This is a genomic window from Bradyrhizobium sp. AZCC 2262 (assembly GCF_036924535.1).
Classification (GTDB): domain Bacteria; phylum Pseudomonadota; class Alphaproteobacteria; order Rhizobiales; family Xanthobacteraceae; genus Bradyrhizobium.
This window is the reverse complement of the sequence record NZ_JAZHRT010000001.1, coordinates 5309959-5367629: the sequence shown is the minus strand read 5'-3', so window position 1 is coordinate 5367629 and position 57671 is coordinate 5309959. Positions and strand designations below refer to the sequence as shown.

Below are 57671 nucleotides of genomic sequence, written 5' to 3'. Positions count from 1 at the left end.
GCAGCAGGCGGATTTCCTGATCGGCGAACAGCCCGACAGCAGGCCCGCGCACCGGCAGCTTGTCCTCGCGGGCGCGGTACTGAAACAGCACGCTCAGCATCTCCACGGGGATGATCGCTCGTCCCCAGGGATTGAGCTCCTGCGAATAGTACGCTGAGGGTTCGGTGATCACCTTCAGCTTCTCCGCCAGCGAAAACGGATAGAGGTCGCCCATGTGCTGGTCGAAATCCATTCTGACCGTCTGGCGGGATGTCTTCATGCCAACCTTGAGGTCGGCCAGAATGACGGGATCGGCGAGCGGTTTCAGTTCGCCAAGCCGCCGGGAAAGCGCCGTGTCCGCCACATCGCCGACCGACGCCGTGCCGCGCAAAATCTCCGTGCCGTCGCGCTTGGTCATGCCGATCGCGCAGATGGTCTGGCCCGGCTTCGGCTTTTCGATATTGGCCTGCACCTCCTCGCCCTCGAAGGCGGGGTTGCGGTAGTGGGCCGAAAGGCATCCGGTCTCAAACCAGGCCTGGCCCCAGATGCGCTCGCACAATGGCGCGAACTGGCTGAAATGGGTCGGGCCCTCGATGGTGCCGCCCTGAAAGCCGAGCTTTTGCGCGGTCGCATCGTCGTGGATCGAGGCGTGGGAGTCGTAGACCTGCGCGTGAAGCATCTGCTTCGGGCTGCGCCATGGCCCCACCAGCAGATTGCCGCTCTCCAATATCTCGGTCCTGAACGCCGGCTCTGTCATCCCTGGTGTCTCCCTTTACTCCCCAGCGTTTCAAAGAAGGCGGTTTTCGGCAAGAGGCGGGCTGATCCCTGAGGCAAGCGAGATATGTCCTGTCGCCATGAGTTCACGCTGGGCACGCATAGCAAAACCGGTGCATTCTGTTCGCAATTAGACCGGTTCAAATAACCGGCGGAACGTGCGACGGGGAGCGGAAGAATGGCGTTGATGGAAGTTGGGCTGGACGACAAATATCGTCTGGATGCGAAGCGCATATTCCTCTCCGGTACGCAGGCGCTGGTCCGACTTCCCATGTTGCAGCGCGAACGTGACCGCGCGCAGGGGCTTAACACCGCGGGCTTCATCTCCGGCTACCGCGGCTCGCCGCTCGGCATGTACGACCACGCGCTGTGGCGCGCCAAAACCTTCCTCAAGCAACATGACATCGAGTTCGCACCCGGTCTCAACGAGGACCTGGCGGCCACCGCCGTGTGGGGCAGCCAGCAGGTCGGCATGTTCCCCGGCGCCAAGGTCGATGGCGTATTCGGTATCTGGTATGGCAAGGGCCCCGGCGTCGACCGCTCCATGGACGCGCTCAAGCACGCCAACTCCGCCGGCACCTCGCCGAATGGCGGCGTGATCGCGCTGGCCGGCGACGACCATGGCTGCCAGTCCTCGACGCTGGCCCATCAGAGCGAGCAGGTGTTCGCGGCGGCGCTGATGCCGGTGGTCAATCCGGCCACGCTGCAGGATTATCTCGATCTCGGCATTTTGGGCTTTGCGCTGTCGCGCTACTCGAGTTGCTGGGTTGGCTTCAAGGCGATTTCCGAAACGGTTGAAAGCTCGGCCTCGATCGTCAGCGATCCCGACCGCATCAAGATCATCATGCCCGATGATTTCGAAATGCCGCCGGGCGGACTTTCGATCCGCTGGCCGGATGCGCCGCTGGAGCAGGAGCGGCGGCTGCACGGCCCGAAGATGCAGGCGGTGGCGGCGTTCACGCGCGCCAACCGCTTCGACCGCATCGTGCTGGATTCGAAAGCCGCGCGGCTCGGCATCATGGCGACCGGCAAGGCCTATCTGGATCTGCGGCAGGCGCTGGCCGATCTCGGCATTACTGATGCCGAGGCGCAGGCGCTGGGATTGCGCATCTACAAGGTCGCGCTGACCTGGCCGCTGGAGGAATCCGGGGCAAAGGCGTTCGCCGAAGGCTTGCAGGACGTGCTCGTGGTCGAGGAGAAGCGCGGCTTCATCGAGGACCAACTCCTTCGTATTCTCTATAATGTCGATGCCTCGAAGCGGCCGTCGGTGGTGGGCAAGCGCGACGAGACCGGCGCCACGCTGCTGCCGAGCGAGGGCGAACTGACCCCAACCATGGTGGCGGCGGCCGTCGTGGCGCGGCTGCGCAGGCTGGGACATCGCAGCCCGGCGCTGGAGCAGCGCCTCGCAAAGCTCGAAGCGTTTGACCGGCCGGCGGAGGGCGTTGGCGCCGCAAAGCTGCAGCGCACGCCGTATTTCTGTTCGGGCTGCCCGCACAACACCTCGACCAAGATTCCCGAGGGCAGCCGCGCCATGGCCGGCATCGGCTGTCACGGCATGGCGCTGTCGGTGCCGAACCGCCGCACGCAGACCATCTCGCATATGGGCGCGGAAGGCGTTACCTGGATCGGGCAGGCGCCGTTCACCAGCGAACCGCACGTGTTTCAGAATCTCGGCGACGGCACCTATACCCATTCCGGCTTGCTGGCGATCCGCGCGGCGGCGGCTTCCGGCGTCAACATCACCTACAAGATCCTCTACAATGACGCGGTGGCGATGACCGGTGGCCAGCCGGCGGAAGGCGGGCTGACCGTCTCGCAGATCGCGCACCAGGTTTCGGCGGAAGGCGCAAAACGCCTTGCCATCGTCTCCGACGATCCCGAGAAATACCCCAGCAATTACTTCCCATCAGGCGCGACTGTTCATCACCGCCGCGAACTCGACGCGGTGCAGAGGGAACTGCGCGAGGTCAGGGGTCTCACGGTCCTGATCTACGACCAGACCTGTGCGGCGGAAAAGCGCCGCCGCCGCAAGCGCGGGCTCTATCCGGATCCGGCGAAGCGCGTCTTCATCAACGAGCGCGTCTGCGAGGGTTGCGGCGACTGCTCGGCTGTTTCGAACTGCGTCTCGGTGCAGCCGCTGGAAACCGAGTTCGGCCGCAAGCGGCGGATCGACCAGTCGAACTGCAACAAGGACTTTTCCTGCATCGAGGGCTTTTGCCCGAGTTTTGTCACCGTGCATGGCGGCAAGCAGAGGAAGGCCGATCGCACGGCGGCCGACCCGTCGGCGCTGTTCGCCGACCTGCCGCTGCCGGCGACGCCTGCGCTCGACGGCGCCTACAACATCCTCGTCACCGGGATCGGCGGCACCGGCGTCATCACCATCGGCGCACTGCTCGGCATGGCCGCCCATGTCGACGGCAAGGCCTGCTCGACGCTCGACTTCACCGGCCTGTCGCAGAAGAACGGCGCGGTCATGAGCCACGTCCGCATCGCGCCCGAGGCGGACGATCTCGCCACCGTCCGCATTGCGCCGGGCGGAGCCAACCTCATTCTCGGTTGCGACATCGTGGTCGCTACCAGCATTCCGGCGCTGAGCCGGGCCGAACGCGGCGTCACGCGCGCGATCGTCAATGCCGACCTGTTGCCGACCGCGAGTTTTGTCATCAATCCCGACATCGACTTTGAGGCGGGGACGATGCGCGACTCGCTCAATGGCGCCGTCAGCGCCTCCGATCTGGATATTCTGGATGCCACCGGGCTTGCCACCGCGCTGATGGGCGACAGCATCGCCACCAACGCCTTCATGCTCGGTTTTGCGTTCCAGCGCGGCGCGATTCCGCTATCGCTGGAGGCGATCATGAAGGCGATCGACCTCAACGGTGCGGCGATCGAGATGAACAAGCTGGCGTTCTCCTGGGGCCGGCTTGCCGCGCACGATCTGCAGCGCGTCGTCAGTGCCGCGCGCTTCAAGAGTTCCGGTGCGGCGCCGGTGAAGCGGACGCTCGACGAGAGCATCGCGTTCCGCGCAAAATTCCTGACGGACTATCAGAACGAGACCTATTCGAAGCGCTACCTGGCGGAAGTCGAGTGCGTTCGCGCGGCCGAAGCCAAGGGCTCGCCCGGTTCGCATGATCTCACCGAGGCCTTTGCAAAGGGCCTGTTCAAGCTGATGGCCTACAAGGACGAGTACGAAGTCGCCCGGCTTTACTCGGACGGCGAGTTTGCGAAAGCGCTGAAGGAACAATTCGACGGCGACCCGGGTGTGAAAGTCAGTCTCGCGCCGCCATTGCTGGCGCCGCGCGACAAGGTGACCGGGCATCTGCGCAAACGCGAGTTCGGTTCCTGGATTTTTCGCGCCTTCGAACTGCTGACGCGGTTCAAGTTCCTGCGCGGAACGTCGTTCGATCCGTTCGGCTACACGGCCGAGCGCCGGATGGAACGGGCATTGCCCGGCGAGTATTCCGCGATGATTTTCCGCCATCTCGACAAGGCGAAGCCGCAGGACTGGCCGCGTCTGGTAGCGCTGGCGAAGTGCGCGGAACTCGTTCGCGGCTACGGCCACGTCAAGGAAGCCAATGTCGCGAAGTTCCGCGGAGAATGCGCGCGCCTGGAAGCCGCGATCGGCCAGCCGGTGGCGCAGGCGGCAGAGTAGGGGCGGTTCACCCGGCGTGTGAACTTTTCCACAGCCGTGATCGCTCACCAGTGGCCTTGTGGCCGGGAACGGCTGGAATTGTCCGGCCGATTTCCTACATACTGGGTTGCAGCTTCACCTTTTGGTTGATTTCAGGAGGCCCAGCGATGGTCCTGAAAACCGCTATTGCGTCAGCACTTTGCACGGGGCTCCTGACGTGGGGCGGCGCCGCGCTGGCCGACGAATATCGCGCCGACGAGTTCCTTGGCCTCGATCTTTCCCAGGCTGTGCTCTCGCCGAAGCGGCTCGGCCCGGAGACGCAATTCGCCCCGGTCCGGATCGAGGCGAGAACCGATCGCAGGCCGGTGAAAACGGAACGCGTGGTGGTGTCGAAGGAAGCCGCGCCCAAGCCGCAAATTGCGCAGGAGCGCGTCGAGAAGCCGCGCGCCACCGCCCGCACCAGGCTGGCGCGGCGTCACAGCAACCCGCTCGACGCGCAGGCGCGCGACACGCGCATCCAGACCTGGCCGTGCAAGTCCGGCGCCATCTGCGGCTGGCAGCGGTAGTGCTCGCGATGCGCGACAACCATCAACCCTCATGGTGAGGAGGCGCGAAGCGCCGTCTCGAACCACGAGGCCCCGCTGGTGCCATTCATCCTTCGAGACGGCGCTTTCGCGCCTCCTCAGGATGAGGTCTGACAGGGTTAGCTGAAGGCGTAACCCACCGCTTTGATCTCCTCGCGGAAACACTTTGATGGGTTTCGCTGCGCTCTACCCATCCTACCATTCCACGTCATCCACCTGTCGTAAAAGCTTCAGCCGCGAGTCAAATACAACGGGCACACCTTCGTCGTGATTCGACGAGGGTGCTTCGATGCCGATTGCGATACGCGCCGAGCAAGGCTTGAACCGGCGTCAATTGCTGGTCCGCTCCGCCGCAACATGCGCCATTGCCGGTCTGGGCAGCCTCGCCAGACCCTATCTCAGCCGGGCCGCGGATCGTCCGCTGATCGCCAGCGGCATCCAGTCAGGCGACGTCTCGGCCGATTCCGCGGTGATCTGGGCGCGGGCAGATCGCGCCGCTCGCATGCAGGTCGAATGTTCTGTTGTCGAGAGCTTCAAGACCATCCTTCGCTCGGCCACCGCCGACGCGTTGCCGGACAGCGACTTCGTCTCAAAAGTTCTGCTCGACGGCCTGCCGGCAGGGCAGGACATTTTCTATCGCGTGCGCTTCGACGATATCAGCGAGAGCGGCATCGAAGGCGAGATGCAGGTCGGGCATTTTCGTACCGCGCCCACCGCGCGGAGCCATGTTTCGTTCGTGTGGTCTGGCGATACTGCGGGCCAGGGCTGGGGCATCGATACGTCGCGCGGCGGGATGCGTACCTACCGGACCATGCTCGACAATCGTCCGGACTTCTTCATCCATTCCGGCGATCACATCTATGCCGATTGTCCGGTGGAACGTGAACTGAAGCTGCCCAACGGCGAGGTCTGGCGCAACATCGTCACCGAACAGAAATCCGTGGTGGCGCACAGCCTCGAACAGTTCCGCGCCAACTACAAATACAACCTGCTCGACGACAATCTGCGCGCCTTCAACGCCGAGGTGCCGATGTTCGCGCAGTGGGACGATCATGAGGTCACCAACGACTGGGCGCCGATCGGCACCGCCGACGAAACCGGCTATGCCGAGGACGGCAGCTCGCTTCTGGTGGCGCGGGCGCGCCGCGCGTTCCACGAATTCATGCCGATGCGCGCGACGTCCGCCCACGGCGGCCGCATCTATCGCAAGATCGCCTATGGCCCGCTGCTCGACGTCTTCATGATCGACATGCGCAGCTACCGCGATTCCACCTTTAACAAGCGCGACGACCAGAGCGAGACCTGCATCCTCGGTGCTACCCAACTGGCGTGGCTGAAGCGCGAGCTGGTGGCTTCGGACGCGACCTGGAAAGTGATCGCCGCCGACATGCCGATCGGCCTCTTCAGCGAGGATGGCATTGCGCTCGGCGACGGCCCGCCGGAGCGGCGCGAGCATGAGATCGCCGGTCTGCTGTCATTCATGAAGCGCGCCGGCATCCGCAACACGGTGTGGCTGACCGCCGACATGCACTACACGGCCGCGCATCATTATGATCCGAACCGTGCGGTCTATCAGGATTTCGAACCGTTCTGGGAGTTCGTCTCCGGCCCGCTGCATGCAGGCACCTGGGCGCCGGCCCCGCTCGACAACACGTTCGGGCCGAAAGCGATGTTCCAGAAGGGCTGCAGCGCGGAGCAGGGCGAAAATCTCGCCCCCTGTTTCGGCCTGCAGTTTTTCGGCCGCGTCGACATCGACGGCAAGACCGAAGTGATGACCGTGACGCTAAAGGACGTCGACAACCGCGACCTCTGGTCGGTCGATATCGAGCCCCGTCCGGACGCGCGGCCCGGCCAGATCATGGCGCAGCACATCTGACGCGGTCCGATCGGGAGACCGTCGGCACGGATCCCCTGGTAACTCTTCCATCTTCGCGCCTCATAGTTTGGCTAGGCTCCGCCGCCTTGCCGAGACATGCGGTGCAAAATCGCAGCCGGAAGTTGCGTATTATTTCTTGAACGAGGCGTTGCGGTGACGCACAATTCGCCTGTCCCTCCCGACTGGAGCGCTGCCATGTTTGTCGCCGACAGCAAACGCCTGACGCATCAGGGCGCGAAAAAGATCATGGCGACGGCGGTGGAATTGGCCGATCAGGCCAACATCGCGATCTCCTGTGCCATCGTCGATGCCGGTGGGCATGTCATCCTGATCGAACGAATGGACGGCGGCCGCTTCCACACCGTGCACTCCTGCACCACCAAGGCGGTTTGCGCCGCGTCAAACCGGCGCCCGACCACGGCCAAAGGCGCGGCCGGCCAGGATCTCGACGTCAGCCATGCAATCGGACTTGCGCTCGCGGCAGGACCGGAACGGTGGACGGCCATGGAAGGCGGCGTGCCGGTGCTGGTGGACCGCGAATGTATCGGCGGCGTCGGCGTGAGCGGCGGCGATTGGGAGACCGATTTGCGGATCGCCAAGATGGCGGTCGAATCGATCGGCGCGAATTGGGAATGACATCGCAGGACAGAAGCCCAGCCGATCAACTTGGGAAAGGATAACGTCTTGGGAGGAGAAATCTTGGGGAGGGCAAAGTGGTGAGTGCCGACCCGCTCCGCGTGGCTTGTATCGGGATGGGATGGTGGTCTGACGTTCTGGCGGATGCGATCCAGCGCTCGGACAAGCTCGAGATCCGCAGCTGCTACACCCGCTCCGATGAAAAGCGCCAAAATTTCGCGGCAAAATACCGTTGCCGGCCGGCCTCGAGCTACGAGGCGATGCTGGCCGATGCCGAGATCGAGGCGATCATCAACACCACGCCGAACGACGTGCATCTGGCGACGACCTGCGCGGCCGCTGCCGCCGGCAAGCACGTCTTTCTCGACAAGCCGATCGCCAACAGCATCGCGGACGGCCGCGCCATCACCGAGGCCTGTCGGAAGGCCGGCGTGGTCCTGGCGCTCGGCTATCAGCGGCGGCGCGAGAGCCATTTCCGTTACGTCCGGCAGCAGATCGACGCCGGCCGGTTCGGCAAGCTCGTCAACGCGGAGGCGAACATCAGCCGCGATCGCCTCGGCAAGGTCGATCTCACCTCCTGGCGCTACCAGGCCGCGGGCATGCCGGGCGGCGTGATGCTGCAGATCGGAATCCACTATGCCGACGTGCTCGCATACCTGATCGGGCCGATCCATGCGGTCCGCGCGCAGTCGGCGCAACTGGTGCTGCCCGGCGACAATCCGGATGTCGCGAGCCTGATCCTGGAGCATGAGAACGGTGCGCTGTCGACGCTGAACGCAAGCTACGCCTCGGCGTCCGAATACTACCTGATGAATGTCTACGGCAAGGACATGACGGCATTCTACGATCTGCACAATGGGCTCAGGCTGCTCAAGCGCGGTGAAAGCCAGCCCGTCGCGGTGCCCTGCACGAATAACGATACGCTGGTCGAGGAGCTCGAGGAGTTTGCCGCGGCGGCGCGCGGGCAGGGCCAGCACGAGGTCGGGGGCGAGGAGGCGACGCGATCGCTCGCCGTTGTGCGCGCCGGCATTCTCTCGGCGCGCGAGAGCCGTGCGGTCGAGGTCGCGGAAATATTGAACGGCGACGGAAAATTGTGACGGCGCGGCAGCAGGATAGGAGCGCACGTTATGAAACCTGGCACGGGTCTCCGGAAAGCTTGCGCGGTAGCGATGCTATTGGTTGGCACCGCCGGGTCGGTGCGCGCGCAGGACTATCCCTCCAGGGCGATCACGGTGGTGGTGCCGTTCCCTCCCGGCGGCGCCAGCGACGTCGTTGCGCGCATCGTCACCAACCAGATGTCGAAGATCCTCGGGCAATCCATCATCATCGAGAACGTCAGCGGCGCCGGCGGCACGGTCGGCAGCGGGCGCGTCGCGGCAGCCGCACCCGACGGCTATACCCTGCTTGCCGCGGCCATGGGCTCGCATGTCGCGGCGCCCGTGCTGACGCCGAATCTCAAATACGATCCCGTTGCCGACTTCGTGCCGATCGGCTTCACCGCCCACTCTCCGGCGGTCATTATCGCGCGGAAGGATTTCCCGGCGAACGATCTGAAGGAATTCGTCGCAGCGCTGCGGCAAAAGGGCGACGCGGTGAAGCAGGCCCATGGCGGCATCGGCGCGTCCTCGCATATGGCGTGTCTGCTGTTCACGGCGGAAATCGGCGCAAAGCCGGCGCTGGTCGCCTATCGCGGTTCGGGCCCGGCATTGAACGATCTGGTCGGGGGTCACGTCGATTTCATGTGCGAGCAGTCGGTCAGCGTGGCGGAGTCGGTTTTGGCCGGCTCGGTCAAGGCCTTCGCGGTCTCTGCCGCGAAACGCCTCGAAACGCTGCCGAATGTTCCGACCGCGAAGGAGGGCGGCGTCAACTACGAGATGAGCGTCTGGGCAGGACTGTTTGCGCCGAAAGGGGTTTCGCCCGAAATCATCGCCAGGCTTTCCGATGCGCTCGACCGGGCGCTTGATGAGGACGTCGTGCGCGAGCGGATTGCCCAGCTTGGCGGGTCGATACCGGCCAAGGACGAACGCAGCCCGGCGGCCTTCGATCGTTTTGTTCGGTCCGAGATCGCACGCTGGTCACCCATTCTCGCCGCGGCTGGAACAGGGAAATGAAGTGTTCGACGCGGGCGCAGAAGCGGTTAAGTCAGGGCGTTACCGCGAGATAACCGCCGACGACCATCAGTACGGAGAGCGCCACGACCACGCCGAGCACGGCGGCCCTCGGCACCTTTCGCATGCAGGGCGATGCCTGCCGCGCGGCGGTGCAGGGCGGGCTGGCGTTGGACACCGCCGAGATGTATGGCAATGAGGAGGCCGTGGGTGCCGCGATTGCAGCCTCGCGCGTTCCCCGCAAAGACCTGCATGTCACCACAAAAGTCTGGAACGAAAATCTGGCGCCGGATGCGCTCCGCCGGGCGTTCGATACTTCCTTGAAAAAACTCCGGCTCGACCATGTCGATCTCTATCTGGTGCACTGGCCGGCGCCGAATATGAACCTGCCCGAGATCTTCGAAACGCTGATGCGGCTGAAGGAGGAAGGCCGCACCCGCGCCATCGGCGTCGCCAATTTCAATATTGCGCTCGTGAAGACGGTGGTCGAGGAGATCAGGGCGCCGATCGCCTGCAATCAGGTCGAATACCATGTGATGCTGGACCAGGCGCGGCTGCCTCAATTTCTCACTGCGAAATCGATACCGCTGATCGCCTATTCGCCTCTGGCCAAGGGCCTTGCGGCTTCCGACGCAGCGCTCGCCGCGATCGGGCGCAAGCACAACGCCAGCGCAGCCCAGGTGGCGCTGAAATGGCTGCTCGACCAGGATGGCGTTGCCGCGATCCCGAAAGCGTCGCGCGCGGAAAGCCAGCAAGCCAATCTCGACGCGCTGAAACTGAGACTCGACGACGCGGACCGGAAAGCGATCGCGGCCTTGCCGAAGGACAAACGGTGTGTAAATCCCTCCGGCTATGCGCCGGCGTGGGATTGATGCGATTCCTGACTTTTCCGCCGGCCGGAATTCGGGTTTTTGCTACACACGGGCGCGGCTCCAGTCCATACTGGATCGCATCAAAGGGAGGTCTATCAAATGCGTGAAGCTGTCATCGTTTCCTATGCACGTACGGGGCTGGCAAAGTCCGGCCGCGGCGGGTTCAACATCACCCCGCCGATGTCGATGGCGGCCCACGCCATCAAGCACGCCGTCGAGCGCGCCGGCGTCGAGAAGGAATATGTCGAGGACTGCTATCTCGGCAATTGTGCGCATGGCGCCCCCAATATCGGCCGCCAGGCCGCGCTGCTCGCCGGCATGCCGAAATCGACCGCCGGCGTTTCCGTCAACCGCTTCTGTTCGTCAGGCCTGCAGACCATTGCGATGGCCGCCAACTCGATCCGCTCCGATGGCGCCGACTGCATCGTCGCCGGCGGCGTCGAAAGCATCTCGATCCCTGGCGGCGGCTCGCCCAAGGAATCGATTGATCCCGATCTGCTCAAGGCCGCGCCCGACATCTTCATGGCGATGATCGACACCGCCGATATCGTCGCCGAGCGCTACAAGCTCAGCCGCGAATATCAGGACGAGTACTCGCTGGAATCGCAGCGCCGCATGGCGGCCGCCCAGCAGGCCAACAAGTTCAAGGACGAAATCGTCCCGATGAAGACCAGGATGAAGGTGGTCGACAAGGCGACCAAGGCGGAGAGCATCGTCGACTACACCGTCGACCGCGACGAGTGCAACCGGCCCGAGACCACCATGGAAGGCCTCACCAAGCTCGAGCCGGTCAAGGGCCCCGGCAAGTTCGTCACCGCCGGCAACGCCAGCCAGCTCTCCGATGGTGCGGCGGCGGTCGTTCTGATGGAAGCCAAGGACGCCGAGAAGCGCGGCCTCAACCCGCTGGGCCGCTTCGTCGCCTGGGCGGCGGCGGGCTGCGAGCCGGACGAGATGGGCATCGGTCCGATCTACGCCGTGCCGAAGCTCCTGAAGCGCCACGGCCTGACGATCGACGACATCGATCTCTGGGAGCTCAACGAAGCCTTCGCCAGCCAGTGCCTGTATTCGCGCGACAAGCTCGGCATTGACCCCGAGAAGTACAATGTCAACGGCGGCTCGATCGCGATCGGGCACCCGTTCGGCATGACCGGCGCGCGTCTCACCGGCCACATCCTGCAGGAAGGCCGCCGGCGCAAGGCCAAGTGGGGCGTCGTCACGATGTGCATCGGCGGCGGCCAGGGCGGCGCAGGCCTGTTTGAAATCTATAGCTGAGACTTTTCGCAAATCAGCGCTTAACAAAGAAAATGGCTCCGCGAGGAGCCATTTTCAGTTCATAGCGTCTTCGAGCGAAGTGGATACCGGTTCGCGTGAAAAAAACGCGTCAAACAAAAACTGGAGCATGGTTCTGATCCATCAGAACCATGCTCCAGGTGTCGGCCTCAGTAGCGATGCTTCTTGATGACCACCACGCGGTCGCGATGACCATGCCAGCCGCGATGCCAACCGCGGTCGCGATGCCCGCGATATTCGGCGCGCGCGCCATAGCCGTGATGGTGATCATGGTAGCCGCCGCGCTTGATCACAACCGTCTCGGCGCTCGCAATCGACGGCGCCGCGATGATGATCGCACCAAGTGCAGCGATAACGTATCCAAGCTTCTTCATTCCAGTCCTCCTCAATTGATCGAGGATAGAACCTCAAATCGCAGCGAACGTTCCCCCGGAACTTCAAGAGAATTCTGAACACATGTTCAGATGTGTCGCGCTGCGTCGTCGTTCGACTTTGGCTAGCCGCTGGTGAATCGTTGGTTCGAGCTCCGGCAGAAAAACCGCCGGTCTGCCCACTCAGGGATCATCGGCGCTACTGTTGGTCTTGCGTGGGACGATGCACGCCCTGCTTGCGGAATGCGGGAGCCCGGCGCATCATCGCAGCATAAAAAATCACAGGGGGAGCATTTGCCATGAGCGAGGTTTCACGCCGTCATTTTCTGAGTCTGACCGGTTCGGCCGCTGTCGTCGCGATGTCCGGAAGCGCCAACGCCGCAATGGGTCCGAACGACAAGTTCGACCTCGTGATCAAGGGCGGCGACGTGCTGGATCCCAGCCAGTCGCTCAGGGGCAAGCGCGATATCGGCATTCGCTGGGGCATGATCGAGGCCGTCGAGAACGAGATCCCGGCCGCCCGTGCCGCCAAGACCATCGACGCCTCGGGCAAGCTGGTGACGCCCGGCCTGATCGACCTGCATTCCCACGTCTATCCCTACGGCTCGGCGATCGGCATTCCCGCCGACGAGCTGGTGCAGTTTCAGGGTACGACCACGGTGGTGTCGGCGGGCGACGCCGGCGTCAACAATCTCGGTGCATTGCGCCGTTACATCGTGGCGCAATCGCGGGCGCGGATTTACGCGTTCGTCCACATCGCCAACAACGGCTTGTCCGGATTCCCGGTCGCCGAGCTCTACAACATCGATTACGCGCAAGTGGAGGCCTGCGCGATGGCGCTGGCCGAAAATCCGGATTTCCTGCTCGGCGTCAAGGTGCGGATGTCGGAGAACGTGATCGCCAAGCATGGCACCGAGCCGCTGAAGCGCGCGATCAAGGCCTGCGAAATGTGCGGCTGGCCGGCCAAGATGATGGTGCATATCGGCGGCGTCGAAACCAGGGAGCTGATGTCGGAAATCCTCGACCTGCTGCGGCCGGGCGACGTGCTGACCCACTGCTACTCCGGTGCGCCTAATATCGCCGGCGTCTTCACCAACATCGTGCAGGATGGCAAGCTGTTGCCCGCCGCGGTCGCGGCCAAGCAGCGCGGCGTCATGTTCGATGTCGGCCATGGCGGCGGCAGCTTTGATTTTACGGTGGCCGAAGTGGCGATCCCCGGCGGCTGTACGCCGGATACGATCTCGTCCGACATTCACGTCTTCTCCGGCAATACGCCGGGCGTGCCGTACTTGCCGAACGTGATGAGCAAGTTCATTCCGCTGGGATTTACGGTGGAGCAGGTGGTGGCGATGGCAACTTCTGCACCGGCCAGGATCATCAACCGCGCGCCCAAGATCGGCACGCTTCAGATCGGCGCCCCCGGTGACGTCGCGATCATGGAGCTGGTGGAGGGCCAGACCTCGTTCGTTGACACCCGCAACAACAAGCGCGAGGGCAAGCTGCTGCTCAAGCCTGTGCAGACCGTGATCAATGGCGTGCCGTTCGGCCGGCCCTACCAGGCGCCATTCGCGGCGCGGTGAGGGGTGTGGATCCGTTAACGCGAAGCCATGCGGGCTGGATGAAGGCCAGGTGGTTGGCTGAGGCTTGTCACCCCGGCGTCGGGTCCGCTTTCGGGGCGACGCAGGCATGAATCGGCAAGCAAAACCTGTTGAATCGGTCGAAAATGGACCCATTGCGGAAGTTTGCTCTAGCCGGAGCCAACCTGTCGTGCTCTTAATTCAGGAGTGGCTTTATCTTTGGCCGCGCGGTCGCCTACTTCGTAGTGCGCTAACCTCGTGGAGTGGCAGCCATGATGCAGAACCTCGTAATCGGATTTGTCGTAGTGGCTTTGATTTTCATGGGCGTGCTTGCTTACGCCCAGAAGCATGAAGGGTGCTTGCGCGGACGCTCGCTCCAAACCTTCCAGCCCTGCGGATCAGTCGGCGCTGATATATAGCGCTGCCCACGCCGCCGCGGCTAACCTCGCGGGACCTTGATTGGGCGGCCCGGGTCTGGTTGTGGCCCATGGCGTCATTTCGCGGCGATGCACCACTTCCGTCGCTTTCGGACCAAGGCGGACATTGAGCCACGCGCACGAATCCGGATTTAAGTACGCGTCCGTTCACCTTGTCGGCCGCTGCGTCCTGCTATCGCCGATGATGTCGGCGATGACGGCGCCCATCACCAGGGCGCCGCCGAGGAGGACGCGCAGCGTGGGAACATCGCCAAATCCCACCCATATCCAGAACGGCATCAGCGGCGTTTCCAGCGTCGAGATCAGGGCGGCCTGGCCGGATGGCAGCAGGCGCGAGCCGAGGAAGAACAGCGTGAGGCCCAGCGAAACCTGAAGGCATCCGAACATTGCGAGAATCAGGATATCGGCTCCGGTGACGGCGGCTATTCCGTGGGCGAAGGGAATGCTGACGATGCTGCCGAGGACGTTGGACAGCGCGGCGGCGGCCACCATCGACGTGTCCTTGTGGCGCCGGAGCAAGACCGTCATCGCGGCGATCGCCAGCGTCATGAAGCAGGCGAGCGCGACACCGAGGATGTCGGAACCGACGCGCGCGCTGCCGACGATGACCGCGACACCGCAGAGTGCCACGACGCTCGCGATCATGGTTCGCAAGTGCGGGACTTCCCGCAACCAGACCCAGGCGAGCGCTGCGGTGACGAAGGGGCCGGTTGCGATGATGATCGCCACATTCGACACGCTGGTCAGTTGCAGGGACGGGATGAAGGCGATCATGGCCGATGCCGACAACGACGCGACCAGCCAGCCGCTTTTGCTCATCCTGATCAGATCCCGCAGGCCGGCACGGCCTTGCAGCATCAGCATGATTGCCGTGATCATGGCGCTGGCGAACACTCCGCGCCAGAACAGGATGGTCCAGGAGTCGTAGGGAAGCAGCCGTGTGAAGAACGGCGCCGTGCTCCAGGCGATGGCGGCGGCGACGACGAGGGCAATGCCTACGCGATGCTGGGAGCGCACTTCCGCCATCAGGCAATCAACCCGGACGACGGTTGAAGTTCTGGCCGAGCAGCTTGCCGACGAGGTGCGCGGGATTGTCGGGGATAGCGTCGCCCCGCCAGGCGACGTGCTGATCGGTGCGCACAAGAATGAGCTTGTGGTCGCTGGGCGGCGGCGCTGGGCGAACATCGACGATGTTGAACGGGACGCCATTGCTGCGCATCGCATCAGCCAGTGGGGCAACCGCTACATCCGGATCGTATCGCAACAGCGTGTAGCCCGGCCCGAGCGCGTCATAGACCGGCCGCCCGTCGGCCAGCTTCGCGAACGGAAGCCGGCAGCCCGGCGTCGAGGACGGCGTGAAATCGGCCATCGTAAAACCCGGCTGTTCGGCGCCGTCATAGGCGATGATCGGGGAGCGGTCGTAGAAATAGCCGAAGTTGAGGCCGGCGCAGCAATATTGCTGCACGTTCAGGTCATAGGCGGCTTGCCCCACCTGCTTGCGGACGGCGTCGCCTTCAGGCCCCGGCCGCTCGATTGCATCGGGAACGGTGCGACGCTGGCTCAGCACCTTGCCCGCCATCTCCATCGCAAAGCGGGACACTTGCTCGGTGATGGGAAGCCGCTCGGCCTCATAGGCATCGAGGATGGCGACGTCGGCCCATCCTTCCAGATAGGCCGCGAGCAGCCAGGCGAGGTTGGTCGCATCAGCGATGCCGGCATTCATGCCGTAGCCGGCATAGGGCATCCACAAATGCGCGGCGTCGCCGCAGATGAACGCGCGCCCCTTGCGAAAGCGGTCGGCGACCAGGCGGCGACCGACCCAGTCCTCCTTGCTGAGGATCTCGTATTCGAAATCGGGGCCGACGCCGAGGATAGCGCGGATCGAGGCGTCGCGATCGACCGACTCGAAGGTCTCGTCCTCGCGGTTGAGATGGTTGTGGATCAGCCATTTTTCGCGGCCGTCGATCGCAACCACCGTGCCGCAGCGCCGCGGATTGAGCGACAGCGTCATCCAGGCGGGCGCGCCCATCAGGGCGAGCAGGGTGGGGGCGTGGATATAAGTCGATTGCACGCGCTGGATGATCGGCGTTCCCTGCAGGTTGGCGTCGATCGCCTTGCGAACGAGCGAACGCGCGCCGTCGCAGCCCACGATGAAATCGGCATCGATCTGCAAGGCGGTTTCGCTGTCGAGGTTCCGGACGGTCGCAACGACGCCGTCATGGCCCTCGCTGAAATCCTCGAACGCCATGCGGTTCAGAATCTGAAGCCCGTCGATGGCGGCTGCGTGCTCGAACAGCACAGGTTCCATGTAGATCTGGTTGATGCGGTGCGGCGGCTCGGCCGTGGGCCAGCCGGTATCCGGCCCGCTCGCTGCGGTATAGCGGTCGCGCCGGCAGGGGATCAGGATGCGCGAGAGCTCGATGCCGGTTGCCGTGGTGCGGTAGGAGCAATCGTTCGGGTAGTCGGCCGGCAGTCCGGTGTCGCGCAACTTCTGCGCCAGCCCGAGCCTGCGGAAGATTTCCATCGAACGCGACGAGACGTGGTTGCACTTCACGCTCGGCGGTTCCCCGGCGGAGCGCGTTTCCACCACGGTGACGGATATTCCCCGCAGCGCGAGGTCCATCGCGAGCGTCAGGCCAACCGGACCGGCCCCCACCACGAGAACGCGAGTCTTCACCCTATTGCTCGCGGCCTTGTCGCTTGCTGCGCTGGGACGATCATGCATAACTGACAGCCACAAAAAAAATCATCGGGGGACCCTGAATGTTTCCGTCGATCTGGCGAGCCTTAATCGGGACCTTCGTTGTCGCCTTGCCGCTGGCGCTTTCAGCGATTGAAACAGCAAGCGCATATCCTGATCAGCCGATCAAGATCATCGTGACGTTTCCGCCAGGCGGCAGTGCCGATATCGTGATCCGCGCCTTGCAGCCGCTGCTATCGGAATCTCTGAACCAGCCGATCGTCGTCGAGAACCGCGCGGGCGCGGGCGGCAATATCGGGATCGGGGCCGTGGCGCAGGCAGCACCCGATGGTTACACACTCGGCGTCGCCGCGGCCGGTGTGCTGACCGTCAATCCCCATCTCAATCGCGCGGCAATGCCGTTCGATCCGATCAAGGATCTGGCGCCGGTCACCTTGCTGGCGGAAATCCCGTTCGTGCTGGTGTCTTCGCAACAGTCGGCCATTGCCTCGGTCGCAGACCTCGTTGCGAAAGCCAAGGCGCAACCGCAGGGCCTGTCGATCGGCCATGGCGGCAACGGCACCGCGATGCACCTGACCTCGGCCTTGTTCAACCAGAAGGCCGGCGTCGGCATTCAATTGATCGCCTATCGCGGCACCGCGCCGGCGACAACGGACGTTCTTGCCGGCCACATCCCGCTCGCCGTGCTGGATATCCCCGCGTCCAGGCAATTGATCCTCGACGGCAAGTTGAAGGCGCTCGGGGTCTCTGCCGCCAAGCGCGTCGCCTTCCTGCCCGATGTGCCAACGTTGGCCGAGCAGGGCCTGAGCGGATTCGAATCGGTCGGGTGGTTTGGGATCGTCGCGCCCGCCGGCACGCCGCCCGAGGTCATCGGCAAGTTGAACGCGGCTTTCGTGAAAGCGTTGAGCGATCCCGCCGCGATCGAGAAAATCCGCGTTCTCGGCGCCGAGCCTGCGCCCACATCGGCCGAAGCCTTCGCGAAGTTCATTCAGAGCGAAAGCGAGAAGTGGGGCAAGCTGATTGCCGAGGCCGGCATCAAGGCTGAGTGATCCGCCGACGTGTCAGCCGCCAGGTCGCGCAAATCCGCGCCCGGTGGCAGGCTCTGCGGAGCATCACGCTCAGGCTTTTGCCCGCTTCTCCACATTCGCAATTCGTTCCGGCACGCCAAACTCCTTGCGGCAAACCTCTGCGAGCACGGCGACGCCCTCGCGGATCTGCTCCTGTGAGGGGCTGGCGAAGCACAGCCGCAGGCGGCTGCCGGCATAGGTCTTGTTGGTCGACCATTCCGGCCCGGGATTGATCGCGACGCCGGCGGCGAGCGCGGCCTGGTAGAGTTTTAGTGTATCGACATTGTCAGGGAGTTTCACCCACAGGAAGATGCCGCCCTTGGGATCCTCGAATTCGGCCGCGGTGCCGAACTGCTCATTGAGCGCTTCCATCAGCGTGTCGAGCTTGGCGCGCAGGCCGCGCGTCAGTTTTGGCACATGGGTGGAAAAATGCGGCGCGCAATATTCCGCCAGCACCATCTGCTCCAGCGCGCCACTTCCGGCATCGGTCTTCAGCGCCAGCATCCGCGACATCATTTCCCAGGGCGCAACGATGAAGCCGACGCGCAGTGCGGGCGCGATCGACTTTGAAAACGAGCCGATGTGGATGACGCCGCCGTGCCGGCTCATGGCGTAGATCGCGGGCGGGCGTTCGCCGTTCCAGATCAGGTCGGCGTAGCAATCGTCCTCGAAGATCGGCACACCATACTCTTGCGACAGCTTCAGCACCTCCGCGCGCCGCGTCTCCGGCATGATCGACCCGGTCGGGTTCTGCACGGTCGGGATCGTGTAGATGTATTTCGGCGTGATGCCGCGGCTCTTGTGGTCGGCGAGCGCGGCCGCCAGCGCGTCCATCCGCATGCCGTGGTCATCCAGGGGAATGCCGACCGCCTTGACGCCGAGCCGCGTCAGCCGGTTCAGCGCGCCCTGATAGGTCTCCTGTTCGACCAGCACGGTATCGCCGCGCGCCAGCAAGGTCTGATTGACGAGATCGAGCGCCTGCAGCGAACCCGAAACAATCATGATGTCGTCGGTGCCGCAGGCGATGCCGGCGTCGCGCTCGAGTTTTGCGGTGAGGAATTCGCGCAGGGGACGATAGCCCTGCGGACCGCTGGCAAGCCCGTAGGTCGCCAGCGTCTTGCCCTCGCGCCTGAGCACGGCATTGATCGCGTCGATCAGGCCGTCGACCGGAACCTGTTCGGGATCGTTGTTGCCGCCGACAAAGCTGTATTTGGCAAGACCGGTCCACCGCGCTGCCGGGGCCGGCAATCCGGCGGGCAGCAAGGGCGCAAAGTCGAAGGGGGTTGCGGCAGACATGGATGTTCACTCCCGTTTTGTTTTTCGTTGAGAGGGCCGTGCGGCTCTCTGGCAGGCTGGTTCTTGCAGGCTGGGTCTCGCTGGCTAGTTCTTGACGATCCTGATCGGCCGCCCCTGGCTGATGAAGGCATAATGCCCGGGTCCGACGCTGCCGACCATCAGCGCCTCGACTGCAGGTTCGGCGATTTCGCCGGTGGCCGCCCAGTCGACCACGAAATTGGCTCCCGTTCCGCCGCGCACGTCGCTTGCGGCGATGAAGACTTCGACGGTTGCGAACGGTTTTAGCGCAATCGGTGACTTGAGGTAGGCTTCCACCATCTTGCCTGATGTGTCGAAATAGGCGATCCGCTTCAACACCAGGGGGCGGGTTTCGGACGCGTTGTGGACGCTGAGCGTGACCGAAAAGTCCGCCCGCAGCTTGCCCTGGCTCATCGAGACGCTGGAATAGACCGGCACGTAGAATGCGCCGGATACGGCGAGGTTTTCTGTGGGCATCGCGGTGAGGGAGGCGGCAAAATTCTGTTCGATGGGCCCGGTCTGCGCACCTGCTGCGGGGAAATACAGTATCGACAGTGTGGCCAGAATCGCGAGAAAAGCCCCCATTCCATGGCTGTGACACATTGCTTGTTTGACCCCCGCGCCGGGACCTCTAGGTTGGGGTAGGGGCAAGATCGGACCTATGCACGAACTTATTGGCGATATCACCTTATGCATCCTGTTCGCCTGGGTGCTCGGCCTGTTGGCGCATTTTTCCCGGCAGCCGCTGATCCTGGCCTACCTTATCGCCGGCTTCCTCATTGGTCCATTCGGCATGGGCTGGGTCAAGTCCCAGGAATCGATCAACGTCATCTCCGAACTCGGCCTGATCTTCATGCTGTTCATGATCGGGCTGGAAATCGACCTGAAGAAGATCGTGCGCGCCGGCAAGGTCATCCTGTTTGCCACGGGCGGTCAATTGATCGGCGGCTGCCTGCTCGGGATATTGTTCTTCGTCGGGATCGGCCTGCCGATGGGCGGCGGCCACTTCGACGCGCTGTATCTCTGCGTTGCCTGCGCGCTGTCGAGCACGGTGATCATCGTCAAGGTGCTGTACGAGAAGCGCGAGCTCGACACGCTGCCCGGACGGATCACGCTCGGCGTGCTGGTGCTGCAGGACATTTTTGCGATCCTGTTCCTGGCAGTGCAGCCGAGCCTCGATAACCTGCAAGTGAGCGTGATCCTGCTCTCGATCGCCCGGGTCGGCGTGCTGGTGGCGACCGCGCTGGTGCTGAGCCGCTACGTGCTGCCGCGGCTGTTTCACCAGATCGCGCGCCGGCCGGAACTGATCCTGCTCGGCGCATTGGCCTGGTGCTTCCTGATCGGCGAGATCGCCGAGAAGCTGCATCTGTCGCGCGAGATGGGCTCGCTGGTGGCGGGCGTTTCGCTGTCGACATTCCCCTATGCGCTCGACGTCACGGCCAAGGTGACCACGCTGCGCGACTTCTTCATCACGCTGTTCTTCGTCTCGCTCGGCATGACGATTCCGATCCCGGGTGCGTCGGTGATCGGGCTGGCGCTGATGATCGCCGCCTTCACGGTCGTCAGCCGCGTGGTGACGACGTTCGCGCCGCTCTATCTGATGAAGCAGGGCCTGCGCGCCAGCCTGCTGCCGGCGATCAATTTGGCGCAGATCTCGGAATTCTCACTGGTCGTGATTCAGACCGGCGTTGCCGCGCGCCATATCAGCGCCGAGACGTCGAGCGCAGCGTCGTTCGCCTTCGTGGTGCTGGCGGTCCTGAGCACCTTTGTCATGGGCCGCAGCGACCAGGTCACGCGCGGCCTGATCGGTCCTTTGAAGCGGATCGGCTTGCGCGATCTCGATCACAAGCATGACCCCGACGCCGGCCACGAGGGCGGGCATGGGGAGGCTCGCCGGATCGTCATTCTCGGTTTCTTCCGCGCCGCCAGCGCCTTGTTGAGCGAGATCGAGCGGCGCAGTCCTGCGGTCCTCGAGCAGATCACCGTGATCGATTTCAATCCGCTGGTGTTCCGGACCTTGACGGACCGCGGCATGCACGTGGTCTATGGCGACATCAGCAACGTCGATACGCTGGTGCATGCGGGCGTCGGCAAGTCCGAGCTGATCATCCTCAGCATCCCGGACTCGCTGTTGAAGGGTGCCGACAACGAAAAGCTGGTCCGGCATGTCCGCTCGCTGAACCCGACCGCCAAGATCGTCGCGACCGCGGAGATCCTGGCCGAAGTCGACGATCTCTACGAGGCGGGGGCCGACTACGTGACGGTGACCCGGCTCAGCGACGCCGACGAGCTCTACAGGGTGATCGAGGCGGCCCAGGCCGGGCTCCTGGAAGACAAGCGCGCCGAAACCGACGCGCTGCTCAGCGAGCGCCGCGAGGTGCTGCCGTAGTCCCGGGCTCGTACACATTGAGTGGAAAGCGAAGGTGCTGGCTTCTCCCTCGCCCCGCTCTTGCGGGGAGAGGGTAGGGGTGAGGGGCGCTTCCGCGATGGCAGTGTCAGTTGAAGCACCTGTACCCCCTCACCCGGATTGCATCTGCGATGCAATCCGACCTCTCCCCGCAAGCGGGGCGAGGTTGGGAGCGCGAACTCCTACTCGATCATCAAGCGCAAGACCTCACAAACTGCTTTCCTGCGCCATGGCGTCGGCAAACGCCGCGCGGCGGCGGGCGATGAGGCCGGCGATCAGGATCGCGGCGACCAACAGCCAGATCGCGACCGCGATCGGGCTGTCGACATAGATCCAGGGATCGCCCTGGCTCAGGAACAGCGCCTCGCGAAAGTGCTTCTCGATGTTGGGTCCCAGGATGAGGCCGACCACCAGCGGCGCGAGCTGGAACTTCATCTTGTTGAAGAAATAGCCGAGGACGCGGGCGGCGAGCAGCACCCAGACGTCGAAGATGCTGTTGCGAACGCTGTAGGTGCCGATCACGGACAGCACCAGCAGCAGCGGAATGAACAGATAGTGCGGAATCCGCAGCAGGCTGACCCAGACGCCGACCATCGGAATATTCAGCGCCAGCAGCATGACATTGCCGATATAGGCCGAGGCGATCAGGCCCCAGAAGATTTCCGGGTGCTGGGTGATCAACAGCGGCCCGGGCTGGATGCCCTGCACCAGCATGGCCGAGATCATCAGCGCCGCAATCGGCGTAAAGGGAATGCCGAGCGCGAGCAGCGGCACCAGCGAGGCGGTGGCGGCCGAATTGTTGGCGGCTTCCGGGCCGGCGACGCCTTCGATGGCGCCGCTGCCGATTTCGCTCCCGTATTTCGAGGTCGCCTTTTCCAGCCGGTAGGAGGCGAACGAGGCCAGCGTCGCCGCGGGTCCCGGCACCAGGCCGAACAGGAAACCGAGGAACGTCCCGCGCAGCCATGACGGCACCGCGCGCTTCCATTCGGTGCGTGTCGGCAGCAGCTCGCGCATCTTGACCGACTGGGGCTTGTTCGCGGCATGCACCCGGTCTTCGACCAGCAGCATCAGTTCGGCAAAGCCATAAAGCCCGACCACGACGGGCACCAGCGAGACGCCTTCGGCAAGATCGGGAATTCCAAACGTGAAGCGCGTCTCGCCGGTCACCGCTTCCTGGCCGATGGTCCCCAGCATCAAGCCGATCGTCATCGGCAGCAGGGCGGATGCAAGCGTACCGCCCGATATCCGCGACATCACGATCAGCCCGCCCGCGGTGAGCGCGAAAAATTCCGCCGGCCCGAACAGGATCGCGACCTGGGCGAGATACGAAGAGAACATCATGACGCCGATGACGGCGAGCGTGCCGCCGACAAAGGAGCCGACGGCGACGATGGTCAGCGTCGCGCCGGCACGGCCTTTTTTGGCGAGCTGATAGCCGTCGATCGCGGTGACGACGGAGGCGGATTCGCCGGGGATGTTGAGCAGGATCGCCGTGGTCGAGCCGCCATACATCGAGCCGTAGAAGATTCCGGCCATCATGATCAGGCCGGCGGTCGGGTCGAGCGAGAAGGTCAGCGGCAGGATCAGGGCGACGCCGGCGACCGGGCCGAGGCCGGGCAGCACGCCGATCGCGGTCCCTGCGAACGCGCCGACGAAGGCCGCCAGCAAATTCGCAGGCGTGGCCGCAACGCTCAATCCATACAGCAGGCCCTGGAGGGAATTCATTTCATTCTCCTCCCGTCATTCCGGGGCGACGCGCAGCGTCGAACCCGGAATCTCGAGATTCCCCGATGTGCAATTGCACATCTGAGGTTCGCATCTTCGATGCGCCCCGGAATGACGGGGGTGTCAAAACAACCATTGCCGGAACACGCCCCCGGGCATCTGCACTTTCAGAAGCCGGACGAAGAACCATTCGAAGCTCAGCGCAATCGCGATGGCGTAGATCGCAAGCCGCAGCAGCGATCGGGTGGGATCATCCGACAGCAGCCACATGCTGGCGAACAGGAACAGCGCGGAGGCAACCATGTTGCCGATGACCGGCATCACGAGGAAGTAGAGCGCGAACGCGGCGAGCAGCAGGAGCAGCCGGCGAAGATCGCTGCCGGCCGGCAGCGTGAAGGTCGCCGGCATCGGCCCGTCGCCGCCGCCACGTCGTTCGAGCAGCACCGACAGCCCCGAGACCGCCAGCAGCGCGCCAAGCGCGATGGGAAAGATCGCCGCCCCCGGCTTGTGCCATCGCCCGACCGATAGCGTCTGCCAGGCGTTCGTCACGTAGAAAGCCGACAGCAGCAGCGCGAGCAGGGCGGTGATCCGCCGCGCTGAGACAAGCGAGAAACTCCGCGCTGATATCACTTGTCGTCGTCCAGGAACTTGATGACGTCGCGGAACTTGCTGTCATAGCCGGCCAGTTCCTTTTTCATGTCGTCACCGAGCTTCGGATCCCAGGTGTAGCCGTTGGTCCGCAGGAAACTCTTGAACTCCTCGCTCTCGACGATGACTTTCGAGACGGCGAGCAGCTTTTCGAGCACCGGCTTCGGCAGGCCGTTGGGTGCGATCACGTAATAGCCGACGGGAAAGGTGTCCTTCCACGGCGTCTCACCGATCGGCTTGGCATCCGGAAGCAGCTCGTATTTGCCTTCCTGGAACACCGCCAGCACGCGGAGCTTGCCGGCGTCGATCTGGCCCTTCATGCCGGGCGCAAAGCCGGCGGTGCCGTCGACGCGGCCGCCCAGCGCCGCCAGCGTCGCTTCGCCGCCACCGCCGGTAAACGGCACCGTGACGATGCGCAGGCCTGCCAGCTTGTTGAGTTGCTGGATGGCGATGTCGTTGACGGAGCGCAGCCCGGACACCGAAACCTTCAGCTTGCGCGGGTTGGCGCGCGCCTCCGCGAGAAAGTCGTCGAGCGTCTTCCATCGAGCCTCCGCAGGTACCGCCAGGATGACCGGCAGGTCCGACAGCTTTGCGATCGACTGGTAGTCGTTGGCCGATTTCCAGACCAGCCCCTTCATTTCGTGCGGCTGGTAGGCCAGCGACGAACTGGAGCCCAGCCCGATGGTATAACCGTCCGGGGCGGCGCGGATCACCGCGCCGGTGCCAATGGTCGCGGAAGCGCCCGGCTTGTTCTCGACGATGACCTTGACCTTGAGTTGCTTCTCCAGCAGCTCGGCATATTTACGACTGATCGGGTCGGTCGAACCGCCCGGCGCGTAGGGCACATAGAAGGTGATGTCGCGGGTCGGCCACTCATCCGCGGCGCGCGAAGGCTGCGATACTCCGGCAACCGCCGCCAACAGCGTCAATCCGGCCCATGCCATCAGACGGAAATTCGATGGAAGACGTATCATGTCTCTTCCCCAACACCTGTTTCTTCTTCTTATGGGATGACCATGGCGATTGATGCCTGACCTCGTCAATGATTATTGCCATGCCGGCCCGTGGTGGCAGGCCTTCCGTCAAGCCGGCCGGCGCCGCGCTGCCTTGCGTATTGACGCTGGCGCAGACCATTGAGTCCGGCTAATGCACTGGCTGCAAATAGCGAGATATTGGGAAAATGGCCGATACCATCCAGGAAGTTCTGCAAGCCTTTGCCAAGGGTGAACTCGTCGTCGTCACCGACGATGACGACCGCGAGGGCGAGGGCGATTTGATCGTCGCGGCTTCGCTCTGCACGGCGGAGAAGATGGCGTTCATCATCCGCCACACCTCCGGCATCGTCTGCGCGCCGATCACCACCGACGACGCCCGCCGGCTGCGGCTCGATCCGATGGTGGCGCATAACGAATCCAACCACACCACCGCCTTTACCGTTTCGATCGACTACAAGCCCGATGGCGGCACCGGCATTTCGGCGGACGAACGCGCCTCGTGCTGCCGCGCGCTCGCCAATCCCAATGCCGGCGCCAACGACTTTGCCCGGCCCGGCCACATCTTCCCGCTGATCGCCCGCGACGGCGGCGTGCTCTTGCGCTCCGGCCACACCGAGGCGGCGGTCGACCTCTGCAAGCTCTCAGGGCTTCCGCCGGTCGGCGTCATCTCCGAGTTGATGAACGATGACGGCACCGTGATGAAGGGCGAGCAGGTCGCGCGCTTCGCCGCCACCCACAAGCTCAAGCACGTCACGATCGCTGACATGATCGCCTACCGCCAGGCGCGCGAGAAGTTGATCGAGCGGGTTGCGACCTTTACCACCGACAGCCCGATCGGGCCGCTGCAGGGCTATGCCTATCGCTCGCCATTCGACGAGATTGCGCATGCCGCCTTCGTCTATAACGGCATCGGCGACGGCAAGAACGTGCTGACGCGGCTGCACAAGCCGAACATCGTCAAGGATCTCTTCACCGGCCAGGCGCGCATGCAGATCGTGCTGAACCATTTTCACAAGGCCGGCCGCGGCGTGCTGGTCTATCTGCGCGACGGCGCCGCCGGAGTTCCCGTCGAGCCGGTCGGCGAACAGAAAACCGCGGAGGCCGATCGCAATCGGCAATGGCGTGAAGTCGGCGTCGGCGCCCAGATCCTGCGCGATCTCGGCATCACCTCGATCGTCAACCTCACGTCGTCGGTGCACGACTACAAGGGACTGTCCGGTTTCGGCATCGAGATCGTCTCCAACGAAAAGTTGGAGGGATAGATCACCGTCATTCCGGGGCGATGCGCAGCATCGAACCCGGAATCTCGAGATTCCGGGTCTGGTGCTTGCGCACCATCCCGGAATGACGATCACCCAATCCATTTGCGCTTCTGCCGATAGCGCATTATTTTGTCGACAATTTCCATGAGGACTGTGATGCGAAAGGGATTTTCATGAGCGTGCGCCCTCAAGCCAAGGACAAGCCGGCGGCGGCTTCTTTCCAGTGGGACGATCCGTTCCTGCTCGACGAGCAGCTCACCGAAGACGAACGCATGATCCGCGACACCGCGCGCGCCTACGCGCAGGACAAGCTGTTGCCGCGCATCGTCAAGGCCTATCTCGAAGAGAAGACCGACCGCGAGATCTTCAACGAGATGGGCGAACTCGGTCTGATCGGTATCACGCTGCCGGAGGAGTATGGCTGCGCCAACGCGAGCTACGTTGCCTATGGCCTCGTGGCGCGCGAGATCGAGCGCGTCGATAGCGGCTATCGCTCGATGAACTCGGTGCAGTCGTCGCTGGTGATGTATCCGATCTACGCCTATGGCGACGAAACCCAGCGCAAGAAATACCTGCCCAAGCTCGCCACCGGCGAGTGGGTCGGCTGCTTCGGTCTGACCGAGCCGGATGCCGGCTCCGACCCCAACGGCATGAAGACCCGCGCCGAGAAGGTCTCCGACGGCTACAAGCTGACCGGCAGCAAGATGTGGATTTCCAACGCCCCGATCGCCGACGTCTTCGTGGTGTGGGCGAAGTCCGCCGCGCATGACAACCAGATCCGCGGCTTCATTCTCGAGAAGGGCATGAAGGGCCTGTCGGCGCCGAAGATCGGCGGCAAGCTGTCCCTGCGCGCCTCGATCACCGGCGAGATCGTGATGGACGGCGTGGTAGTGGCCGGAAGACGCGCTGTTGCCCAACGTATCGGGCCTGAAGGGTCCGTTCGGCTGCCTCAACCGCGCCCGCTACGGCATTTCCTGGGGCGCGATGGGCGCCGCCGAGGACTGCATGCACCGCGCCCGCCAGTACACGCTCGACCGCAAGCAGTTCGGCCGGCCGCTGGCGGCAACCCAACTGGTGCAGAAGAAGCTCGCCGACATGGAGACCGAAATCGCGCTGGGCCTGCAGGCCTCATTGCGCGTCGGCCGCCTGATGGACGAAGGCAAGATGGCGCCCGAGATGATCTCGATCGTCAAGCGCAACAATTGCGGCAAGGCGCTCGATATCGCCCGGGTGTCCCGCGACATGCACGGCGGCAACGGCATCCAGATCGAGTACCATGTGATGCGCCACACCGCGAATCTGGAAACCGTGAACACCTATGAAGGCACCCACGACGTCCACGCCCTGATCCTGGGCCGGGCGATCACGGGCATTCAGGCGTTTTCGTAAATCCTCGCACTGTCATTCCGGGGCGCGCCGAAGGCGCGAACCCGGAATCTCGATCCGTATCGTTCCATTATCTCGAGATTCCGGGTTCAGCCCTGTCGGGCTGCCCCGGAATGACGCCGGAGTGAAATTCTCAATGGCCGACAACGACGACATCCCGTTCAACCGCGACTTTCCGCTCAAGCCGGGCGTCGTCGATGAAGCCCGCCCAGGCGTGCGGCGTGTCCTCTGCAACAATCCGAGCGCGTTCACCTTCACCGGCACGGTCAGCTACATCGTGGGCAAGGGCAAGGTCGCGATCATTGATCCCGGCCCTGATGACGAAGCGCATGCCAAGGCGCTGCTCGACGCCGTGCGTGGCGAGACGGTGACGCATATTCTCGTCACCCACACCCATCGCGACCACTCGCCGAATACCGCGCGGATCAAGGCCGCCACCGGCGCGCCCGTCTATGCGGAGGGGCCGCATCGCGCCTCGCGGCCGCGCTTCGAGAGCGAGAAGCACAATCCGGAGTCAGGCGCCGACCGCGATTTCCGGCCCGACATCCAGGTCAAGGACGGCGACGTCATTGAAGGTACGGGCTGGGCGCTGGAAGCGGTCGCGACCCCGGGCCACACGGCCAATCATCTGGCGTTCGCGTGGCCCGAACGGAAGATCAACTTCGTCGGTGATCACGTGATGGGATGGTCGACCTCGATCGTCGCACCGCCGGACGGATCGATGATCGATTACATGGCCTCGCTGGCGCGGCTGGAAGCCCGCGAGGAGGATCTGTATTTCTCCGGCCACGGGCCGGAAATTCCGGAGGGGCCACGTTACGTCCGCTTCCTGACCCGGCACCGCCAGGCCCGCGAAGCCTCGATCCTGCATCGGCTCGCCAAGGGCGAGGCCGACATCCCGACCATGGTGCGCGCGATCTATATCGGCATCGACCCGCGGCTGACCAACGCCGCCGGCTATTCCGTGCTGGCGCATCTGGAAGACCTGGTCGCACGCGGGATCGTCGCGACGGACGGCGATCCGGTGATCGGTGGGAGCTATCGCTTGGCGAATGGCGAATAGGGAGTAGCGAATAGGGAAGGGGTCACCTGGCTAACCATTCGCTATTCGCCACTCGCCATTCGCCCTCTCACTTCTTCACCGTCTTCGCCGGGGCTTTCGCCGGCGCCTGCGGCTTCTTCTGCGCCGGTTTGGCGTTGTCGACGGCCGCGTTGATTTCCTCGATCAGCTTGGAGACGCGGGCGGCGTTGCTGCCGAGGTCGCTTTCGAAATAGCGCGAGGAGGAACGGATATCGACGCGCGATTCCTCGCCGTCGGGCGTGATACGGATCGAGACGTCCTCGCGAAATCCCATGATCGGCGTCCGCGCCACCGCCTCGATGCGGCCGATGCGGCGCGGCAGCTGCGGCGGCCGTTCGTCTATCACGAGCCATTTGCGCCTGGTGACCAGCGCCAGCGTGACCTCATAGGCCCGCTGCGGCGGGACTTCGAGTTCCACGGTCTCGATATCGGGATAGGCGATGCGCTGCTGTTCGGCCGAATAGAGTCCGGCATAGACCGCGGAGTTGGCGCCTTCGCCGCTGCGCAGCCGCGCCAGCGCCTCGAAGCGCGGCGGATCGATCGGATCGGTGGTGATGTCGTGGATCGGCGGGACCTTGCGGTATTGCAAAGCGAGGTAGGCCGGGTAGGCGAGCAGGGTGGCGTTGATCAGGAACGCCAGCAGGATCCGGCCCATGCCGCGCGACCCGTTCTGCCAGATCGCGGCAAACGCAGCGAAGCCGACCAGCATCGACAGCACGGCGCAACCAAGCGCGCCGAAAAAGGTCGCCAGCGCCGGCTTCATCTCCAGAAAGCCGAAACGGACGATGAGGATCGAGACCACCACCGCGACCACGGCGAAGATGGCGAGGTTGCGCGACCAGGTGGCGAGGCGGGACACCGGCTCCGACTGGTAGGGCGTTGAAAACCTTCGGGCCATCGGTAAATCTGCCGGGTTGGAGTCGGTCCGGGCGGGCGGGCCGGGCTGCAAACTCGCAGCTTGAGACCACGGCGGGGCGCGAATTTCAAGGTTCGCGCGCGATACCAGAGCCTTTTTCGGTTCTGATTGAATCCGAGCCGGGCTCCAGGTTCTTTGTTTGACGCGTTTTCCTGACTTGAACCGGGTGTCCGCCCCGGATCAAGGCCGGGGCAGGCTTTCGCTCGAAAACGCTAGTAATCAGGCCATGCACGCGCTGCGTGCAACCTTGCCGATTAACTATCCCTGTAAATTGATTATTAGTTGTATATTGAAGTCGATCCAACTTTCGTCTACCTCTCGCCTCCGGGTTGTCGTATTTGCCGCAACACGGGACTGTCCTGCACGGGACACGGCGAACCGCCAACCAAAAGGGAAACGGCGGGTGTCAGCCAGAAGCGCTGCAGGATGATCTCAACTCCCGGTCCTTGTTACTGGGCGGAGCCGCAAAGATGCGGTTGCGCCCATCCGGAGTTTCAGGGATCATCAACTTAGGGCGCAATCGGCATACGTCCGCGAGGCTGGTGGATAGCCTCATGGGGGCGAGTGTTCAGTATGAGTGATTCAAAGCACGATGGATATGTCGGTCCGAACGACCCGGCATATTATGCGCCGCGTGAGTTGAGGGAACGGACGAGCAGCGAGCAGCCGGGCACGATGCCCATCCAGACCGAGGAGTGGCGTCCGCGAATGCCGACGGAAGGACCGCCCTTGCAACCATTTGGCAAGCCTCCACGCCGCCAGGGTTCCGAAATGTTCACCAAAGCCGTAGCCCAGGCCATGCAGGAGGCGAGGGAAACGGCGCCGGTCGAAGTGCCATCCGTGCTGCGCGACCTGTCGGGGCGGCGCGCGCTGCTCCAGCAGGTCATCCGCTTCTCGATCGCGGTGGCGATCGCGGCAAGCATCGCGATGCTCCTCGTCATGGCCATTCCGTCTTCGCAACGCCCCGCCGGACAGGACAACGCCTCGCTTTCGGCCGTCTGGCAGTCGGTAAAATCGTCGGTGATGCCGGCGCCGCAGCAACAGCCGCCACAGAAGCGTACGGCGACCCTGGCCGTGCAGGACGGCAGCGGCCTCGCCAACGATCCTGTGCCGCTCGGAATTCACGTCGGCGCTCCGCCGCCCGGCGCGTTCGTATCCATCAATGGGCTGACGGCCGGCGCACGACTGACGTCCGGCAAGCGTACCGGTCCCAGCGAGTGGCGCGTGCCGGCGACGGAGATTTCCGGCGTTTCGGTCATTCCGCCAGACGGATTCGCCGGCCAGATGCTGGTCACGGCGGAATTGCGTGACGGTGACGGCGTGGCTCTCACCGGCACCTCCACGCGTTTGACCTGGACGGCAGCGCCAAGTGCAGCGCCAATCCTTGCCGCGGCGCCGCCAAGGGCCGCTGCGCCGCCGCCGGCTGTCGTATCGCCGCCGCCCGTTGCCGTGGCACCGCCGGTCGCCGTGGCGCCGCCGGTTGCCGTTGCCACGGCCGTGCCGTCGGCGATGCCGGCCCCGCCGCAGGCGGAGGTCGTGCGCAGCCTCGACGCTAGAGAAGTCGCTGCCCTGATCAAACGCGGACAGGATCTGCTCGCCGGCGGCGACGTCCAGTCGGCGCGGCTTTTGCTGATGCGCGGCGCCGAAGCGCGCGATGCGCGGTCAGCCTTGCTCGTCGGCACGACCTACGATCCGGCGCTGCTCAGGCAGCTCGGCGCCGATGGCCCGATGGCGGACGTTGCCCAAGCCCGCATGTGGTATCAGCGGGCAAAGGAATGGGGCGAGCCCGACGCGCAGCGCAAGCTGGAAGCGCTGGCGCTCTCGCGCTAGGGGATAAACGGCGGCCGATCCGGTCGGATTGAACCGGATCGTGAGCGATCTGCGCAGGCATGAGCTTCAGGAAGGCCGCTTTCCGTCGTGTAGAAAGCGGCCTTCCCGTTTTCAGGGCCTCACGCCGCCGCGTTCGGGAAGCGGTAGCTCTTGAACTGTTCGCGCAACGCGGTCTTCAGGATCTTGCCGGTCGCGGTGTGGGGAATGCCGTCGACGAAGGCGACGTCATCGGGCATCCACCATTTGGCGATCTTGCCGTCCATGAATTTCAGGATGTCCTCGCGCGTGGCTTTCTGGCCTTGCTTGAGCTGGACGATCAGAAGCGGGCGCTCGTCCCATTTGGGATGATAGACGCCGATCACGGCCGCTTCCGCGATCGCGGGGTGGGCGACCGCGAGATTTTCCAGATCGATCGACGAAATCCATTCGCCGCCGGACTTGATGACGTCCTTGGAGCGGTCGGTGATCCGCATATAGCCGTGCTGATCGATGGTCGCGACGTCGCCGGTGTCGAAGAAGCCTTCGTCGTCGAGGATACTGGCATCGACCTTGAAATAGGCCTTGGCGACGGCGGGGCCGGCCACCTTGAGGCGGCCGAAAGTCTTGCCGTCCCACGGCAGCTCCTTGCCGGCATCGTCGGTGATCTTCATTTCGACGCCGAACGGCGGATAGCCTTGCGTCTGCAGGATGTCGAGCCGCTCCTCGCCGGTGAGTTCGGCAAACGGCGGCTTCTGCGCGGCGACGGTGCCGATCGGGCTCATCTCGGTCATGCCCCAGGCGTGGCGCACGCGAATGCCCATGTCGACGAACGATTTGATCATCGAGCGCGGCATCGCCGAGCCGCCGCACACCACGCTTCTGAGGTGGGGCAGCTTCAGATTGCCGGCCGCCATGTGATTGAGCAGCATCAGCCACACGGTCGGCACGCCGGCGGTGTGCGTGACCTTCTCGGTGTCGAGCAGCTCGTAGACCGAAGCACCGTCGAGCTTGGCGCCCGGCATCACGAGCTTGGTGCCCATCGAAGGCGCGGAGAATGCGATGCCCCAGCTGTTGGCATGGAACAACGGCACCACCGGCAGCATTGTCTCGGCGGCGCTGGTGCCGAGAGCGTCGACATTGTTGGCCATCAGCCCGTGCAGCACGTTGGAGCGGTGCGAATACAACACGCCCTTTGGATCGCCCGTGGTGCCCGAGGTGTAGCACATCGCGGCTGCGGTATTTTCGTCAAAGTCCTTCCATTTGAACTTGCCGTCGGCTTCCGCGATCCAGTCCTCATAGGCGACCGCGTTCTTCAGCCTGGTCTGCGGCATGTGCGCCTTGTCGGTCAGCACGATGTAGCGTTCGACGCTCGGCAATTGATCGGCGATCTTTTCCAGGATCGGCACGAATGTGATGTCGACCATCACCACGCGGTCCTGCGCGTGGTTGATGATCCAGGCGATCTGGTCGGGGAACAGCCGCGGGTTGACGGTGTGGCAGATCGCGCCGATCCCCATGATGCCGTACCAGGCTTCGAGATGGCGCCAGGTATTCCAGGCGATGGTGGCGACGCGGTCACCGAGCTTGATGCCGTCGCGGTCCAGCCGTTGCGATACTTTCAGCGCGCGTGCATGAATTTCGGCGTAATTGGTGCGATGAATGGGACCTTCGATCGACCGCGTGACGACCTCTTGCGTGCCATGATACTTCGCCGCGTGCTCAATAATCCGATGGCAAAGCAAAGGCCAGTCTTGCATCAATCCGAGCATACGCACTTCCCTCCGATGGTTATTTGTTTTTCCGCACGATCCACCAAAGCACGAGCGGACCGGGCGTAAGATCATGGAATTGACATGAACTCTAGCGCGGAGAAAGCAAGCCGAAAATGGGCTAATGGCGCCTTTGGTCGCATCGGCGCGGCAATGGTTACCGCAACCTCGGCGCTGCTCCTGCTTGGCATGCCAATCGAGCCGGCCTTCGGAGCCAGGGCGTCCCGCTCGCCGTGGGATAACCTTTTCAGGGTGTCACCGCCAAAGGCGCGGGCGACAGTTCGCCACGCAGCGGTGCCGCTGCCGAAGCCCCGCCCGGCCGAGGCGCCTTCCGCCGGGCCGGCCGCGGAGGAGCAGCAGGCGGCTCCCCAGACCGGCAAGCCCACCGAACAGGCTGCGCCCGCAGCGCAGCCCACGCCACAGCCGTCGGCCTGCCGGCTGGCGCTGACTGACGCCATCGCCATCGCGCCCAGCATCCCCGACATCAAGGGCACCGGCGGCTGCGGCGGCGAGGATCTGGTGCGGCTGGAGGCGATCGTACTGCCGGACAAGCGGCAGGTTTCGGTCAAGCCGGCGGCCATCCTGCGCTGTAAGATGGCGGCAGCACTGGCCGACTGGATCCGCAGTGATATCGCGCCGCTGGCGGAGCGCCTCGGCAGCGCCGTCTCCAATCTCGACAATTTCGACTCGTTCGAATGCCGCGGCCGCAACCGCGTCGTCGGCGCGCAGCTTTCCGAACACGGCCGCGCCAACGCGCTCGACGTTCGCGCCTTCAAGTTCACCGACGGCAGCACGATCTCGCTGACCGACCGCACCGTGCCGCGGGGACTGCGCGAGAGCGTGCTGCATTCCGCCTGCACGCGGTTCTCGACCGTGCTTGGCCCGGGCTCGGACGGATATCACGAGGACCATATCCATCTCGACCTGATGGAACGGCGCAACAATTACCGGATCTGCCAGTGGGACGTGTGGGACCCGCTGCCGCAGAAAGCGCCGCTATTGCCGGCCGAGCGGCCCGACGAAGCGCCGCCGCGCGAGGTCGCCGCCAAGCCGGACGACGCCAAATCGGATGCCAAGTCTGGTGCCAAATCTGATGCGAAGTCTGATGCCGAGCCGGACGCTGAAAAATCGAATGCCGAAAAGCCTGACGAGGCCGAACCGCCGCGCGAGGAGAAGCGTGCAAAGAAAAAGCGCCGGCAAAACCGGCGCTCTTGATCTTCGACTGGGGTATCTTCGACTGCGGCGTAACCAGCGTCGGTCACTGCGGCATCGGGCCGCTGCTGCCGCCGCCCTGCAGCGCCATCTTGGAATTGTACGGCGAGTCGCCCTGCTTGGGTTCGAGCACGACAACCACCGTGCCCTGCTTCACCCGGCTGTAGAGGTCGATGACGTCCTCGTTGGTCATGCGGATGCAGCCCGACGAGATCGAGGCGCCGATATATTCCGGCTGGTTGGTGCCGTGGATGCGGAACAGCGTGTCTTTGTTGCCTTGGTAGAGGTAGAGCGCGCGGGCGCCGAGCGGATTATCGACGCCGCCGGGCACCGAGGCAGGCAGGCCTTCGATACGCTTGTGAATGTCGGCCGTGGGCGTCCATTTCGGCCATTCCGCCATGTTGCCGACGCGGGCGATGCCAGCGAAGGCGAGGGCTTCCTCGCCGACGGTGACGCCGTAACGGATCGCCTTGCCGCCGTCCTGGACCAGATAGAGGTAATGATTGTCGGAATCGACGACGATGGTGCCGGGCAGTTCCTTGCGGTGATAGTCGACGATGGCGCGGCGGAACGGCTCTGCCGGCGGCACGGCGGCATAGCGCGCCTTGGCGAGCTGGGCCTTGTCGTTCGGCTTGAGGGTGGCTTCAGGGGCGGCCTGATAGGTGGTAGCCGGCATGCAGCCGGACAACGCAAGGCCGACGGCGAACAACCCCAAGATTACTTTAAGCGACGACATGGCACAGTTCCAATCGACAATCTGGCGTTTCGCAGCAACAAATGTTGCACCAAAAACGCGACGATTCCATTAATCCCATTATCCGCAAAACGCGGCGGATATGCCAGCGTTTGCACGCTCGTTTCGCGCTGCGGAAGCGCGGCTGTGGCTTTTATGCCGCAAATTTTGCGACCTTTGGTTGTGTTCCGGGCAGGGGGTGCGCAGGGGCCGAATCTCGGCCACGCCGGGGCCACCGCGCGGCCACAAATGTGGATCGGCGGTTAATGCGCGGGTCATGAAGCGCTTGCCAGAATCGGGTTTAGTGCCGCTGGTGCTGGTAGCGTTTTCGGGCGAAGCAGGTACCGGTTCGCGTCCAGAAAACGCGTCAAGACGAGAGATTGCCGTCCTGTTCCGGAGTTGCCCATGTTTTCGGTGTTTGTTCCCTCCGAATCCTCCCTGAAGAAGCACCCGGTCACCGACCCGGCGCTGCTGCCGGACAATGCGGTCTGGATCGACCTGTTGAACCCGACGATGGCGGAGGACCGGGCGGTCGAGCGGCTGGCCGGGATCGCGGTGCCGACCCGGGAAGACATGCAGGAGATCGAAATTTCCAGCCGGCTCTATATCGAGAACGGCGCCCGGTACATGACCGCGACGCTGATGTGCCAGTCCGACACCGATATGCCGAGGACCACGGCCGTCACCTTTATCCTGGCCGGTCACCGTCTGGTGACGGTGCGCTACGACGAGCCGAAGCCGTTTGCCCTCGTTGAGCACAAGCTGGCCCGCTCCTGCCTGCCGGGAATATCGGGCGAAATGGTGCTGATGGAACTGGTCGATGCCGTGATCGACCGCTGCGCCGACATTCTGGAACGCGCCGGCGCCGAGGTCGATCAGGTCTCCCACGATATCTTCGAGCCCGAAAGCGCGCGCCATGGCCAGGCCAAGCGATATTCCCAGATCCTGATCGCGATTGGCCGCAAGGGGGATCTGGTCTCGAAGGTCCGCGAAAGCCTGGTCTCGATCGGCCGCGTGGTCACCTTCCTGTCCGCGGTGATGGAGGGCGTCAAATGGTCCAAGGACATGCGTGAGCAGCTCAAGACCATGCAGCGCGACGTCGGTTCCCTGACCGACCACGCCTCCTATCTTTCCAACAAGATCACGTTTACGCTCGACGCCATGCTCGGCGTCGTCAATCTCGAGCAGAACAACATCATCAAGCTGTTCTCCGTGATGGCCGTCGTCCTGATGCCGCCGACGCTGATCGCTTCGATCTACGGCATGAACTTCAAGGCGATGCCGGAACTCGAATGGGCGCACGGCTATCCGATGGCGCTCGTCATGATGCTCATGGCAGCGGTGCTGCCGTACTTCCTCTTCAAGTGGAAGAAGTGGCTGTAGTTAGCGGTTCCCTGCGGTTCCACACCTGCGAAGATGGGCTCAACTCCACCGCTAAAATTTGAGCAGTGGACTCAACGAATGATCGAAACTTGTCTGCGATAACTTGTATCTCAAGCCGCGAGGATCCCATGGTTGAGAAACTCATAATGTCGCCACGCAACGTCATCGATCTTGCGCGCTATCAGCAGGGCCGCGTCGTTGGCAAGGCGCAGGCGTTCTCGACGCGGCTTTGCCGGCACTGCGGTGCAGTGCTGGCGGACGGCGAGAACGAGGACGAGTGTTCGAGCACGTTCAACGTTGCCGCGACGACACTGTGCACGGCGCAACGAAAGTTTTACGCGGAGTGATGTTGCTTCCGCGAGCAAGAACCTCATTCCGAGGCGCGCGCGCTTGCGCGCGTCTCGAAGGATGGGCAGTGGCGTAGTGGCGTAGGATGGGTAGAGCGAAGCGAAACCCATCATTCATGCCGTTGACGACAATTGATGGGTTTCTGCGCTCTACCCATCCTACGAGATTACATCCTGCGCCTAAACGTGCTGGCCGCCGTTGATGTGGATCTCGGCGCCGTTCACATAGGAACTGGTTTCCGTACACAGCACGTAGATGATCTTGGCGACCTCGTCCGGCGTGCCGAGCCGGTGCATCGGAATCTGCTGCTCGACGATCTTCTCGGTGCCCGGCGACAGGATCGAGGTGTCGATCTCGCCCGGCGCGATCGAGTTGACGCGGACGCCGACGCGACCGAAATCGGAGGCCATTTCCCGTGTGAGTGAAGCCAGTGCCGCCTTCGAGGTCGCATAGGCGACGCCGGCGAACGGGTGCACGCGCGAGCCCGCGATCGAGGTGACGTTCACTACCGCGCCCCTGGCGTGCTTCAATTCCTCGATCAGTCCGCGCGCCATCATGATCGGCGCGAAGAAGTTGACGCGAAACACGTGGCTCCAGGTTTCGATATCGGTGTCCATGGTGCCGAGCCGGCCGCCGCCCGGGCCCTTCGGCGAAATCGCGGCGTTGTTGACCAGCGCATGCAGTTCGTCGTTCTCCAGCCGCCTTCGGATCTCGGAGATCGCACGCGTGGTGTCATCGTGGTCGGCGAGGTCGACCTCGATGTGGTCCTCCGGGCCCGCGCCCCACGGGCAGATCTCCGGAAAGGCATGCCGCGAGCAGGTGATGACGCGCCAGCCGGCCGAGGAGAACCGGATCGCGGTGGCATGACCGATGCCGCGGCTGGCACCGGTCAGAAGCAGCGTGCGCCGCGGCGCGTTGGATGAAGAGGGCATACGGGTTCTCTTGTTCTGCGTCATGCCCGGGCTTGTCCCGGGCATCCACGTTTTGTCTTGTCAAATAGAAGGAAGTCGTGGATGGCCGGGACATCCTACACGAAGACGCGCTTCGCGCTTATGCCCGGCCATGACGATCATTCAGGGATAGAGCCTCACCTTCGACCATGCACCGTCAGGCGCATCGCGGTGGAATTCGATGCGGTCGTGGAGACGGAACGGACGGTCGTGCCAGAATTCGAAACGCTGCGGCTCGATACGCCAGCCGCTCCACCCGGGCGGGCGCGGCACTTCGCCGATCATGTATTTGGCGGCGACCAGTGCGATCGCCTGCTCGAAGGCAAAGCGGCTCTCCAGCGGCTGCGACTGCTTGCTGGCCCAGGCGCCGATCTGCGCCTGCTTCGGCCGCGTGGCGAAATAGGCGTCGGCTTCCTCATCGCTCACCGGCGACACGTTGCCGCGGATGCGGACCTGACGGCGCAGCGACTTCCAGTGAAATAGTAAAGCCGCCTTAGGATTTGCGGCGAGTTCGCGGCCCTTCGGGCTGGCGATGTGGCTGTAGAACACGAAACCATCCGCATCATAGCCTTTCATCAGCACCATCCGGACGTCCGGCAGCCCGTCGCTATCGACGGTCGCCAGCGCCATCGCGTTGGGATCGTTCGGCTCGGACTTCACGGCTTCTGCAAACCACTCGGCGAACAGCGCAAACGGTTCCTCGGCCGCGGTAAAATCACCCGATGTTAACGGTGCCGGGTGTTTGATGGAGGTCGTGTCCGTCATGTCAGGAGTCCCAGTTGCGTCCGTTCGCGTCCCAGAGCGCGTTGCAGCCCGGTTACGGGCTCGCCCTATATAGGACATGGGGACGCGTTGGCCTATCGGCGATCGGGCCGAGCGGCGCGGTGATGACGTTGATTTTGATCGGTCTCGGCTCGGGCGGCTGCAGCCTGTCGCGCCCGGACGCCTACGCCAGGATGGACGCTGCCAACGTCACGGGTTCGCTCAGCAAGCAACCGGGCAGCCCGGCGGTGCCGACCGAGAGCGATCTTGCCTTTGCACGCACCGCGGCCTCCGACGTGCTGACCAAGGGCGACCAGGATTCCAGCCAGCCTTGGGAAAATCCGGAAACCGGCGCGCGCGGCTCGGTGACGCCGCTGTCGCAGGCCTATTCCGCGGACGACGGACGCACCTGCCGGGATTTTCTGGCAAGCTACGTCAACGGCCGCGCGGAAAGCTGGCTGCAGGGCGCGGCCTGCAAAGCCAGCCACGGCCGATGGGAAATCCACACGATCAAGCCCTGGACGAGGGGATAAAGCCTGAAAGGTTTTCAAGCGAAGCCTTTCGAGGTAGTTGCAAAAATGCAACTGGCTCCCCAGATGAAGCCAAAGCGGGCGAATTGCCCTAAGCTTCAACAACCGAATTCCCGTGAAGGAGACCTGACGGATGCGCGACCCCTATGAGGTCTTGGGGGTGCAGCGGGGCGCCAGCGCTGCGGCGATCAAGAGTGCCTATCGCAAGCTTGCCAAGAAGCATCACCCCGATAGCAACAAGAACGATCCGAAGGCGGCGGAGCGCTTTTCCGAGATCAATTCGGCCAACGAGATCATCGGCGACGAGGACAAGCGCAAGCAGTTCGACCGCGGCGAGATCGACGCCGAGGGCAAGCCGCGCTTTCAGGGCTTTCCCGGCGGCGACGCGCGCGGCCGCGCCGGCGGGCCGGGCGGATTCGAGTCCTACAGCTTCCGCACCGGCGGCGGTTCCGGCGGCGCGGGCGGGGCGGGCTTTGAGGATATCCTCAACAGCATGTTCGGCGGCGCAGCCAGGGGCGGACGTCCAGGCGGTGGCCGGACCTTTGAATTCGACACCGGCGGGATCGGCCTCGATCTCGATCTGAACGTCGCCATGACGGTGACGCTGGAGGAGGCGGTCAAGGGCGGAGAAAAGCGCGTTCGGCTGCCGACCGGCAAGGAGCTCAATGTCAGGATTCCGGCAGGCGTCGTCGCCGGCCAGCAGATTCGGCTGAAGGGGCAGGGCGAAACCGCGCCGGGCCACCCGCCGGGCGATCTCCTGATCACGGTCAGCGTCGCGCCGCATCCGTTTTTCAAGGTCGACGGCAGCGATTTGCGTCTGGATCTGCCCATTACGCTTTATGAGGCGGTGCTGGGCGGCAAGGTCCGGGTGCCGACGCTCGGTAGCGCGGTGGAGTTGTCGATTCCGAAAAATACTTCCAGCGGCCGAATTTTCCGCCTCAAGGGCAAGGGCTTGCCCAAGGCGGGGGGAACCGGGGACCTGTTCGTCACCACCCGAATTATTCTGCCTGACGGGAACGATGCCGAGTTGGAGGCATTGATGGATAAGTGGCGCGACGGCCACCCCTATAACCCGCGCAGCGATCTCGGCTGAGTCGAGTGATTCGGTCGCGATTCGCGGCGCAAAAACACGTGTCGAACTGTACGGGGCCTGGCAGGAATTTTTCAAAAAATGTGGCCTATTTCCTGAAAAACAAAGGGTTTTCTGGAAAAAGGGGCGGCCTCGAAAGGGGGACCAGCGCGGTACCAAACCCCGATCGAGGCCGCTTGCGCCGATCGGCGGATCGAACGCTACTCATTTTCGCGTGATCACCCGGTGCTTTAATGAGACGCGTCCGTGTTTTGATTCCAGATTTTCGATGTCAGAATTGGGACAAGAGCGTCTGACGTTGCCTAGCTGCCACTTTTCTTGTCTTAGGTGGATAGATCGAGGAGCAATCCGGCAACAAGCCGTCCGGTCGCACTGATCCCGGATATCGCTCCGATTCGCTCGGGCTGCAGCTAGGTCTTCTTCTCCATCTGGTCGTAGACGGCCTGCGCGATCTGGGTCAGCCGCCCCCGGTCGGCGCCGGTCGACACCACGACATAAACGACGCCGTCATCGGCCCAGAACAGCGTGCTTTCATTGCCTTCCACCGCGAATCGCATCTGCGTCGCCTCGGCGTCCGATTTTGCGGTGTAGATCGTGAAGCGTTCGCCGGAGGCGCTCTCATACATCATGAAGGATGCCGGACCCGCAGAACCCGGCAACAGCCGCCCGCCGACCAGCTTCAATCCGGCCCCCGCCAGCTCCGGCGCGCGGACAACCCAGCCGCAGCGCTTGGTCAGCCATTGCTGCAGATGGCTGCGTTCGCTACCCGGCACCTCGACGGGGTGGCGCACTTCCACCACGTAAAGCCGGTGCGCTTCGATCGCGTTCACCGTCAGATTCTGGAAGGGGGAGGGCCCTGCCGCAGCACCACGCGCGAACCAGCCGGCGCCGCCGCCTATGATGAACGCCGCCAGCGTGGCCGCGATCGCGCCGTAGACCCATTTGCGCGGCTGTCGCACCAGCCGCTCGATATCGAGCCGCTTCGGCACCGCCTCATCGATCACCGAATCGTACCTGGCATGCAGCGCTTCCGCCATCGCGCGCCACGACTGCACCCGCGCGGCATCGTCGGGATGCGAGGCGAGCCACGCCTCGACGTCGCTGCGGCGCTCGGCCGGCAGCTCGTTGTCGATGTAAGCATGCAGCTCGTCTTCGGTGACGGGAATGTTGCGATCGGTCATTGTCGTCGTCTCTGCCTATTCCTGGTCTGTCTGTGCATCACGCATGCCACTCGCATCTTCATTTCACCCGCCGCAGCGCCGTACGCTCGCCCTCGAGCGAAGCTTTGACATGCGCGCGTGCGCGGGCAAGCCGGGACATTACGGTGCCGATCGGCACGCCCTGGATGTCGGCGACCTCGCGGTAGCTAAGTCCTTCCAGCATCACCAGCAGCAGCACCGAGCGCTGTTCTTCCACCAGCGTCGCCAGCGCGCGGGCGATATCGCGACCCTCGGCCTCGGTGCCGCTGGCGTCGGCGTTGTTGTCGAGCAGCGGCATGAACTGCGGACGCCGCGCCAGCGACCGCCGCCGGTTCTTGTTCAAATTGGTCAGGATCGTATAGAGCCAGCTCCTGACGTCGCCGCCGAGAAACAGCCGTTCCGAACGCAACGCGCGCACCAGCGTATCCTGCACCAGATCGTCGGCGATGTCGGCATCGCGCGCGAGTGCGCGAGCGTAGCGACGGAGCGCCGGAATCATGGCTTCGACACTTTGACGAAACGCGGTCATTGACACCAGTTAACAAGGGTTGTCCGGCGCGAACGCCTTACCCAACATAACACCCAATCGAGGCGTCTATTCCGGTCATTGAGCCGCATGTCAAACAGCGTTAATCCGACAGGCGGATTTGGGCTCGACCCCGCCAGAGTGCTGGTGTACCTCCAAACTCCAGATGGCGCGATTGGAAGGCAAGATGTCGCAGAAGACAGGCCTGATGCAGGGGAAACGCGGGGTGATTCTCGGCGTCGCCAACAACCGCTCGATTGCCTGGGGCATCGCCAAGGCATGCCACGACGCGGGCGCGGAAATCGCGCTCACCTGGCAGGGCGATGCGCTGAAGAAGCGGGTCGAACCGCTGGCCAAAGAACTCAACGCGCTTCTGCTCGGCCATTGCGACGTCACCGATTCCGCCACCATCGACGCGGCATTCGACATGCTCCGGGAAAAATGGGGCAAGATCGACTTCGTGGTCCACGCCATCGCCTTCTCCGACAAGGACCAGCTCGATGGCCGTTATCTGGAGACGACGCCGGACAATTTCTCCAGGAGCATGCTGATCTCCTGCTATTCGCTGACCGCGATCACGCAACGCGCCGAAAAGCTGATGACCGACGGCGGCTCGATCCTGACGCTGACCTATTACGGCGCCGAGAAATGGATGCCGCATTACAATGTGATGGGCGTCGCGAAGGCAGCCCTCGAGGCCAGCGTGCGCTATCTCGCCGCAGACCTCGGCGAGAAGAACATCCGCGTCAACGCGATCTCGGCCGGGCCGATCAAGACGCTGGCGTTTGCCGGTATCGCCGACTCCCGCTATCTCCTGAAGTACAACGAGATCAACGCGCCGTTGCGTCGTAATGTGAGCATTGAGGAAGTCGGCGACAGCGCCTTGTATTTTCTTTCCGAGCTTGGGCGCGGCGTCACCGGCGAGGTTCACCATGTCGACGCCGGCTATCACGTCGTCGGCATGAAGCGTCCGGATGCGCCGGACATCTCGCTCTCCAATTCACTTGGCAAGGAATAGCCTGAAAGTCCGATGCCCGCGCCCGTGATCTACTACATCCGACATGGCGAGACGTCGTGGAACGCGGAAGGCAGGCTGCAGGGCGCGCAGGACATTCCGCTGAACGATCTTGGCCGCAGGCAGGCGGCCCATGCCGGGCGCGTTCTGGCAGACCTGCTGGCGCGCGATGGCCGCGACAAGGCCGCGCTGCCGTTCGTTGCAAGTCCGCTGCAACGGGCGCGGGCCACGATGGAATTGGTGCGCAGCGCCTTGAAGCTGCCGCCGGAAAAATATGCGCTCGACGACCGCCTGCGCGAGATCGGCTACGGCGTCTGGGAGGGTTCGACGCTGGCCGAGATGCAGGCCGCCGATCCCGTGCTCTATGCCAGGCGGCTGACGGCGAAATGGACGATGGCCCCGGAAGGCGGCGAGACCTATGCGGAAGTGCAGCACCGGATGCGCGACTGGTACGATTCCGTCGATAGCGACACTGTCGCCGTGGCCCATGGCGGCACCGCGCGGGCGCTGATGGTGGCGCTCGGCATCGAAACGCCGGCCAGCGCCGCCGACCTCCTGATCGAACAGGGCGCGGTCTACGTGTTCCGCGACGGGGGGTTGCGGAAATATAGCTAAGGGCATCGTCATTCCGGGGCGGTCCGTAGGACCGAACCTCAGGTTCGCAATTGCGAACCGGGGAATCTCGAGATTCCGGGTTCGATGCTTCGCATCGCCCCGGAATGACGGTTGCCGGTTTGGCCGGCGCGCGTTACGACACTGTTGACAATCAACACGAACGCAAATTGTTAACACGGACGAACGCGCGTAAGGCCCCATGTCCCACAACACCTTCGGCCACATGTTCCGGGTCACGACCTTCGGCGAAAGCCACGGGATCGCGATCGGCTGCGTGGTTGACGGCTGCCCGCCGCTGATCCCGCTGACCAATGAGGATATCCAGCACGATCTCGACCGCCGCCGTCCGGGACAATCGCGCTTCACCACCCAGCGCCAGGAGCCGGATGCGGTAAAAATCCTGTCCGGCGTGATGGCGCATCCCGAGACCGGCGTGCAGGTGACGACGGGGACGCCGATCGCGCTGCTGATCGAGAACACCGATCAGCGCTCCAAGGACTATTCCGAAATCAAGGACAAGTTTCGCCCCGGCCACGCCGACTTCACCTATGAGGCCAAATACGGCCTGCGCGATTATCGCGGCGGCGGACGTTCCTCGGCGCGCGAGACCGCCACGCGTGTCGCCGCCGGCGCCATCGCGCGAAAAATCCTGCCCGGCGTGAAGGTGCGCGGCGCGCTGGTGCAGATAGGCCCGCACAAGATCGATCGCGACAAATGGGACTGGGACGAGATCGCGCGCAATCCGTTCAATTGCCCGGACAAGGACAGCGCGACGTTCTTCGAGCAATATCTCGACGGCATCCGCAAGAGCGGCTCCTCGATCGGCGCTGTGATCGAGGTGGTCGCCGAAGGCGTGCCGGCCGGATGGGGCGCGCCGATCTACGCCAAGCTCGACGGCGAGCTGGCGGCCGCGATGATGAGCATCAATGCGGTAAAGGGCGTCGAGATCGGCGCCGGCTTTGGCGCCGCCGAATTGTCAGGCGAGGAAAACGCCGACGAGATGCGCACCGGCAATGACGGCACGCGATTCCTCTCCAACAATGCCGGCGGCGTGCTCGGCGGCATCTCGACCGGCCAGCCGGTGGTGGTGCGCTTTGCGGTGAAGCCGACCTCGTCAATCCTCTCGCCGCGCAAGACGGTCGATCGTGCGGGCGCCGACACCGACATCATGACCAAGGGCCGCCACGACCCCTGCGTCGGCATCCGCGCCGTGCCGGTCGGCGAGGCCATGATGGCCTGCGTGCTCGCCGATCACTTCCTGCGCCATCGCGGGCAAGTCGGCGGGTAGGGCCCGGCTAACGTATCTGATTTCGTACCGGGCGGGGTTGAGGGTCGTAGCATGTAGCAGCCAATCGCGCGCGTGCTGCCGCGCAAGACGGCGCGGATAAATGCGGGCACAGAGATACGGTAATTCTAGCATCTGCTGCTCGACGCAATGCGACCATCCTAGGGATACCAAGCTCATGTCGGAAGATGCAGGGCCTAGATGGACGGACGAAGACACTGAGGCGGTGTTCACGACTCTTGGCAAATATTGGATCATCTTTCAGTGGGTCGAATCCCTGCTCGATAAGCTCATGCTTCTCGCGTGGGGCAATGAGAATTGGACCGCCAGCCAGAAGAAGCTTGCGGGAATGTCAAATGTACAGAAGATTGAGTGCGTGGAATCGATGGTCCTCACGACGCCGGATTTCGCCCGGGTACACACCCGGCCTGAATGGGTCGCCCATTTCAAATCGATCATTGAAGCGCTCCACACGGAAAGGAAGCGCCGGAACTCCATAATTCACTCTCAAATACTCTTTGAATTCGCGGATAAGGGGCTTGGGCCGCCTTTGCTATCGATGCGGAAGAAGTCTGGTACTGATGATGAAAGATTTGAATCGTATTGGCTGTCAAAGGAATATCAAGACAAAATGCTAGCTGATCTAGGTGAGCTCGCTATGCAGATGAATTTTGTCTACGTGCAACTCATTCAAGACTTTCAAGCCGTGTCCCCCGACCAATCTGATCGGAACGGTCCGTCGGGCAGATTGACGTCAGCATAATCGCCCATCCTTCGTTGTTGCTGCGGCGGACTACGCCTTCGGCTCAATCCGCTCTTCGGCTCTCACTACTAATCCGGCTGCGGGCTGTTTGAACCTGCATGTTTGTTCCTAAACCTAGAGGCCCGTTCCGTGTATCCGTGCAATGCCTTCGTTCCCCGATTCCATGAGGGTTCGAAGAGTAGCCTTGTTCGGTGGATCGTTGAGGGGGAGGTGCATCGCTGGTCCCAACATAGCGCCGAACGCGTGGCGTTCGCCAGAAAAGCTGCGGCTGACTACGCCTCGGATAACGGCCCCGCCAGCGCCGAATATCGGCGCGCCGCTCATCTTGCCAGGGATTCTAGCTTTGAAGTCGAAGCAAGGTCCGGGCGTAGGGACGTCCTTCCGTAAGTGGTTTTGCGGGAAGATTTCCATCGCTTCCCCGATAGACGCGTAGAGGTCCATCGCGACGTCGTCGAAGGCCGCAACGCCGTTGGTGTTTTCAAGAGGAATATCATTCATCTCGGCATAGCCTAATGCATACGCAGCTTCACCCGGCACAAAAGGATTTAGCGACAGACCAAGAGGCTGATGTGCGGCGCCATGTGGCATCTCGGCAATTTTGCAGATCGCAATGTCGGTCAGATAGTCAAACTTATCCTTATCGGTGATCAGCGGGCTTTCCTTCCAAGCACCCCATAGCCAGAATTTTTCAAAAGGAAAGAATCTAATCCCGCGCGTTCCGTAGGCTGGACTGAGCGGGATGAAGACACCGAAATTCAGTGCCTCGTCGAGACGCAATTGCGGCCCCTCTCGCACCGCGCCATAGCCGCTGTCAAAAGGGTCCATCAGAACATGAGCTGCGGTTATCAAATAGCCCGAACAGCTCACAACAGAGGCGGTCCCGATACATCGAATAAAAGAGTCTTCCGCCTTCCACGCAACGACAGGAAGAACACTCTGTTGCATGAGAAAATTGGTTGTGCCGAACGAAGCAAAAACTTCATGGATATTTCGGCTCGGCGTCGTGGTCATAAGCTCCACAATGCCTTCAAATGTGAAATAGTCGCTATTGTAGCCTGGGCTTGGTTTTAATTCTAAAGCGTGAAGGCCAGTGACGCCCCAGCGGCCGTCCGGAAGCCTTGACCACAGGGATTTCAAAATCTCGATTGGCGGCTGAATCAATTTCGAATCCCTAGAAAGGGCGAAAGGATGCTTGATCGCTTTCTGATCACTCAGTCTAAAATTTCTTACAGCAAAGTGCGCTTTCTCAGGAAAGTATCGAAGAACAAAATCATTTTGTAAAAACGAACCATCCTAATCCAACGATTGAACTCAAGACTCCAATAAGAGCACTAAGTGGAATCAATGGCTTTGTTTTATTTGCTCTCGACAAAGACAGCGCCATAAGCAGCCATCCACCAAATCGGCCGAAAGACTTTTCGACATCCGAGGATTTAGTCAGAATCTGCGCAACTTCACAGACGACCAATTCGGATTGGGGACGCAGATCCTCATTCCTCCGTTTGGAGGTTGCCTTATGACCGCTCATTTTTACGACCTTTGGACGGACTCCGACCGCCATACGGCAGATACAATTAGTATCTCGCCGAGTGTTGAACCCTAGATTCTGCCTAGTAATTCTAGCTCACTCTGGTTTTGCAAAGGTGCAAATCTCTTTGCCACCCGCATCTAACTAACTCTAAGGCCGACGCAAAAAACAAACTCACGACCACAACTAATAGTTTTCGAACAATGTTCCTGTTTTGTTCCATAGCGTTGGTGGCGCCGCGTCCGCCGTAATGTCCTCGCTCACTGCATCGCGTCTGCGATCTTCTCCGCCGTCATCAGCACCGGGAAATTGGTGTTGGCGCACGGCACCACCGGGAAAATCGAGGCGTCGACCACGCGCAAACCCTGCACGCCCTTGACCCGGCCTTGGGTGTCGACAACCGCCATCGGATCGTCCGCACGGCCCATCCGGCATGAGCATGAGGCGTGCCACACGCCGATCGCCGACTTGCGCACGAAGGCTTCGAGCGCCTCGTCGTCGTTCATGACCTGCTCGAACGTAAAACCTTCGACGACGAAATTGTCGATCATGTAGTGGCGCAGCGCCGCCGGCCCGTCCATCAGGACAGCGGCAATGGCGGTGAGAATCTTGTTCTTCGTATTGACCACGCCGATCTTGCGCACCCGGTCGGAATAGGCAGCCGGGAATGGCTTGTCGGTCACCGCCTTGAGCGGCGCGCTCATCTGCAAGCCGGCCATCTTGCGAAAGCCGCTCATCAGTCGATCGAGATCGCGCCGGTCCGACAGCAGGTTGAACTCGACGATCGGCTCTTCCCGCGAATCGCGCGAAGCGAGCTTTACCTGACCGGTCTCCGAATAGGTCTTGTTGACGAAGGTGAGCAGCGAGCCGATCTGCTCGCCGACCGAATGCCAGGCGGACTTGGTGAGGACAACGACGAACATGTCGCCGGCGGGGATGCCCGGAAGCCCGGAGGAGTAACGCAGCCCCATCTGCATATGGCGTCTGGTGTGCGCGTTCATGCGCGCGCCGCGACGGACATACGAGGACAGCGAGATCGAGGGATGGTCCATCAGGCGCTGGCCAACGCCGGCAAGCCCCGTCAGGACCGGAATGCCCATCTCCTTCAGATGCCCGACCGGTCCGATGCCGGCGCGCAACAGGTGGGCCGGCGAATGAATCGCGCCGCACGAGAGGATGATTTCGCGGCCGCGGAACTCCTGCTCGCGGCCATCGACCAGCGCCTTTACACCGACGCATTGCGTGCCTTCGAACAGCAGCTCCTTCACTTGCGTGTTGGTCGATATGGTCAGGTTGGCGCGCTTGCGTGTCTCGCGATCGAGATAACCCATGGCGGCCGAGACCCGTTGCTCGTCCTGATTGGAGTGCGTCACCGGGAAGTAGCCGTCGACAAACTCGCCGTTCTGGTCGGGCAGGAACTTGAAGCCGGCCTGCTTGCAGGCCTCGGCCATCGCCTGGCTGTGCCGCGTCCAGTGCGCTTGCGGAATGCGGCGGACGGGGATGCGGCCATCCTTGCCGTGGAACGGACCGTCGAAATCGAGGTCGTGCTCGACCTTCTTGAAATAGGGCAGCACGTCCTTCCAGCTCCAGCCCGTAGCGCCGCGCATTTCCCACTCATTGTAATCCGTCGGCGCGCCGCGGTTGGCCATCTGGCCGTTGATCGAGGAACCGCCACCCAGCACGCGGGCCTGCTCATATTTCCGGAGCGGCGGCCTGGCCTCGTCGGGGTTGTTGTGACTGACGACCTGGGTAGTGACCTTGAGTTCGGTCCAGTGGAAGCGCGGATCGAAATACGCCGTTCCCGGATAGCTGTCGCGAATTTCGGGCGGTTCGTTGCCCGGCGGCGTGTCCTGGCCGGCTTCGCAGAGCAGGACCTTGTTGGCGCTTTTGGCGGAGAGGCGGTGGGCCATGACGGAGCCCGCCGACCCGCCGCCGACGATGATGAAGTCGTACACTTTGAACGTTTCCCCCTGGTTTGCACCGTAAGCTAGCGCAGCTCGGCGGGCGGGTCACGCCACCTGTCGTGGTAGCGCGCGCTTGACGTTTCACGGGGTTGCGCGGCAAATACCGGCGTCATGGATGCATCGAAACTGCAAGAATTGACCGACTGGCTGATCGACGGCGGGAGATCCGCGGCCAGCCCGGTCCGGTTCATGGCCGAGTGCTGCGAACGGATGGTCGCGGCGGGGCTGCCGCTCTGGCGTATCGGCGTCTTCGTCCGCACGCTGCATCCCGAGATCTACGGGCGCAATTTCATCTGGAAGCCGGGCTCCGAGGTCGAGGTCGGCACGGTGGACTACCATATCCTGGAGTCACCGGATTTTCACACCAGCCCGCTGAAGATCGTTTTCCAGCAGGGGCTGGAGGTTCGGGCCCGGACCGATGATCTGCGGACCGGGCGCTTTCCGATCGTCGATGAACTCCGCGCCGAAGGTGTCACGGATTATATCGCGCTGCCGCTGCCCTTTGTCGGCGGCACGGTGAACGCATCGAGCTGGACCACCAAACAGCCGGGCGGATTTACGGAAGAACAATTGGCGGCGCTGCGAAGGCTCGTGACGCCGCTGGCGCGCGTGATCGAGATCATCAGCCTCACTCGCACCGCGGCGAGCCTGCTGGACACCTATGTCGGCAATCGCGCCGGCGAGCGGATCATGGGTGGACAGATCAGGCGCGGCCACACCGAGACGATGAATGCGGCGATCTGGTTGTCCGATCTGCGAGGCTTCACGGCGCTGTCGGACCGGCTGCCGGCCGAGACCGTCGTGGACATTCTGAACCATTATTTCGATTGCCAGGTCGCCGCGATCAAGAAGCATGGCGGCGAAGTGTTGAAATATATGGGTGACGGGCTGCTCGCGGTTTTTCCGATCGATGAGTATGTCGGCGACGACAAGCAGGTTTGCTCGAATGTGCTGGAAGCCGCCCATGAGTCGCGCGCCAGCGTCGCTGACATGCAATACCCGGTCGGGGACTCGGTCGAACGGTTTCGGTTCGGCGTCGCTCTGCATGTCGGGCGGATTCTCTATGGCAATATCGGCGGCGGCAACCGGCTCGATTTCACCTGCATCGGACCGGCGGTGAATTTGGCGGCGCGGCTGGAAAAGATCGCGAGCCAAACCAGGCGCACCATCGTGGCATCCGAAGGGTTTGCCGGCATCTGCAGCGGCGGCTGGAGCGATCTCGGCGAGTTTCCGGTCGCCGGCTTCTCGAAGGCCGCGCGGGTCTACGGCCTGGCCGACGAAAAATCAGCGGCGTGATGGCGCAGTCATGTGGCCCGGCAAACAAGACGATTGCCTCGGGCGCGGGCCGTTAACGAGGCGTTAACCATACTTGTTCATTTGTTGCTAATCATTTCTCGGGGCCGGAGGGTGCTCTTGTGTCGATCTCGGTTGGATCAAACGCAGCCTCCTACCTTAACTATGCCGGCAATGCCTACGGGGCGGGCAACACGGCGTCGAAAGCCAGTCCTGCCTCGACCGACACCACCGACACGTCCTCGCCATCATCCTCGACCTCGGTCACTTTGTCTGACGAGGCCAAGGCCTATCTGGCGCGAATGGCGGCGGAGGCGGACGGCGAACAGCCTTCGGTCGCGACTCTCACCACCGGGGCACGCGCCTGGTTCGACCAGCAATACGTTGCGCTCGGGACGTCATCGGCGATGCTCGATGGACAGGTCGCCGTCGATTTTTCCGGCCAGACGCGCGCGACCTTGTCGGTGATCGCTGATAATGCGCAGGGCCAGTTCTCGACGGACGAGGTGACGGCGGCGACCAGGACATTGCAGTCACGATTCAACGACGCCGTGTCTCCCCACGTCGTGATTGCCCGGCACACCGGAGACTACGCAAGCCTTTACGCCGCGGCGTCGGATTATCTCGATCAGGCCGGCAGCGACGAGAAGGCAACGGCGGCCTGGAAAGATCAGAAGCAGGCCGTGCTGGAGGGCTTGGCCGCCGCCAAGGCAAGCTTCGGCAAGGCCCCGGTTACCGGCAACGATGCGGACCCGGTGAGAGCGCTGCTCGACAAAGCGCGAACACAAACCTCATCCAGCACGGATTCAACGTCGGATACGCTGGTAACCAACGCGCGGGCGATGCTCGACGCGCAAGCAGATAGCGCCCGGGACAATGGCAAGGATTTGATATTCACCGGCAGCAGGCAGACCGGGCAGCAGGTGGATTTCACCGACTTCGACAATCGAACCCTGGCCGTCATGGCGTTGAACGCCGATGCGTCGTTCTCGGCGCAGGAAGCCAGCGCTGCGAAGGCGGAGCTCAATCAGCGCACACGAAGCAGCCTTGTGAGCGCATTCGGCGGCAACGGCATACAGGCCAACAGTCTGGCGCTGCTCCAGCAATATTCGAAAATGAGCTCCGAGGAGCGAAGCGTTCTCGGCTTCACCGAAGACTATGCCAACAGGATCGTTGCGAACTACCGTACGGCGGCATCGATACAGAACAGTCTCGGTTCCGGTGGCGGGCTGGCCGCCTATCTCTAGTCTCGCCCACTACTCCTCCGGCTCAGTCGTGAACAGTCCGTAGCCCGGATGGAGCGAAGCGCAATCCGGGATTCGCTCCGCGGCCCGAGGTCCCGGATTACGCTGCGCTCCATCCGGGCTACAAGGAGATGTCGTTCTTCCTGCCGGCTCTGCGTGAACAGCCCGTAGCCCGGATGGAGCGAAGCGCAATCCGGGGTAGACTGGCACGATGGTCCATTATCGGCGCAATTTCGTCCCCGGCGGGACGTTTTTCTTCACGGTCACGCTGGATGACCGAAGTTCGTCCGCGCTGATCGATCATGTCGCATTGCTGCGCGCGGCATTTCGGAAAACGCGAGACGAACGGCCTTTTGTTACCGATGCTATCGTCATTCTCCCGGACCACTTACATGCAATTCTGACATTGCCGCCCGGCGACTCGGACTTTTCAGATAGGTGGCGACGGATCAAGGGAAGTTTTACGCGAAGCGTTCTCGCTACGGGCGCTCAAGTTTCGCGCGATCATCGTGGCGAATATTCTGTTTGGCAGAAGCGCTTCTGGGAACACACCATACGGGATGAACGGGATTTCGAGCGCTGCGCCGATTATGTGCATTTCAATCCGGTCAAGCACCGGCTAGCAACGTCGCCATCCGATTGGCCGTTTTCTTCGCTGCATCGCTATGTCCGCGCAGGCATTCTGGCTCCGGACCGGGGCGGCGATGGAAGCGCCGATACGAGCAATTTCGGTGAGCGGAAAGACTGACCCGGATTGCGCTGCGCTTCATCCGGGCTACGGGAAATATCATTCCTCCGGCTCGGTCGTGAACAGCAGCGGATAACCCTTGGCGCGGCCGGCGTCGGTGGCGCGGGTCGCCTTGGTCTCGGCGACGTCCTTGGTGAAGACTGCGACCACGCAGACGCCGCGGCGGTGTGCCGTTATCATGACCTTGTGGGCCTGATCCTCGGTCATGCGGAATTCGGCCTTCAGGACGGTGACGACGAATTCGCGCGGCGTGTAATCATCATTGATCAGGATGACCTTGTGCAGGCGCGGCCGCTCGGTCTTGGTTTTGACCTTGGTTTTTGGCGTGACGGTGGTATCGGCCATTTCCAGTCAAGTCCGGCAAGCGAGAGAATGACGCGGGCCCGCCACGCTCAGTTGACGCGGCAGTCCGCCAGACGCTGCGCCATGCTCTGATCGCCGCGGCTGACGGCCGTCTCGATCAGTTTACAGGCTCCGGGCCGGTCCTGAAACCGGGCGTTTGCCGAGAGATAACGACCGTGCGCATCAGCGGCGGCAGGCTGTCATTTGCGGGAAGTTTTGGAGGCGTAACCATGATCGTGCCGATGCGGCCTTTGTTGGGCGGCTGCATCGCATCTGTTGTGCCTGCAATCGTTCAATTCGGAGCCGGATACCGGGCTGGCGATGCTGCACGGAACCGGGCGAGCAGGTCGGCTGTGGACGAAGCCTGATCCTAACCCGAATGTGAAGAACAAATGATTTCAGCGCTTTGCGTCTGCCGTTTTGCATGTCACCATAACTGTCGTTCGACGGGAGGGCCGCAATGCGCTGGTATGTCTCGATCGGGGTCGTGCTTGTCGCGGGCGTACTCGCCGGCGGCGATGTGGCGGGTTTTGCCGCGCCGAACCCCACGAACCGGCCGGGCAACCAGCCGAACGCCGCCAGCCGTCAACTGGCCGACAAAGAAGCCAATCCGACCGTTGACGTCGAACTCGTGCTCGCCGTCGACGTCTCCTATTCGATGGACATGGATGAACTCGCACTGCAGCGGGAGGGTTATGCGCAGGCGATCGTCTCGAAGGAATTCCTGCAGGCGCTGAAGAGCGGCCCGAACGGCAGGATCTCGGTCACCTATTTCGAGTGGGCGGCCTCCACCGACCAGAAGATCATCATTCCCTGGCGCGTGATCGACGGGCCCGAGACCGCCGATGCCGTCGCCAATGAAATCCTCAAAACCCCGATCCGCCGCGCGTCACGCACCTCGATCTCGGGTGCGATCAACTTCGCCATGCCGCTGTTCGACGAGAACCCGCACCGCGGCCTGCGGCGGGTGATCGATGTTTCCGGCGACGGCCCGAACAACAACGGCGCGCCTGTCGTCATCGCGCGCGACGCCGCGGTGGAAAAGGGCATCGTCATCAACGGCCTGCCGATCATGGTGAAGGAGCCGTCCTACTCCACCATGGATATCGACAATCTCGATCTCTATTACGAGGACTGCGTCATCGGTGGCCCCGGCTCCTTTGTCGTCACGATCAAGGACCGTGAAAAGTTCAAGGAAGCGATCCGCACCAAGCTGCTGCTGGAAGTCGCCGGCCGCACCCCGGAACGCCCGGTGATACCCGCCGCCGGCAAGGAGCCGCGCGTCAATTGCATGATCGGCGAGAAGATCTGGCAGGACAGGTGGGGAAGGTAATTGTTTCGTAGTAGCCCCGTAGGACGGGTGGAGCGCAGCGATACCCATCAAACCACGCAATGCTTTAGCATGTCGACATGACTGACTACCGTCGCAACTTTGTCGTTGGAGGCAGCTTTTTCTTCGCCGTTAACCTGGCGGAGCGGCGACTGCGGCTGCTGACGGAACACATCGGCGAATTGCGGGCAGCATTTCGGGGAGACGCGACACGACCATCCATTCACGATCGACGCGATGGTTGTTCTGCCCGATCATCTTCACGCGGTCTGGGCAATGCCCGACGGCGATGCTGACTTGCCACGCGTTGGCGGTTGATCAAAACGGGATTCTCGCGTCGTGTTCCAGCCGGCGAACGAATTTCCGAGAGCCGGGCCACCAAGGGCGAACGCGGCATATGGCAGCGGCGCTATTGGGAGCACACCATTCGTGATGAAAATGATTTCGCCCGTCACGTCGACTACATCCACATCAATCCGGTCAAGCATGGCTATGTGACGCAGGTCGGAGATTGGCCGCATTCGTCATTTCATCGAATGGTGAAACTCGGCGTTTATCCCGAGGATTGGGCCGGCGATGTCTCCGGGCATGGAGATGCGTTCGGCGAACGTTAGTGGGGATGCGAGATCCGGTGATGGGTATCGCTTCGCTCCACCCATCCTACGAATTCCGCGATCTCATCTCCTGAACCGCGCCACCAATTCCACGTGCGGCGTGTGGCGGAACTGGTCGACCGGCGTGACGCGGTCGATTTTATAGCCGCCGTCGATCAAAATCTTCGCGTCGCGCGCGAACGTCGTGACGTTGCACGATACCGAAACCACCGTCGGCACCTTGCTGGCCGCGAGCTGCGTCACCTGCGCTTGCGCGCCCTGCCGCGGCGGGTCGAACACGACCGTGTCGTAGTCGCGCAATTCCTGCGGCATCAGCGGGCGGCGAAACAGGTCGCGTGGCTCGGCCCTGACCGGCTTCAGTCCCGAGGTGGACGTCGCGGCCTTCTGCAAGGCTGTGACCGCGCCGGCGTCGCTGTCGAAGGCGGCGATCCGCGACTTCGCCGCCAGCCGCAGCGCAAAGGGGCCGACGCCGCAGAACAGGTCGGCAATGTATTTGGCGCGCTTGCAATGCTCTGTTACCAGCGCCGCCAGCGTTTCCTCGCCGGCCACCGTTGCCTGCAGGAACGAGCCGGGCGGCAGCGCCACCTGGGCGGCGCCGATCGAAATCACGGGCGGTGTTCGCTTCAAGACCAGCTCGCCGTGGCGCGTCAGCCGAGCCAGCCGATGCTGTTCGGCGATGCGCGACAGCCGTGCGATCATGGCCGATGATGCCGGACCGGAGCCGCGCACATCAACGTCGAGGCCGCCACTGGTCGCCGTGATCTGGATATCGAGCGGCTTGCCCATCGAAATCAGTGGTTCGCAGATGGCCCAGGCCGCCTCGATTGCGCCGTTCAGCTGCGGGTCCAGAATGGGGCAGCGGTCGATCGGAATGACGTCGTGCGAACCGGCCGCCGCATAGCCGACCTTGAGCACGTCGTGCGTTCCCATCCGTGCGTGCAAAGTGATGCGCCTGCGGCCCGCGCCATGGGCATCGACGAGCGGCGCGACGTCGCAATCGATTCCCGCCTGCGCCAGCGCCGTCACCACGAGTTCGCGCTTCCACGCGCGATAGGGTCCGGCGTCCCAATGCTGGATCGCGCAGCCGCCACAAACGCCGAAGTGCGGACAGAACGGCGCGATCCGCTCGACGCTTGCGGTCTCGACCTTGAGCAATCGCCGGCGGTCGGGATGGTGGCCGGGAACCGCACCGGCCTCGATGGTTTCGCCGCCCAGCGTGTACGGCACATAGATGTTGCCACCGCCCGCGATGGCGACGCCGTCACCGTGATGGCCGACATGGTCGATGACGAAGCGCTCGCTGTCAGCCACGGCGCGCGCCCATGAAGAATTCGATATTGCCGTCGCCGCCGGTGATCGGCGAGGGAAACACCTGGATATCGGTGCAGCCGAGCGAAGTCGCGAATGCCGAGATATCGTCGCAGATTTCCTGATGCACCATCGCATTGCGGATGATGCCGTGCTTGGAATGCTTTCGCTCCGCCTCGAATTGCGGCTTGATCAGCGCCAGGAGATGCATCGGCGCGGCGGCCAGCGACAGCGCCACCGGCAGCACCGCCTTCAAGGAAATGAAGCTGACGTCGATGACGACGATATCGGGCCGCGCGGGCAGGCGCTTGCCCTCGAACTTGCGGATATCGGTTTCTTCCATCGATACGATCCTGGGGTGGTCGCGCAGCGAGGGATGCAACTGGCCGCGCCCGACATCGATGGCGAAGACGAGGCTCGCGCCGTTCGAAAGCAGCACCTCGGTGAAGCCGCCGGTGGAGGCGCCGACGTCGAGGCAGACATGGCCCTCGATCTCGATCGGATACAGCTCCAGGGCGCCGGCGAGCTTGACGCCGCCGCGCGAGACGTAGGGATGCGCGGGCTGCGCGGACAATTCGGCATTGGCGGCGATCAGCTCCGACACTTTCAACACCGGCCGCCCGTCGGCGGTCACGCCGCCGGACTCGATCGCGGCGCGGGCGCGGGCGCGGCTTTCGAACAGGCCGCGCTCGACCAGCAGCACGTCCACGCGCTTGCGGGCAGAAGTCTCGCGGTCATTCCTGTCAGTCAATGTCAGTCCGGTTTGTGTTAGTCCGATTTGCCGGTGGCGCGATCCGCCGCAAGCGCGACGCAGGCCTCGAACGAGGTGAGATCGTGCCAGATATCTTGTGGTCGCTGCCGCGGCGTCACCAGTCTAGCACCATGCAGGTCGAGCGTGTGGATCATCATGAGATTGTCGGGCAGTCCGAAATCCTCGACCGTCAGTCCGTCATCGTCGATCAGATGGCCGCCACTGGCTTTCGTGACCGCAAAGGATCGCGCAACCCGCTCGGCATAGTCAGCGGGATCGTTGCTGTAGGCGAAGCAGAGCTTGCCGCGCCCGGCCATATAACCGAGTTCATAGACGGTGCCAGCGTCGGCACTGGGGCCGCGAAACGGCGTAAGGTTGGCAATGATCGCGTCGGCTGCGTCCATCATGGCCTCGTTGCCCTCAAAGATCGCGAGCGAGGCATCGGCGGCCGAAAGATCGACCGCGTTGTCGAGCGGATAGAGCCCGCTCACGCTATGGCGCGTGCAGATCGCCGCCTTGCGGCGCCCGATCTCGATGGCGTCCGGCAGGAACACATCGGGACCTGCCAGATAGATCTTCATGGGATTACCGGCGAAAAGACCAGGCCTTCGGTTCTGCCAATTCTTCGATACTGCAAGTCCTTCGGTTCTGATCAGGTCAGAACCGAAGGGGCTACCGCCTCAGGCGAGCTTCACGGTTTCGGTCTTGTAGTCCTTGCCGAGCGCATCGAACACCTTGGCGACGATGCCCTTGGCGTCGAGGCCGGCATGGGCATACATCGCGGTCGGCGAGTCGTGGTCGATGAACTCGTCGGGCAGGATCATCGCGCGCATCCGCAAACCGCCGTCGAGCATGCCGTGGTCGGACAGCGTCTGCATCACGTGCGAGCCGAAGCCGCCGATCGCGCCTTCCTCGATGGTGAG

At 63.1% G+C, this 57671-nt stretch carries 50 protein-coding genes and 2 pseudogenes (2 of these 52 only partly in view); 29 read left to right on the top strand and 23 right to left on the bottom strand.

Annotated elements, in window-relative coordinates:
• Window positions 1–736, bottom strand: the 5' portion of a protein-coding gene (locus V1283_RS25265; RefSeq protein WP_334389226.1) for a hypothetical protein. The gene continues 206 nt to the left of window position 1, outside the view; 736 of the gene's 942 nt are visible here — the first part of the coding sequence; it begins with the start codon at window positions 734–736; the stop codon falls past the left edge of the window.
• Window positions 737–931: 195 nt separating this feature from the next.
• Here V1283_RS25265 and V1283_RS25260 point away from each other — a divergent pair, with 195 nt between their 5' ends.
• From V1283_RS25260 to V1283_RS25225, 8 genes are all read left to right on the top strand, one after another.
• Window positions 932–4405 carry an indolepyruvate ferredoxin oxidoreductase family protein gene (locus tag V1283_RS25260; RefSeq protein ID WP_334389225.1) on the top strand — a complete coding sequence of 1158 codons (3474 nt, stop codon included), beginning with the start codon at window positions 932–934 and terminating at the stop codon, window positions 4403–4405.
• Between the two features lie 146 nt (window positions 4406–4551).
• Window positions 4552–4950 (top strand): hypothetical protein, encoded by a 399-nt coding sequence (locus V1283_RS25255; RefSeq protein ID WP_334389224.1) that lies wholly within the window; start codon window positions 4552–4554, stop codon window positions 4948–4950.
• A 307-nt stretch (window positions 4951–5257) separates the two neighbouring features.
• Window positions 5258–6844 (top strand): alkaline phosphatase D family protein, encoded by a 1587-nt coding sequence (locus V1283_RS25250; RefSeq protein ID WP_334389223.1) that lies wholly within the window; start codon window positions 5258–5260, stop codon window positions 6842–6844.
• A 195-nt stretch (window positions 6845–7039) separates the two neighbouring features.
• Window positions 7040–7480 (top strand): GlcG/HbpS family heme-binding protein, encoded by a 441-nt coding sequence (locus V1283_RS25245; protein ID WP_334389222.1) that lies wholly within the window; start codon window positions 7040–7042, stop codon window positions 7478–7480.
• Between the two features lie 80 nt (window positions 7481–7560).
• Entirely contained in the window at window positions 7561–8577 is a 1017-nt protein-coding gene (locus V1283_RS25240) for a Gfo/Idh/MocA family protein (RefSeq protein WP_334389220.1), read from the top strand.
• 30 nt (window positions 8578–8607) lie between these two features.
• Entirely contained in the window at window positions 8608–9591 is a 984-nt protein-coding gene (locus tag V1283_RS25235) for a Bug family tripartite tricarboxylate transporter substrate binding protein (protein ID WP_334389219.1), read from the top strand.
• A 122-nt stretch (window positions 9592–9713) separates the two neighbouring features.
• Window positions 9714–10460: an aldo/keto reductase gene (locus V1283_RS25230; RefSeq protein WP_334389218.1), complete on the top strand. Its 747-nt coding sequence runs from the start codon at window positions 9714–9716 to the stop codon at window positions 10458–10460.
• A gap of 99 nt (window positions 10461–10559) precedes the next feature.
• On the top strand, window positions 10560–11732 hold the full coding sequence (locus V1283_RS25225) for an acetyl-CoA C-acyltransferase (protein ID WP_334389217.1): 1173 nt from the start codon (window positions 10560–10562) through the stop codon (window positions 11730–11732).
• Window positions 11733–11899: 167 nt separating this feature from the next.
• On the opposite strand, the gene V1283_RS25220 is transcribed toward V1283_RS25225, so the two are convergent.
• Entirely contained in the window at window positions 11900–12124 is a 225-nt protein-coding gene (locus V1283_RS25220; RefSeq protein ID WP_334389216.1) for a hypothetical protein, read from the bottom strand.
• 296 nt (window positions 12125–12420) lie between these two features.
• Here V1283_RS25220 and V1283_RS25215 point away from each other — a divergent pair, with 296 nt between their 5' ends.
• Window positions 12421–13701, top strand: coding sequence for an amidohydrolase/deacetylase family metallohydrolase (locus tag V1283_RS25215; RefSeq protein ID WP_334389215.1), 1281 nt, complete (start codon window positions 12421–12423; stop codon window positions 13699–13701).
• 581 nt (window positions 13702–14282) lie between these two features.
• Here the strand turns inward: V1283_RS25215 and V1283_RS25210 are convergent.
• Window positions 14283–15161, bottom strand: coding sequence for a DMT family transporter (locus tag V1283_RS25210; protein WP_334389214.1), 879 nt, complete (start codon window positions 15159–15161; stop codon window positions 14283–14285).
• Between the two features lie 7 nt (window positions 15162–15168).
• The gene (locus V1283_RS25205) at window positions 15169–16860 is read right to left on the bottom strand and encodes an FAD-dependent oxidoreductase (protein ID WP_334389213.1); all 1692 of its coding nucleotides are present in this window, start codon (window positions 16858–16860) and stop codon (window positions 15169–15171) included.
• A 38-nt stretch (window positions 16861–16898) separates the two neighbouring features.
• Here V1283_RS25205 and V1283_RS25200 point away from each other — a divergent pair, with 38 nt between their 5' ends.
• Window positions 16899–17885: a Bug family tripartite tricarboxylate transporter substrate binding protein gene (locus V1283_RS25200; RefSeq protein ID WP_334389211.1), complete on the top strand. Its 987-nt coding sequence runs from the start codon at window positions 16899–16901 to the stop codon at window positions 17883–17885.
• A gap of 69 nt (window positions 17886–17954) precedes the next feature.
• Here the strand turns inward: V1283_RS25200 and V1283_RS25195 are convergent, their stop codons facing one another.
• Both V1283_RS25195 and V1283_RS25190 read right to left on the bottom strand, forming a co-directional pair.
• Window positions 17955–19199 (bottom strand): aminotransferase-like domain-containing protein, encoded by a 1245-nt coding sequence (locus tag V1283_RS25195; RefSeq protein ID WP_334389210.1) that lies wholly within the window; start codon window positions 19197–19199, stop codon window positions 17955–17957.
• Between the two features lie 84 nt (window positions 19200–19283).
• Window positions 19284–19802, bottom strand: a complete 519-nt coding sequence (locus V1283_RS25190; protein ID WP_334389209.1) for a DUF3124 domain-containing protein — start codon at window positions 19800–19802, stop codon at window positions 19284–19286.
• 76 nt (window positions 19803–19878) lie between these two features.
• Between V1283_RS25190 and V1283_RS25185 the strand changes: the two genes are divergently transcribed.
• Window positions 19879–21606 carry a cation:proton antiporter gene (locus V1283_RS25185; RefSeq protein WP_334389208.1) on the top strand — a complete coding sequence of 576 codons (1728 nt, stop codon included), beginning with the start codon at window positions 19879–19881 and terminating at the stop codon, window positions 21604–21606.
• 225 nt (window positions 21607–21831) lie between these two features.
• On the opposite strand, the gene V1283_RS25180 is transcribed toward V1283_RS25185, so the two are convergent.
• The 3 genes from V1283_RS25180 to V1283_RS25170 all read right to left on the bottom strand — a co-directional run bounded on the left by V1283_RS25180 (window position 21832) and on the right by V1283_RS25170 (window position 24971).
• A complete protein-coding gene (locus V1283_RS25180) occupies window positions 21832–23349 on the bottom strand; it encodes a tripartite tricarboxylate transporter permease (protein ID WP_334389207.1) in 1518 nt (505 codons plus the stop codon).
• Window positions 23350–23472: 123 nt separating this feature from the next.
• Entirely contained in the window at window positions 23473–23979 is a 507-nt protein-coding gene (locus V1283_RS25175; protein ID WP_334389206.1) for a tripartite tricarboxylate transporter TctB family protein, read from the bottom strand.
• Window positions 23976–24971 carry a Bug family tripartite tricarboxylate transporter substrate binding protein gene (locus V1283_RS25170; protein WP_334389205.1) on the bottom strand — a complete coding sequence of 332 codons (996 nt, stop codon included), beginning with the start codon at window positions 24969–24971 and terminating at the stop codon, window positions 23976–23978. Before V1283_RS25170 ends, V1283_RS25175 begins: the two co-directional genes overlap by 4 nt.
• Before the next feature lie 206 nt (window positions 24972–25177).
• On the opposite strand from V1283_RS25170, the gene ribB reads away from it, so the two are divergent.
• The 3 genes and pseudogenes from ribB (at window position 25178) to V1283_RS25155 (ending at window position 28703) form a co-directional block, all read left to right on the top strand.
• On the top strand, window positions 25178–26254 hold the full coding sequence (gene ribB / locus V1283_RS25165) for a 3,4-dihydroxy-2-butanone-4-phosphate synthase (RefSeq protein ID WP_334389203.1): 1077 nt from the start codon (window positions 25178–25180) through the stop codon (window positions 26252–26254).
• A 173-nt stretch (window positions 26255–26427) separates the two neighbouring features.
• A pseudogene (locus tag V1283_RS25160) lies at window positions 26428–27643 on the top strand (acyl-CoA dehydrogenase).
• A gap of 133 nt (window positions 27644–27776) precedes the next feature.
• On the top strand, window positions 27777–28703 hold the full coding sequence (locus V1283_RS25155; protein ID WP_334389202.1) for an MBL fold metallo-hydrolase: 927 nt from the start codon (window positions 27777–27779) through the stop codon (window positions 28701–28703).
• Between the two features lie 67 nt (window positions 28704–28770).
• Here the strand turns inward: V1283_RS25155 and V1283_RS25150 are convergent, their stop codons facing one another.
• Window positions 28771–29619: a DUF1499 domain-containing protein gene (locus V1283_RS25150; protein WP_334389200.1), complete on the bottom strand. Its 849-nt coding sequence runs from the start codon at window positions 29617–29619 to the stop codon at window positions 28771–28773.
• A gap of 591 nt (window positions 29620–30210) precedes the next feature.
• Between V1283_RS25150 and V1283_RS25145 the strand changes: the two genes are divergently transcribed.
• Entirely contained in the window at window positions 30211–31467 is a 1257-nt protein-coding gene (locus V1283_RS25145; RefSeq protein ID WP_334389199.1) for a hypothetical protein, read from the top strand.
• 119 nt (window positions 31468–31586) lie between these two features.
• On the opposite strand, the gene V1283_RS25140 is transcribed toward V1283_RS25145, so the two are convergent.
• Complete coding sequence (locus V1283_RS25140; RefSeq protein ID WP_334389198.1) at window positions 31587–33215, bottom strand: fatty-acid--CoA ligase; 1629 nt, start codon at window positions 33213–33215, stop codon at window positions 31587–31589.
• Between the two features lie 84 nt (window positions 33216–33299).
• On the opposite strand from V1283_RS25140, the gene V1283_RS25135 reads away from it, so the two are divergent.
• The gene (locus V1283_RS25135) at window positions 33300–34430 is read left to right on the top strand and encodes an extensin family protein (RefSeq protein ID WP_334389197.1); all 1131 of its coding nucleotides are present in this window, start codon (window positions 33300–33302) and stop codon (window positions 34428–34430) included.
• Between the two features lie 43 nt (window positions 34431–34473).
• Here V1283_RS25135 and V1283_RS25130 read toward each other — a convergent pair whose 3' ends face one another.
• The gene (locus V1283_RS25130; protein WP_334389195.1) at window positions 34474–35163 is read right to left on the bottom strand and encodes a L,D-transpeptidase; all 690 of its coding nucleotides are present in this window, start codon (window positions 35161–35163) and stop codon (window positions 34474–34476) included.
• A 402-nt stretch (window positions 35164–35565) separates the two neighbouring features.
• On the opposite strand from V1283_RS25130, the gene V1283_RS25125 reads away from it, so the two are divergent.
• Both V1283_RS25125 and V1283_RS25120 read left to right on the top strand, forming a co-directional pair.
• The gene (locus V1283_RS25125; RefSeq protein WP_334389193.1) at window positions 35566–36543 is read left to right on the top strand and encodes a magnesium transporter CorA family protein; all 978 of its coding nucleotides are present in this window, start codon (window positions 35566–35568) and stop codon (window positions 36541–36543) included.
• 128 nt (window positions 36544–36671) lie between these two features.
• Window positions 36672–36890, top strand: a complete 219-nt coding sequence (locus V1283_RS25120; protein ID WP_334389192.1) for a hypothetical protein — start codon at window positions 36672–36674, stop codon at window positions 36888–36890.
• A gap of 180 nt (window positions 36891–37070) precedes the next feature.
• Here the strand turns inward: V1283_RS25120 and V1283_RS25115 are convergent, their stop codons facing one another.
• Together V1283_RS25115 and pdxH are read right to left on the bottom strand one after the other, a co-directional pair.
• Complete coding sequence (locus tag V1283_RS25115; RefSeq protein ID WP_334389191.1) at window positions 37071–37823, bottom strand: SDR family NAD(P)-dependent oxidoreductase; 753 nt, start codon at window positions 37821–37823, stop codon at window positions 37071–37073.
• Window positions 37824–37964: 141 nt separating this feature from the next.
• Window positions 37965–38606, bottom strand: a complete 642-nt coding sequence (pdxH, locus tag V1283_RS25110; protein ID WP_334389190.1) for a pyridoxamine 5'-phosphate oxidase — start codon at window positions 38604–38606, stop codon at window positions 37965–37967.
• A gap of 122 nt (window positions 38607–38728) precedes the next feature.
• On the opposite strand from pdxH, the gene V1283_RS25105 reads away from it, so the two are divergent.
• Together V1283_RS25105 and V1283_RS25100 are read left to right on the top strand one after the other, a co-directional pair.
• Entirely contained in the window at window positions 38729–39136 is a 408-nt protein-coding gene (locus V1283_RS25105) for an RT0821/Lpp0805 family surface protein (protein ID WP_334389188.1), read from the top strand.
• 130 nt (window positions 39137–39266) lie between these two features.
• On the top strand, window positions 39267–40226 hold the full coding sequence (locus V1283_RS25100; protein WP_334389187.1) for a J domain-containing protein: 960 nt from the start codon (window positions 39267–39269) through the stop codon (window positions 40224–40226).
• Between the two features lie 407 nt (window positions 40227–40633).
• On the opposite strand, the gene V1283_RS25095 is transcribed toward V1283_RS25100, so the two are convergent.
• Both V1283_RS25095 and V1283_RS25090 read right to left on the bottom strand, forming a co-directional pair.
• The gene (locus tag V1283_RS25095) at window positions 40634–41404 is read right to left on the bottom strand and encodes an anti-sigma factor family protein (RefSeq protein WP_334389185.1); all 771 of its coding nucleotides are present in this window, start codon (window positions 41402–41404) and stop codon (window positions 40634–40636) included.
• A gap of 58 nt (window positions 41405–41462) precedes the next feature.
• Window positions 41463–41951, bottom strand: coding sequence for an RNA polymerase sigma factor (locus V1283_RS25090; protein WP_334389184.1), 489 nt, complete (start codon window positions 41949–41951; stop codon window positions 41463–41465).
• A gap of 184 nt (window positions 41952–42135) precedes the next feature.
• Here V1283_RS25090 and fabI point away from each other — a divergent pair, with 184 nt between their 5' ends.
• The 4 genes from fabI to V1283_RS25070 all read left to right on the top strand — a co-directional run bounded on the left by fabI (window position 42136) and on the right by V1283_RS25070 (window position 45626).
• Complete coding sequence (gene fabI, locus V1283_RS25085) at window positions 42136–42966, top strand: enoyl-ACP reductase FabI (RefSeq protein ID WP_334389183.1); 831 nt, start codon at window positions 42136–42138, stop codon at window positions 42964–42966.
• 12 nt (window positions 42967–42978) lie between these two features.
• On the top strand, window positions 42979–43578 hold the full coding sequence (locus V1283_RS25080) for a histidine phosphatase family protein (RefSeq protein ID WP_334389182.1): 600 nt from the start codon (window positions 42979–42981) through the stop codon (window positions 43576–43578).
• Between the two features lie 199 nt (window positions 43579–43777).
• The gene (aroC, locus tag V1283_RS25075; RefSeq protein ID WP_334389181.1) at window positions 43778–44866 is read left to right on the top strand and encodes a chorismate synthase; all 1089 of its coding nucleotides are present in this window, start codon (window positions 43778–43780) and stop codon (window positions 44864–44866) included.
• 175 nt (window positions 44867–45041) lie between these two features.
• Complete coding sequence (locus V1283_RS25070; RefSeq protein ID WP_334389180.1) at window positions 45042–45626, top strand: hypothetical protein; 585 nt, start codon at window positions 45042–45044, stop codon at window positions 45624–45626.
• Between the two features lie 114 nt (window positions 45627–45740).
• On the opposite strand, the gene V1283_RS25065 is transcribed toward V1283_RS25070, so the two are convergent.
• Window positions 45741–46787, bottom strand: coding sequence for a hypothetical protein (locus tag V1283_RS25065; RefSeq protein WP_334389178.1), 1047 nt, complete (start codon window positions 46785–46787; stop codon window positions 45741–45743).
• 627 nt (window positions 46788–47414) lie between these two features.
• Complete coding sequence (locus V1283_RS25060) at window positions 47415–49109, bottom strand: GMC family oxidoreductase (protein ID WP_334389177.1); 1695 nt, start codon at window positions 49107–49109, stop codon at window positions 47415–47417.
• A gap of 120 nt (window positions 49110–49229) precedes the next feature.
• On the opposite strand from V1283_RS25060, the gene V1283_RS25055 reads away from it, so the two are divergent.
• The 3 genes from V1283_RS25055 (at window position 49230) to V1283_RS25045 (ending at window position 52403) form a co-directional block, all read left to right on the top strand.
• Window positions 49230–50414, top strand: a complete 1185-nt coding sequence (locus tag V1283_RS25055; protein ID WP_334389176.1) for an adenylate/guanylate cyclase domain-containing protein — start codon at window positions 49230–49232, stop codon at window positions 50412–50414.
• Between the two features lie 119 nt (window positions 50415–50533).
• Window positions 50534–51658: a hypothetical protein gene (locus V1283_RS25050; RefSeq protein ID WP_334389175.1), complete on the top strand. Its 1125-nt coding sequence runs from the start codon at window positions 50534–50536 to the stop codon at window positions 51656–51658.
• 208 nt (window positions 51659–51866) lie between these two features.
• Window positions 51867–52403 (top strand): REP-associated tyrosine transposase, encoded by a 537-nt coding sequence (locus V1283_RS25045; RefSeq protein ID WP_334389174.1) that lies wholly within the window; start codon window positions 51867–51869, stop codon window positions 52401–52403.
• A 39-nt stretch (window positions 52404–52442) separates the two neighbouring features.
• Here V1283_RS25045 and clpS read toward each other — a convergent pair whose 3' ends face one another.
• Window positions 52443–52748: an ATP-dependent Clp protease adapter ClpS gene (gene clpS, locus V1283_RS25040; protein WP_057855122.1), complete on the bottom strand. Its 306-nt coding sequence runs from the start codon at window positions 52746–52748 to the stop codon at window positions 52443–52445.
• Window positions 52749–53205: 457 nt separating this feature from the next.
• Here clpS and V1283_RS25035 point away from each other — a divergent pair, with 457 nt between their 5' ends.
• Both V1283_RS25035 and V1283_RS25030 read left to right on the top strand, forming a co-directional pair.
• Window positions 53206–54078 carry a DUF1194 domain-containing protein gene (locus tag V1283_RS25035; protein WP_334389173.1) on the top strand — a complete coding sequence of 291 codons (873 nt, stop codon included), beginning with the start codon at window positions 53206–53208 and terminating at the stop codon, window positions 54076–54078.
• 77 nt (window positions 54079–54155) lie between these two features.
• Window positions 54156–54689 (top strand): annotated as a pseudogene (locus V1283_RS25030) (REP-associated tyrosine transposase).
• Between the two features lie 63 nt (window positions 54690–54752).
• On the opposite strand, the gene V1283_RS25025 reads toward V1283_RS25030, so the two are convergent.
• The 4 genes from V1283_RS25025 to dxs all read right to left on the bottom strand — a co-directional run.
• Window positions 54753–56000 carry a class I SAM-dependent RNA methyltransferase gene (locus V1283_RS25025; protein ID WP_334389172.1) on the bottom strand — a complete coding sequence of 416 codons (1248 nt, stop codon included), beginning with the start codon at window positions 55998–56000 and terminating at the stop codon, window positions 54753–54755.
• Window positions 55993–56748: a TlyA family RNA methyltransferase gene (locus V1283_RS25020; RefSeq protein WP_334389171.1), complete on the bottom strand. Its 756-nt coding sequence runs from the start codon at window positions 56746–56748 to the stop codon at window positions 55993–55995. Before V1283_RS25020 ends, V1283_RS25025 begins: the two co-directional genes overlap by 8 nt.
• Before the next feature lie 17 nt (window positions 56749–56765).
• The gene (locus V1283_RS25015; RefSeq protein WP_334389169.1) at window positions 56766–57329 is read right to left on the bottom strand and encodes a nucleoside 2-deoxyribosyltransferase; all 564 of its coding nucleotides are present in this window, start codon (window positions 57327–57329) and stop codon (window positions 56766–56768) included.
• Between the two features lie 99 nt (window positions 57330–57428).
• Window positions 57429–57671 carry the 3' portion of a 1-deoxy-D-xylulose-5-phosphate synthase gene (dxs, locus tag V1283_RS25010; protein ID WP_334389167.1) on the bottom strand. It continues 1683 nt past the right edge of the window, so only the last 243 of its 1926 coding nucleotides appear in the window; the start codon falls outside the window, past its right edge — the gene reads right to left on this strand; its stop codon occupies window positions 57429–57431.

Coding starts and splice junctions, on each gene's coding strand:
- V1283_RS25190 (WP_334389209.1), bottom strand. CDS start 19,802: ATGGGGGCTTTTCTCGCGATTCTGGCCACACTGTCGATACTGTATTTC.
- V1283_RS25185 (WP_334389208.1), top strand. CDS start 19,879: ATGCACGAACTTATTGGCGATATCACCTTATGCATCCTGTTCGCCTGG.
- V1283_RS25045 (WP_334389174.1), top strand. CDS start 51,867: ATGGTCCATTATCGGCGCAATTTCGTCCCCGGCGGGACGTTTTTCTTC.
- V1283_RS25150 (WP_334389200.1), bottom strand. CDS start 29,619: ATGGCCCGAAGGTTTTCAACGCCCTACCAGTCGGAGCCGGTGTCCCGC.
- V1283_RS25155 (WP_334389202.1), top strand. CDS start 27,777: ATGGCCGACAACGACGACATCCCGTTCAACCGCGACTTTCCGCTCAAG.
- V1283_RS25260 (WP_334389225.1), top strand. CDS start 932: ATGGCGTTGATGGAAGTTGGGCTGGACGACAAATATCGTCTGGATGCG.
- V1283_RS25215 (WP_334389215.1), top strand. CDS start 12,421: ATGAGCGAGGTTTCACGCCGTCATTTTCTGAGTCTGACCGGTTCGGCC.
- V1283_RS25135 (WP_334389197.1), top strand. CDS start 33,300: ATGAACTCTAGCGCGGAGAAAGCAAGCCGAAAATGGGCTAATGGCGCC.
- V1283_RS25095 (WP_334389185.1), bottom strand. CDS start 41,404: ATGACCGATCGCAACATTCCCGTCACCGAAGACGAGCTGCATGCTTAC.
- V1283_RS25205 (WP_334389213.1), bottom strand. CDS start 16,860: ATGCATGATCGTCCCAGCGCAGCAAGCGACAAGGCCGCGAGCAATAGG.
- V1283_RS25210 (WP_334389214.1), bottom strand. CDS start 15,161: ATGGCGGAAGTGCGCTCCCAGCATCGCGTAGGCATTGCCCTCGTCGTC.
- V1283_RS25170 (WP_334389205.1), bottom strand. CDS start 24,971: ATGATACGTCTTCCATCGAATTTCCGTCTGATGGCATGGGCCGGATTG.
- V1283_RS25035 (WP_334389173.1), top strand. CDS start 53,206: ATGCGCTGGTATGTCTCGATCGGGGTCGTGCTTGTCGCGGGCGTACTC.
- V1283_RS25070 (WP_334389180.1), top strand. CDS start 45,042: ATGTCGGAAGATGCAGGGCCTAGATGGACGGACGAAGACACTGAGGCG.
- V1283_RS25015 (WP_334389169.1), bottom strand. CDS start 57,329: ATGAAGATCTATCTGGCAGGTCCCGATGTGTTCCTGCCGGACGCCATC.
- V1283_RS25225 (WP_334389217.1), top strand. CDS start 10,560: ATGCGTGAAGCTGTCATCGTTTCCTATGCACGTACGGGGCTGGCAAAG.
- V1283_RS25115 (WP_334389191.1), bottom strand. CDS start 37,823: ATGCCCTCTTCATCCAACGCGCCGCGGCGCACGCTGCTTCTGACCGGT.
- V1283_RS25220 (WP_334389216.1), bottom strand. CDS start 12,124: ATGAAGAAGCTTGGATACGTTATCGCTGCACTTGGTGCGATCATCATC.
- V1283_RS25230 (WP_334389218.1), top strand. CDS start 9,714: ATGCAGGGCGATGCCTGCCGCGCGGCGGTGCAGGGCGGGCTGGCGTTG.
- V1283_RS25080 (WP_334389182.1), top strand. CDS start 42,979: ATGCCCGCGCCCGTGATCTACTACATCCGACATGGCGAGACGTCGTGG.
- V1283_RS25055 (WP_334389176.1), top strand. CDS start 49,230: ATGGATGCATCGAAACTGCAAGAATTGACCGACTGGCTGATCGACGGC.
- V1283_RS25145 (WP_334389199.1), top strand. CDS start 30,211: ATGAGTGATTCAAAGCACGATGGATATGTCGGTCCGAACGACCCGGCA.
- V1283_RS25235 (WP_334389219.1), top strand. CDS start 8,608: ATGAAACCTGGCACGGGTCTCCGGAAAGCTTGCGCGGTAGCGATGCTA.
- V1283_RS25090 (WP_334389184.1), bottom strand. CDS start 41,951: ATGACCGCGTTTCGTCAAAGTGTCGAAGCCATGATTCCGGCGCTCCGT.
- ribB (WP_334389203.1), top strand. CDS start 25,178: ATGGCCGATACCATCCAGGAAGTTCTGCAAGCCTTTGCCAAGGGTGAA.
- pdxH (WP_334389190.1), bottom strand. CDS start 38,606: ATGACGGACACGACCTCCATCAAACACCCGGCACCGTTAACATCGGGT.
- V1283_RS25125 (WP_334389193.1), top strand. CDS start 35,566: ATGTTTTCGGTGTTTGTTCCCTCCGAATCCTCCCTGAAGAAGCACCCG.
- V1283_RS25130 (WP_334389195.1), bottom strand. CDS start 35,163: ATGTCGTCGCTTAAAGTAATCTTGGGGTTGTTCGCCGTCGGCCTTGCG.
- V1283_RS25250 (WP_334389223.1), top strand. CDS start 5,258: ATGCCGATTGCGATACGCGCCGAGCAAGGCTTGAACCGGCGTCAATTG.
- V1283_RS25105 (WP_334389188.1), top strand. CDS start 38,729: ATGACGTTGATTTTGATCGGTCTCGGCTCGGGCGGCTGCAGCCTGTCG.
- V1283_RS25255 (WP_334389224.1), top strand. CDS start 4,552: ATGGTCCTGAAAACCGCTATTGCGTCAGCACTTTGCACGGGGCTCCTG.
- V1283_RS25140 (WP_334389198.1), bottom strand. CDS start 33,215: ATGCTCGGATTGATGCAAGACTGGCCTTTGCTTTGCCATCGGATTATT.
- V1283_RS25120 (WP_334389192.1), top strand. CDS start 36,672: ATGGTTGAGAAACTCATAATGTCGCCACGCAACGTCATCGATCTTGCG.
- V1283_RS25200 (WP_334389211.1), top strand. CDS start 16,899: ATGTTTCCGTCGATCTGGCGAGCCTTAATCGGGACCTTCGTTGTCGCC.
- clpS (WP_057855122.1), bottom strand. CDS start 52,748: ATGGCCGATACCACCGTCACGCCAAAAACCAAGGTCAAAACCAAGACC.
- V1283_RS25180 (WP_334389207.1), bottom strand. CDS start 23,349: ATGAATTCCCTCCAGGGCCTGCTGTATGGATTGAGCGTTGCGGCCACG.
- V1283_RS25100 (WP_334389187.1), top strand. CDS start 39,267: ATGCGCGACCCCTATGAGGTCTTGGGGGTGCAGCGGGGCGCCAGCGCT.
- aroC (WP_334389181.1), top strand. CDS start 43,778: ATGTCCCACAACACCTTCGGCCACATGTTCCGGGTCACGACCTTCGGC.
- V1283_RS25245 (WP_334389222.1), top strand. CDS start 7,040: ATGTTTGTCGCCGACAGCAAACGCCTGACGCATCAGGGCGCGAAAAAG.
- fabI (WP_334389183.1), top strand. CDS start 42,136: ATGTCGCAGAAGACAGGCCTGATGCAGGGGAAACGCGGGGTGATTCTC.
- V1283_RS25195 (WP_334389210.1), bottom strand. CDS start 19,199: ATGTCTGCCGCAACCCCCTTCGACTTTGCGCCCTTGCTGCCCGCCGGA.